The sequence below is a fragment of the Pseudomonas sp. LLC-1 genome (assembly GCF_002992185.1).
Lineage (GTDB): Bacteria > Pseudomonadota > Gammaproteobacteria > Pseudomonadales > Pseudomonadaceae > Aquipseudomonas > Aquipseudomonas monteilii.
Genome location: NZ_LUVY01000027.1, coordinates 1 through 57671 on the forward strand (window position 1 = coordinate 1; position 57671 = coordinate 57671).

At 61.6% G+C, this 57671-nt stretch carries 52 protein-coding genes and 2 tRNA genes (1 of these 54 running past the window's edge); 18 read left to right on the forward strand and 36 right to left on the reverse strand.

The genetic code is table 11. The annotated features are described in order from the left end of the window. Positions 1–240 precede the first annotated feature (240 nt). The 9 genes from msrQ to mrcB all read right to left on the reverse strand — a co-directional run bounded on the left by msrQ (position 241) and on the right by mrcB (position 10115). Positions 241–852: a protein-methionine-sulfoxide reductase heme-binding subunit MsrQ gene (gene msrQ / locus A0O30_RS26330; RefSeq protein ID WP_105948669.1), complete on the reverse strand. Its 612-nt coding sequence runs from the start codon at positions 850–852 to the stop codon at positions 241–243. After that, positions 852–1865: a protein-methionine-sulfoxide reductase catalytic subunit MsrP gene (msrP, locus tag A0O30_RS26335; protein WP_105948670.1), complete on the reverse strand. Its 1014-nt coding sequence runs from the start codon at positions 1863–1865 to the stop codon at positions 852–854. The genes msrQ and msrP overlap by 1 nt, the downstream gene beginning before the upstream one ends. Positions 1866–1945: 80 nt before the next feature. After that, positions 1946–2797, reverse strand: coding sequence for a CDP-diacylglycerol--serine O-phosphatidyltransferase (pssA, locus tag A0O30_RS26340; RefSeq protein WP_003250045.1), 852 nt, complete (start codon positions 2795–2797; stop codon positions 1946–1948). Positions 2798–2947: 150 nt separating this feature from the next. Next, positions 2948–3964: a ketol-acid reductoisomerase gene (gene ilvC / locus A0O30_RS26345; RefSeq protein WP_003250043.1), complete on the reverse strand. Its 1017-nt coding sequence runs from the start codon at positions 3962–3964 to the stop codon at positions 2948–2950. 55 nt (positions 3965–4019) lie between these two features. Continuing rightward, positions 4020–4511, reverse strand: a complete 492-nt coding sequence (gene ilvN, locus A0O30_RS26350; RefSeq protein WP_003250040.1) for an acetolactate synthase small subunit — start codon at positions 4509–4511, stop codon at positions 4020–4022. 1 nt (position 4512) lies between these two features. After that, complete coding sequence (locus tag A0O30_RS26355; protein WP_060498430.1) at positions 4513–6237, reverse strand: acetolactate synthase 3 large subunit; 1725 nt, start codon at positions 6235–6237, stop codon at positions 4513–4515. A gap of 408 nt (positions 6238–6645) precedes the next feature. After that, complete coding sequence (locus tag A0O30_RS26360) at positions 6646–6978, reverse strand: YqcC family protein (protein ID WP_019099850.1); 333 nt, start codon at positions 6976–6978, stop codon at positions 6646–6648. Then, positions 6978–7778, reverse strand: coding sequence for a M48 family metallopeptidase (locus tag A0O30_RS26365; protein ID WP_105948671.1), 801 nt, complete (start codon positions 7776–7778; stop codon positions 6978–6980). The genes A0O30_RS26360 and A0O30_RS26365 overlap by 1 nt, the downstream gene beginning before the upstream one ends. Positions 7779–7793: 15 nt before the next feature. After that, the gene (gene mrcB / locus A0O30_RS26370) at positions 7794–10115 is read right to left on the reverse strand and encodes a penicillin-binding protein 1B (RefSeq protein ID WP_105948672.1); all 2322 of its coding nucleotides are present in this window, start codon (positions 10113–10115) and stop codon (positions 7794–7796) included. Positions 10116–10229: 114 nt separating this feature from the next. Between mrcB and A0O30_RS26375 the strand changes: the two genes are divergently transcribed. Then, positions 10230–11792, forward strand: a complete 1563-nt coding sequence (locus A0O30_RS26375) for a bifunctional aminoglycoside phosphotransferase/ATP-binding protein (RefSeq protein WP_105948673.1) — start codon at positions 10230–10232, stop codon at positions 11790–11792. A 174-nt stretch (positions 11793–11966) separates the two neighbouring features. Continuing rightward, positions 11967–12245 carry a TfoX/Sxy family protein gene (locus A0O30_RS26380; protein ID WP_060498420.1) on the forward strand — a complete coding sequence of 93 codons (279 nt, stop codon included), beginning with the start codon at positions 11967–11969 and terminating at the stop codon, positions 12243–12245. Between the two features lie 208 nt (positions 12246–12453). Here A0O30_RS26380 and A0O30_RS26385 read toward each other — a convergent pair whose 3' ends face one another. From A0O30_RS26385 to A0O30_RS26400, 4 genes are read right to left on the reverse strand one after another with little or no spacing between them, the layout of a single operon-like run. Then, positions 12454–13338: a ChaN family lipoprotein gene (locus A0O30_RS26385; protein ID WP_105948674.1), complete on the reverse strand. Its 885-nt coding sequence runs from the start codon at positions 13336–13338 to the stop codon at positions 12454–12456. Positions 13339–13350: 12 nt separating this feature from the next. After that, on the reverse strand, positions 13351–14118 hold the full coding sequence (locus A0O30_RS26390; protein ID WP_028699679.1) for a heme ABC transporter ATP-binding protein: 768 nt from the start codon (positions 14116–14118) through the stop codon (positions 13351–13353). After that, entirely contained in the window at positions 14118–15101 is a 984-nt protein-coding gene (locus A0O30_RS26395; RefSeq protein ID WP_161751379.1) for an iron ABC transporter permease, read from the reverse strand. The genes A0O30_RS26390 and A0O30_RS26395 overlap by 1 nt, the downstream gene beginning before the upstream one ends. A 50-nt stretch (positions 15102–15151) precedes the next feature. After that, positions 15152–16036 carry a hemin ABC transporter substrate-binding protein gene (locus A0O30_RS26400; protein ID WP_105948675.1) on the reverse strand — a complete coding sequence of 295 codons (885 nt, stop codon included), beginning with the start codon at positions 16034–16036 and terminating at the stop codon, positions 15152–15154. 148 nt (positions 16037–16184) lie between these two features. On the opposite strand from A0O30_RS26400, the gene A0O30_RS26405 reads away from it, so the two are divergent. Then, positions 16185–16502 carry a Rieske (2Fe-2S) protein gene (locus A0O30_RS26405; RefSeq protein ID WP_105948676.1) on the forward strand — a complete coding sequence of 106 codons (318 nt, stop codon included), beginning with the start codon at positions 16185–16187 and terminating at the stop codon, positions 16500–16502. On the opposite strand, the gene sfsA is transcribed toward A0O30_RS26405, so the two are convergent. After that, positions 16492–17205: a DNA/RNA nuclease SfsA gene (gene sfsA, locus A0O30_RS26410; protein ID WP_105948677.1), complete on the reverse strand. Its 714-nt coding sequence runs from the start codon at positions 17203–17205 to the stop codon at positions 16492–16494. The two genes, A0O30_RS26405 and sfsA, sit on opposite strands and share 11 nt — an antisense overlap. Next, a complete protein-coding gene (locus A0O30_RS26415; RefSeq protein WP_105948678.1) occupies positions 17205–18377 on the reverse strand; it encodes a pyridoxal phosphate-dependent aminotransferase in 1173 nt (390 codons plus the stop codon). The genes sfsA and A0O30_RS26415 overlap by 1 nt, the downstream gene beginning before the upstream one ends. 210 nt (positions 18378–18587) lie before the next feature. On the opposite strand from A0O30_RS26415, the gene dksA reads away from it, so the two are divergent. The 13 genes from dksA to A0O30_RS26480 all read left to right on the forward strand — a co-directional run bounded on the left by dksA (position 18588) and on the right by A0O30_RS26480 (position 37301). Next, positions 18588–19031 (forward strand): RNA polymerase-binding protein DksA, encoded by a 444-nt coding sequence (dksA, locus tag A0O30_RS26420; protein WP_012274224.1) that lies wholly within the window; start codon positions 18588–18590, stop codon positions 19029–19031. Positions 19032–19094: 63 nt separating this feature from the next. After that, positions 19095–19982, forward strand: coding sequence for a tRNA glutamyl-Q(34) synthetase GluQRS (gluQRS, locus tag A0O30_RS26425; RefSeq protein WP_177410318.1), 888 nt, complete (start codon positions 19095–19097; stop codon positions 19980–19982). Between the two features lie 301 nt (positions 19983–20283). After that, positions 20284–20460 (forward strand): hypothetical protein, encoded by a 177-nt coding sequence (locus tag A0O30_RS26430; RefSeq protein ID WP_003250005.1) that lies wholly within the window; start codon positions 20284–20286, stop codon positions 20458–20460. Next, positions 20444–23419, forward strand: a complete 2976-nt coding sequence (locus A0O30_RS26435) for a sensor histidine kinase (RefSeq protein ID WP_177410316.1) — start codon at positions 20444–20446, stop codon at positions 23417–23419. The genes A0O30_RS26430 and A0O30_RS26435 overlap by 17 nt, the downstream gene beginning before the upstream one ends. A gap of 4 nt (positions 23420–23423) precedes the next feature. Beyond that, positions 23424–24869 (forward strand): sigma-54 dependent transcriptional regulator, encoded by a 1446-nt coding sequence (locus A0O30_RS26440; protein WP_105948681.1) that lies wholly within the window; start codon positions 23424–23426, stop codon positions 24867–24869. An 837-nt stretch (positions 24870–25706) separates the two neighbouring features. Then, a complete protein-coding gene (locus A0O30_RS26445; protein ID WP_105948682.1) occupies positions 25707–27095 on the forward strand; it encodes a polynucleotide adenylyltransferase PcnB in 1389 nt (462 codons plus the stop codon). Then, entirely contained in the window at positions 27092–27571 is a 480-nt protein-coding gene (gene folK / locus A0O30_RS26450) for a 2-amino-4-hydroxy-6-hydroxymethyldihydropteridine diphosphokinase (RefSeq protein WP_016712072.1), read from the forward strand. Before A0O30_RS26445 ends, folK begins: the two co-directional genes overlap by 4 nt. A gap of 262 nt (positions 27572–27833) precedes the next feature. Next, entirely contained in the window at positions 27834–28634 is an 801-nt protein-coding gene (gene panB / locus A0O30_RS26455) for a 3-methyl-2-oxobutanoate hydroxymethyltransferase (RefSeq protein WP_019098148.1), read from the forward strand. Further along, positions 28631–29494, forward strand: coding sequence for a pantoate--beta-alanine ligase (gene panC / locus A0O30_RS26460; RefSeq protein WP_105948683.1), 864 nt, complete (start codon positions 28631–28633; stop codon positions 29492–29494). Before panB ends, panC begins: the two co-directional genes overlap by 4 nt. A gap of 144 nt (positions 29495–29638) precedes the next feature. Continuing rightward, a complete protein-coding gene (gene pgi / locus A0O30_RS26465) occupies positions 29639–31303 on the forward strand; it encodes a glucose-6-phosphate isomerase (protein ID WP_105948684.1) in 1665 nt (554 codons plus the stop codon). A 136-nt stretch (positions 31304–31439) separates the two neighbouring features. Then, a complete protein-coding gene (gene acs, locus A0O30_RS26470; protein ID WP_105948685.1) occupies positions 31440–33374 on the forward strand; it encodes an acetate--CoA ligase in 1935 nt (644 codons plus the stop codon). A 42-nt stretch (positions 33375–33416) separates the two neighbouring features. Then, entirely contained in the window at positions 33417–34286 is an 870-nt protein-coding gene (locus A0O30_RS26475) for an oxygenase MpaB family protein (RefSeq protein WP_028699675.1), read from the forward strand. A 78-nt stretch (positions 34287–34364) separates the two neighbouring features. Further along, positions 34365–37301 (forward strand): DUF748 domain-containing protein, encoded by a 2937-nt coding sequence (locus A0O30_RS26480; RefSeq protein ID WP_105948686.1) that lies wholly within the window; start codon positions 34365–34367, stop codon positions 37299–37301. Between the two features lie 59 nt (positions 37302–37360). Here the strand turns inward: A0O30_RS26480 and A0O30_RS26485 are convergent, their stop codons facing one another. Continuing rightward, positions 37361–37774, reverse strand: a complete 414-nt coding sequence (locus A0O30_RS26485) for a VOC family protein (RefSeq protein ID WP_016391800.1) — start codon at positions 37772–37774, stop codon at positions 37361–37363. 60 nt (positions 37775–37834) lie between these two features. Between A0O30_RS26485 and A0O30_RS26490 the strand changes: the two genes are divergently transcribed. Beyond that, positions 37835–38137 carry a putative quinol monooxygenase gene (locus A0O30_RS26490; protein WP_060498440.1) on the forward strand — a complete coding sequence of 101 codons (303 nt, stop codon included), beginning with the start codon at positions 37835–37837 and terminating at the stop codon, positions 38135–38137. Between the two features lie 76 nt (positions 38138–38213). Here A0O30_RS26490 and A0O30_RS26495 read toward each other — a convergent pair whose 3' ends face one another. The 17 genes from A0O30_RS26495 to rlmE all read right to left on the reverse strand — a co-directional run bounded on the left by A0O30_RS26495 (position 38214) and on the right by rlmE (position 55783). Then, positions 38214–38564: a BON domain-containing protein gene (locus tag A0O30_RS26495; RefSeq protein ID WP_105948687.1), complete on the reverse strand. Its 351-nt coding sequence runs from the start codon at positions 38562–38564 to the stop codon at positions 38214–38216. A gap of 318 nt (positions 38565–38882) precedes the next feature. Further along, complete coding sequence (locus A0O30_RS26500) at positions 38883–40301, reverse strand: IS1182 family transposase (protein WP_177410317.1); 1419 nt, start codon at positions 40299–40301, stop codon at positions 38883–38885. Between the two features lie 113 nt (positions 40302–40414). Next, positions 40415–42520 (reverse strand): polyribonucleotide nucleotidyltransferase, encoded by a 2106-nt coding sequence (gene pnp, locus A0O30_RS26505; RefSeq protein ID WP_014859357.1) that lies wholly within the window; start codon positions 42518–42520, stop codon positions 40415–40417. Between the two features lie 250 nt (positions 42521–42770). Then, positions 42771–43040, reverse strand: coding sequence for a 30S ribosomal protein S15 (gene rpsO, locus A0O30_RS26515; protein WP_003249971.1), 270 nt, complete (start codon positions 43038–43040; stop codon positions 42771–42773). 147 nt (positions 43041–43187) lie between these two features. Continuing rightward, on the reverse strand, positions 43188–44105 hold the full coding sequence (gene truB / locus A0O30_RS26520; RefSeq protein ID WP_016712081.1) for a tRNA pseudouridine(55) synthase TruB: 918 nt from the start codon (positions 44103–44105) through the stop codon (positions 43188–43190). A 3-nt stretch (positions 44106–44108) separates the two neighbouring features. Then, positions 44109–44507, reverse strand: coding sequence for a 30S ribosome-binding factor RbfA (gene rbfA, locus A0O30_RS26525; RefSeq protein WP_009685351.1), 399 nt, complete (start codon positions 44505–44507; stop codon positions 44109–44111). Between the two features lie 118 nt (positions 44508–44625). Then, on the reverse strand, positions 44626–47166 hold the full coding sequence (gene infB / locus A0O30_RS26530) for a translation initiation factor IF-2 (protein WP_060498442.1): 2541 nt from the start codon (positions 47164–47166) through the stop codon (positions 44626–44628). Positions 47167–47193: 27 nt separating this feature from the next. Further along, the gene (nusA, locus tag A0O30_RS26535) at positions 47194–48675 is read right to left on the reverse strand and encodes a transcription termination factor NusA (protein ID WP_009685349.1); all 1482 of its coding nucleotides are present in this window, start codon (positions 48673–48675) and stop codon (positions 47194–47196) included. 59 nt (positions 48676–48734) lie between these two features. Then, on the reverse strand, positions 48735–49193 hold the full coding sequence (gene rimP, locus A0O30_RS26540) for a ribosome maturation factor RimP (protein ID WP_009685348.1): 459 nt from the start codon (positions 49191–49193) through the stop codon (positions 48735–48737). A gap of 130 nt (positions 49194–49323) precedes the next feature. Then, positions 49324–49400 (reverse strand) — tRNA-Met (locus A0O30_RS26545). A gap of 100 nt (positions 49401–49500) precedes the next feature. Beyond that, a tRNA-Leu gene (locus A0O30_RS26550) sits at positions 49501–49586 on the reverse strand. 21 nt (positions 49587–49607) lie between these two features. Continuing rightward, a complete protein-coding gene (gene secG, locus A0O30_RS26555; RefSeq protein WP_016712084.1) occupies positions 49608–50006 on the reverse strand; it encodes a preprotein translocase subunit SecG in 399 nt (132 codons plus the stop codon). Positions 50007–50010: 4 nt separating this feature from the next. Then, positions 50011–50766 carry a triose-phosphate isomerase gene (gene tpiA, locus A0O30_RS26560; RefSeq protein ID WP_086977100.1) on the reverse strand — a complete coding sequence of 252 codons (756 nt, stop codon included), beginning with the start codon at positions 50764–50766 and terminating at the stop codon, positions 50011–50013. A gap of 65 nt (positions 50767–50831) precedes the next feature. Further along, positions 50832–52172: a phosphoglucosamine mutase gene (gene glmM / locus A0O30_RS26565; protein WP_105948689.1), complete on the reverse strand. Its 1341-nt coding sequence runs from the start codon at positions 52170–52172 to the stop codon at positions 50832–50834. A 16-nt stretch (positions 52173–52188) separates the two neighbouring features. After that, on the reverse strand, positions 52189–53040 hold the full coding sequence (gene folP, locus A0O30_RS26570) for a dihydropteroate synthase (RefSeq protein WP_105948690.1): 852 nt from the start codon (positions 53038–53040) through the stop codon (positions 52189–52191). 8 nt (positions 53041–53048) lie between these two features. Beyond that, a complete protein-coding gene (gene ftsH, locus A0O30_RS26575; RefSeq protein ID WP_105948691.1) occupies positions 53049–54953 on the reverse strand; it encodes an ATP-dependent zinc metalloprotease FtsH in 1905 nt (634 codons plus the stop codon). Positions 54954–55156: 203 nt separating this feature from the next. After that, complete coding sequence (gene rlmE, locus A0O30_RS26580) at positions 55157–55783, reverse strand: 23S rRNA (uridine(2552)-2'-O)-methyltransferase RlmE (protein WP_012274251.1); 627 nt, start codon at positions 55781–55783, stop codon at positions 55157–55159. A 102-nt stretch (positions 55784–55885) separates the two neighbouring features. Here rlmE and yhbY point away from each other — a divergent pair, with 102 nt between their 5' ends. Further along, positions 55886–56194, forward strand: a complete 309-nt coding sequence (gene yhbY, locus A0O30_RS26585; RefSeq protein WP_003249945.1) for a ribosome assembly RNA-binding protein YhbY — start codon at positions 55886–55888, stop codon at positions 56192–56194. Between the two features lie 12 nt (positions 56195–56206). On the opposite strand, the gene A0O30_RS26590 is transcribed toward yhbY, so the two are convergent. The 3 genes in view from A0O30_RS26590 to carB are tightly spaced (at most 2 nt apart) and all read right to left on the reverse strand, a layout consistent with a single transcriptional unit that may run on beyond the window. After that, positions 56207–56656 carry a hypothetical protein gene (locus A0O30_RS26590; RefSeq protein WP_012053750.1) on the reverse strand — a complete coding sequence of 150 codons (450 nt, stop codon included), beginning with the start codon at positions 56654–56656 and terminating at the stop codon, positions 56207–56209. Then, the gene (greA, locus tag A0O30_RS26595; protein ID WP_024717413.1) at positions 56634–57110 is read right to left on the reverse strand and encodes a transcription elongation factor GreA; all 477 of its coding nucleotides are present in this window, start codon (positions 57108–57110) and stop codon (positions 56634–56636) included. Before greA ends, A0O30_RS26590 begins: the two co-directional genes overlap by 23 nt. 2 nt (positions 57111–57112) lie before the next feature. Beyond that, positions 57113–57671, reverse strand: the 3' portion of a protein-coding gene (gene carB, locus A0O30_RS26600) for a carbamoyl-phosphate synthase large subunit (RefSeq protein WP_105948692.1). It continues 2663 nt past the right edge of the window; the window shows 559 of its 3222 coding nt (coding positions 2664–3222); its start codon lies off the right edge, out of view; its stop codon occupies positions 57113–57115.

A 57671-nucleotide genomic window follows, 5' to 3' on the forward strand; every position in this document is an offset into this window, starting at 1 on the left:
CTAGCTTCAAACACTTGGCTCGCTGCGACCTCTCGTAGCGGGAGGCGAATCATACAGCGTTTAAAACCGCTGTCAACCACCATTTCAACCGCTTGCGATCATTCGACCGTAGCCCTTTCAACTTCACCTTAACTAGTTAACCCATTGAATCTCAAGGAGTTTTTCGTTCCGATGTCGCTGGAAGTGGGGCGCATTATAAGGGGATTCGAAAGCGCGTCAACCCTTAATTTCAGAAATGTTTCAAACTGCCCTACCCCGCCCACGGGCGAACCTGGGCAGAGCCCGCGCAATAGCCGGAATACGCAGCAGCATCAGTAAAGCGCCAACCCCTGCATAGATCGCCCATTCCCTGAGGTCCGAGCGCACGATCCACAAAAAGTGCAGCAACCCCAAGCCAAGAATCACGTACACCAACCGGTGCAACTTCTTCCACCTGGCCCCCAACCGCCTCTGGCTATAGCGATTCGAGGTCACCGCCAAGGCCAGCAAGCCGAGGAACCCCAGCGCCCCCACAATAATGTAAGGCCGCTTACGCAGCTCCACCGCCAGTTGCCCCCAATCCAGCCCCAGAATAAAGAACAGGTAGGCCAGGATGTGCAGCACGATGTAAGCAAACACCCACAGCCCCAGCTGCCGACGCACCACGACCCAGCCCGCCCAGCCTGTCAGCTTCTGTAGCGGCGTCATGCTCAAGGTCACCAGCAGGAAAGTGAGCGCCCCGAGCCCAAGACGATCCATCATGATCTTGCCGGGGTCCGGCCCCAGCAGATTCATCGCCGCCTCATACAACCACCACGCCGGGAACAGGCACCCCACAACGAAGATGGCCAGGCGAAACCAGGGATAGCGCATCAATAGTTCTTCCGCAGATCTAGCCCGCTGTACAGTGAGGCCACTTCATCAGCGTAGCCATTGAACATTTGTGTTTCGCGCACATTGGGGCTGAACAACCCGCTGGGCAACCGCCGCTCACGCGCCTGGGTCCAGCGCGGGTGGTCGACCGTCGGGTTCACGTTGGCATAAAAGCCATACTCATCCGGCGCCAACCCTTGCCAAGTGGTGCCGGGCTGTTCAGCCACCAGGCTGATGCGCACGATCGACTTGATACTCTTGAAGCCATACTTCCAGGGCACCACCAACCGCAACGGCGCACCATTCTGGTTGGGCAACACCCGCCCATACATGCCCACCGCGAGGATCGCCAGCGGGTGCATTGCCTCATCCAGCCGCAACCCCTCTCTATAAGGCCAGTCGATCAGGGCGAACCCGGAGCGCTGCCCCGGCATATGCTGAGGGTCTTTCAATGTCTCGAAGCGCACGTAGCGCGCCTTCGAAGTCGGCTCGACCTGCTTGAGCACCTGCGCCAAGGGAATGCCCAGCCAGGGAATGACCATCGACCAGGCTTCGACGCAACGCAACCGGTAGATGCGCTCTTCAAGCTGATAGGGTTTAACGAAGTCTTCCAGCGCATAGCGGCCTGGCTTACCTACCTCACCATCCACTACAACCGACCACGGCTCGGTCTGCAGGCTGTCGCCATTTGCCGCCGGGTCGCCCTTGTCGGGGCCGAATTCATAGAAGTTGTTGTAGTGGGTGGCATCCTTGAAAGGCGTGATCGCCTCCCCCTGCACCGTCACAGCCTGCCAGTGAGCAGAAGAAAGCTTGTCACTGAACCAGCCTGGCGCCTTGCCCGCCTCGACATCGGTATATCGACTGGGCTCTGCCGCCAGCCCCATGCGCGGCAATGCACCCAGCGCCAGGCCGGCCAACGAGCCACCCAGCAGGGTGCGACGGGAAAGGTAGATGCCTTCGGGGGTGATCTCCGACGCCTTGCACTCGGAAGACCTGGGAAGCTTGATGAGCATGGGCGGCTCCACAGCACTGGATAACGGATGTACCAGTAAGACTATGGAGCCGGAGGGTTATTCCAGCATTAAGCGCTTTTTTACGCTTTGCGCCGGCGCGCCTTCAACAGGAACTGGATCGGCCCCGATGCAGCATAGGCGAGGAAGATCAGCAGCAGGATGCGCGGTGGGTCGCTGAACACCACGGCAAACACCAGCACCACCGCCAAGATGGCCACGAACGGTACGCGCCCTTTGAGGTCCAGTTCCTTGAAGCTGTTGTACTTGATGTTACTGACCATCAGCATGCCGGCAGCCGCTACCAACAGCGCCACCAGGAACGACAGCTTGGAGCCCTGGATGCCGTAGTCGCTGAACGCCCACACGGTACCTGCCACCACACCCGCCGCAGCCGGGCTGGCCAGGCCAATGAAGTAGCGTTTGTCGGCGGTGCCGACCTGGGTATTGAAGCGTGCCAGGCGCAGTGCTGCACCGGCCACATAGATGAAGGCGACCATCCAGCCGACCTTGCCCATGTCACCCAGCGCCCAGCCGAAGGCCAGCAAGGCCGGGGCCACGCCGAAGGCAACCATGTCCGACAGCGAGTCGTACTCGGCGCCGAAGGCACTCTGGGTATTGGTCATGCGCGCAACGCGGCCATCCAGGCCGTCGAGCACCATGGCCACGAAGATGGCGATGGCGGCAAAGGCGAAGTATTTGCTCGCCTCACGCGGGTCACCGGCACTCAGGGCGCTCTGCGCACTCATCGAGCTGATGATGGAATAGAAACCGGCAAACAGGTTGGCGGTGGTAAACAGGTTGGGCAGCAGGTAGATGCCGCGGTGGCGCACCTTGCGCCCTTCAGCGTCATGCCCTTCTTCAACGTGCTCATCGACAGGTAGCAGGCTTTCGGCGTCGGAGGGCTTGTTCGGCTCTTCGGGACGTTCGCTCATGGAGGGTACCTTGCAACAGGATGGAAAATGTTCGACACGGGCCTGCGAAACAGGTTCTGACGGCAGGCCACTGGTCTGCTTTATACCAGAAGCGGACTGCCAGAACGAAAAAACGCGGCCGAAGCCGCGTTTTTAATCTTTCGATAAGACTTAGTTCTTGGTCTTGTCGACGATTTTGTTAGCCGAGATCCACGGCATCATCGAACGCAGTTGCTCGCCGATGATTTCGATGCCGTGAGCGGCGTTGTTGCGGCGCTTGGCGGTCATCGATGGGTAGTTGGTAGCACCTTCGGAGATGAACATCTTCGCGTATTCGCCGTCCTGGATGCGCTTCAGGGCGTTGCGCATAGCCTTGCGGGATTCTTCGTTGATGACTTCCGGGCCAGTGACGTACTCACCGTATTCGGCGTTGTTGGAGATCGAGTAGTTCATGTTGGCGATGCCGCCTTCGTACATGAGGTCAACGATCAGCTTCAGCTCGTGCAAGCACTCGAAGTAGGCCATTTCTGGCGCGTAGCCAGCTTCTACCAGGGTTTCGAAACCGGCTTTGACCAGCTCGACGGTACCGCCGCACAGAACAGCCTGCTCACCGAACAGGTCGGTTTCGGTCTCGTCCTTGAAGGTGGTTTCGATGATGCCGGTACGGCCACCGCCAACGCCCGAAGCGTAGGACAGGGCGACGTTCTTGGCGTTGCCCGAGGCGTCCTGGTAGATAGCGATCAGGTCAGGGATGCCGCCGCCTTTGACGAACTCGGAGCGAACGGTGTGGCCCGGGGCCTTCGGCGCGATCATGATCACGTCGAGGTCGGCACGCGGAACAACCTGGTTGTAGTGGATCGAGAAGCCGTGGGAGAAGGCCAGGGTAGCGCCCTTCTTGATGTTCGGCTCGATCTCGTTCTTGTACAGCGCGCCCTGGAACTCGTCCGGGGTCAGGATCATCACCAGGTCAGCCGCAGCGACAGCGGTAGCAACGTCAGCAACTTTCAGGCCGTGGGCTTCAGCCTTGGCAACGGTAGCCGAACCTTTACGCAGACCGACGGTAACGTCTACACCGGAGTCCTTCAGGTTGCACGCCTGAGCGTGGCCCTGGGAGCCATAACCGATGATGGCGACTTTCTTGCCCTGGATGATGGAAAGGTCGCAGTCTTTATCGTAGAAAACTTTCATGAAAATACCCCTGGTTATATCTCGGCCCCTGCGGAGCCATCGCTAATTTTTGAATTTAGATGCTGAGCACTTTGTCGCCACGGGCAATGCCGGTAACGCCGCTGCGCACGGTTTCGAGAATCGATGCAGTGCCGATCGCCTGGATGAAGCTGTCCAGTTTGTCGCTGGTACCGCTCAGCTGTACGGTGTACACGCTGGCGGTCACGTCGACGATCTGGCCACGGAAGATATCCGTGGTGCGCTTGATCTCGGCGCGCTGGGCACCGGTGGCCTTGACCTTGACCAGCATCAGTTCACGCTCGATGTGAGCGCTTTCCGACAGGTCGACAAGCTTGACCACTTCGACCAGCTTGTTCAGGTTCTTGGTGATCTGCTCGATCACTTCGTCATGGCCAACGGTGGTCAGCGTCAGACGCGACAGGGTCGGGTCTTCGGTCGGCGCCACGGTCAGGCTTTCAATGTTGTAGTTGCGCTGGGAGAACAGGCCGACCACGCGGGACAGAGCACCGGGTTCGTTTTCCAGCAGCAGGGAAATGATGTGCCGCATATCAGGTACGCTCCGTCTTGCTCAGCCACATGTCACGCATCGAGCCATCCTTGATCTGCATCGGATAGACGTGCTCACTGCGGTCAACCGCGATGTCGATGAACACCAAGCGGTCCTTCATCGCAAACGCTTCTTCCAGCTTCGGCTTGAGGTCCTTCAGGCTGGTGATGCGGATACCCACATGGCCATAGGCCTCGGCCAGCTTGATGAAGTCAGGCAGCGATTCGACGTACGAGTGCGAGTGACGACCGTTGTAGGCCATGTCCTGCCACTGGCGAACCATGCCCAACACACCGTTGTTCAGGTTGACGATCTTCACCGGCAGGCCGTACTGCATGCAGGTGGACAGCTCCTGGATGTTCATCTGGATGCTGCCTTCGCCGGTCACGCAGGCTACGTCCTGGTCCGGGAAGTTGAGCTTGACGCCCATCGCCGCCGGGAAGCCGAAGCCCATGGTGCCCAGGCCGCCGGAGTTGATCCAGCGGTTCGGCTTGTTGAAGCGGTAGTACTGCGCCGCGAACATCTGGTGCTGGCCCACGTCGGAGGTGACGAAGGCATCGCCATGGGTCACTTCGCACAGGGTCTCGATGACTTTCTGCGGCTTGATGACGTTGCCGTCGCCCTTGTCGTAAGGGAACAGCTCGCCATTGCCACGCCATTCGTCGATCTGCTTCCACCAGGCATCCAGCGCAACCTTGTCAGGCTGCTCGCCGATTTCCTTGAGGATGCCGAGCATTTCGCTGAGCACGCTGTCGACCGGCCCTACGATTGGCACGTCGGCCTTGATCATCTTGGAGATCGACGCCGGGTCGATGTCGATGTGGATGATCTTGGCGTTCGGGCAGAACTTGGCCGGGCCGTTTACAACGCGGTCGTCAAAACGCGCGCCCACGGCAAGGATCACGTCGGCATTGTGCATGGCCATGTTGGCGGTGTAGCTGCCGTGCATGCCGAGCATGCCGAGGAACTGGCGGTCGGTACCCGGGAAGCCACCGAGGCCCATCAGGGTATTGGTGACCGGCAGGTTCAACGACTTGGCGATTTCGGTCAGGGCTTCGGAGCCACCGCCGAGGATCACGCCACCACCGGAGTAGACGATCGGGCGCTTGGCCGCCAGCAGCATTTCGGCAGCCTTGCGGATCTGGCCGGAGTGGCCACGGACCGCCGGGCTGTAGGAGCGCAGCTTGACCTTTTTCGGGTAGACGTATTCGAACTTCTCAGCCGGGTTGGTCATGTCTTTTGGAATGTCGACCACGACTGGACCTGGGCGACCGGATTGCGCCAGGTAGAACGCTTTTTTCAGAACTTCCGGGATCTCGGTCGGGTTCTTGATCATGAAGCTGTGCTTCACGATCGGCCGCGAGATACCGATCATGTCGGTTTCCTGGAAGGCATCGGTACCCACCATGGTGCTAGGCACCTGGCCGGACAGGATGACCATCGGAATGGAGTCCATGTAGGCAGTGGCAATGCCGGTAATGGCATTGGTCGCGCCCGGGCCGGAGGTTACCAGCACCACACCGGCCTTGCCGGTGGCGCGGGCGTAGCCGTCCGCCATATGGGTTGCCGCCTGCTCGTGACGAACCAGGATGTGTTCCACTTCCGGTTCTTTGAACAGTGCGTCGTAAACATGCAGGAGAGCACCACCAGGGTACCCGTAGATGTGCTTAACGCCTTCGTCACGCAAGAAGCGGACGACCATCTCAGCGCCAGATAAAAGCTCCACGTTGTTCACCTCTAAAACGCCAGAATACCGCCCTCACTGGACGGGTCTTAATAGGTTTACTGCCAAGCAGAGCATGAGCGAACGTCAGCACTGACTGAGCAAGTATTGGGAGCGCCCCAGAGTGTTGCGGGGTTTTCCCACCCAGCGCGAGGTAACGCGTTGCGGGGTGTAACAGGTCGGCGCGGGTGTGCACCTCATGATCTGCTTAGCGGGTCTGCTTCTGGCAGTCCCTCTACAGCGGAAGTTGGATTCTTGTGATTCGGCGCCAACAAGTCAAGAAAAATTATTGCCAATTTTTCCCCAAGATGAATTCCTGCCACCACTAAAAATCGCTTCAGCAGCAGAATTAATAAGATTTCCAAAAAAAAGGGCCACAATCTGCGGCCCTTGAAGGAAAAACTGAAGAAATCAGGCGGAAGGAGCGATCAATTGGTCAAAAGCTGCCAACAGGCGGCGAAGCTCACGACTTTGCTCCGGGCGGTCGGTAAACACGGTTTCGGCCATGACGAGAATGCTCGACGCGTTGGGCAGCGGGTGGCCCAGCTCGATGATGATCTTCATGCGGGGCAGGAAGATCCATTGCAGCCATTGCTCGAAACTGAGGGTATCGACGGCGAACGGCACGGTACTGGCCAATGCCTCGTCGCTTGGCGGTTCGTCATCCCACCAGCCTTGCACCTGCAGCTCTCGCTCGATCAGCAACAGGTGGTCGGCAATGTCCAGAATGCGTTGCTCGATCATCACGAATTGACCCGCGCTTTTTGCCGGGCCAGTGCGGCACCCGCGCTGTCACCCTGCTTTTCACGGGCCTGGGCGATGGTGTTCCACAGCTCGGCCTGCAGGCTTGGGCGGCCGTTGGCGTAAGTGAGCGCGCGGCGCGCCAGCTGCTCGGCCTGAGCCGCATCACCCTGCGACAGGCGCACCTGGGCGAGGCGGTACAACACCTGCGGCTCGCGCGGGGCAATGCGTTGGGCACGCTCCAGGCTGGACGCGGCGCCGTTGAAGTCGCCACTGCCCTGCTGGGTCTTGGCGGTAGTCAGCAATGCCAGTACCGGGCCGTCCAGTTGCTCGTCTGCCGACAGGCCGCCAGCAGCGCTGCTGCGCGGAATGCCGGTTGGCGCGCTGGTGCTTTGCGGGGTGCTGTTCATCGCGGCGATGTCAAACGGTTCGTCGGCGATCGGGTTTGGATTGGTGGTCATTGGCGCCGAACTTACCGGCCCCGGGGTAATCGGGCCAGGCGTGATCGGCGAGGTGCTGATGGGCGCCGCACCATTGGCCGCCGGGAACGTCTGGATGCCCGAGGCGCCAGCGCCCTGCGGGATCATCACGGTGACGCCAGAATCCTCGGGTAGCGTCTGCGCCTGGGCGGTGCCCGTGTTATAGCCACCCGCCGAGCGGTTGGCTGTCACGCGTTCGCTGTTGGACACGCGGGTGCTCGAATCGACCACCGGAATATTGCCGCGCGGGACGCTGGAGCACCCCTGGAGCACTGCCAGCGCCGTCACGGCAGGAAACAGCCACTTGTTCACGTCACACCTCATCAATGCAGCCTGTGCTTAGTTCATCCAGCCCTTGACCCAGTCCATGACCGATTCGACTGGGTCCTGCTCGCCGCCACAGGTCGCGCCGGCGGGCGGCTCACTGCCGCGAATATACGGCATCTGCACCGCTCCCGGACAGCTGGCATCAGACCCATGACCCGTGTACGGGTCGATCCAGGCCTGCACCACGTTGTCCGGCTGCGGCATGTCCAGCGGCAGCGGGTCGGCCTTCTTCATGAAGCTGGTCCAGACCTGCAGGGCACCGGTGGCACCGGTAAATGGCGTTTTGCCGTTATCGTCACGGCCCATCCACACCACGGCCAGCAGGTCCTGGCTGAAGCCGGAGAACCAGCTGTCGCGCGAGTCGTTACTGGTACCGGTCTTGCCCGCCAGGGTCAGCGAGCGCGGCAGGGTGTTGTACACCGATCGGCCGGTACCTTCACGCATCACCCGCTGCATGGCGTTCTGCACCAGATAGATGGCGCCTGGGTCGAAGGTTTGCTGGATCTGGAACGGGTAGCGCTTGAGCGGCTCGCCTTCGGCAGTGAGCACGCTGCGGATACCGCGCATCGGTGTATTGAAGCCGCCGTTGGCGATGGTCTGGTACATGGTCGCAACCTGCATCGGCGACATGCCGCCGGCACCCAGCAGCATGGCCGGGAAGGCTGGCCAGTCGACATTCACCCCCAGACGGCCGATGGTCTTGATCACGTTGGGCACGCCCACTTCCAGGCCGAGCTTGGCGGTCGACAAGTTGTACGAGTTGGCCAACCCCTGATACAGGTAGATGGTCCCGTGCGGGCGGCGGTCATAGTTTTGCGGGCGCCAGACCTGGCCGTCGGCACCTTTGACCGAGAATGGCTCGTCCTGCACCCAGCTGGTCAGGGTGTACTTGCTCGGCTGTTCCAGCGCCGTCAGGTACACCGACGGCTTGACCAGCGAGCCGATCGGGCGCACAGCGTCGATGGCCCGGTTGAAACCGGCGAAGCCTGCCTGGCGGCTGCCGATCAGGGCTTGGACTTCACCGGTTTCCGGGTTGGTCACGACCATTGCCGACTCCACCTCGTCAGCACCCTTGCGCCCCGCCAGGCGCTTGAAGGTCTCACTCATCGAGGTTTCGGCCTTCATCTGCAGGATCGGGTCGAAGCTGGTGAAGATACGCAGCCCTTCCTCGGTCAAGTCTTCGTCGCGGTAGTCCTGGCGCAACTGGCGCTTGACCAGGTCGAGGAAGGCCGGGAACGAGCTGTCAGCCAGGCTGCCACGCTTGGTCACGCCCAGCGGCATCTTCTTCGCTGCATCGACTTCTGCCTGGCTGGCCACGCCTTGCTCGGCCACAAGGTCCAGCACCAGGTTGCGGCGGGCCAGTGCGCGGTCAGGGTAACGCCGCGGGTTGTAGTAGGACGGGCCTTTGACCATACCCACCAGCAAGGCGATCTGGTGCAGTTTCAGCTCCGACAGCGGCTGGCTGAAGAAGAACTGGCTGGCGAGGCCGAAGCCATGCACGGCACGCTGGCCGTCCTGACCGACGAACACCTCGTTGAGGTAAGCCTCCAGGATTTCGCGCTTGTCGTAGTGCAGCTCCAGCAGCACCGCCATCATCGCCTCGGTCAGCTTGCGGCTGAGGCTGCGCTCGCTGCTGAGGTAGAAGTTTTTCACCAATTGCTGGGTCAGGGTACTGCCACCCTGGCGCATGGAGCCGGAGGAGGTATTGACCCACATGGCCCGGGCGATGGACTTGGGCGACACGCCAAAGTGGCTGTAGAAGTCGCGGTCTTCGGTCGCCACCAGGGTTTCGAGCAGGTACTTGGGCACCTGGTCGATCTTGATCAGGATGCGGTCTTCGAGGTTTTTCGGGTAGATACCGCCAATCATCAGCGGCTCCAGGCGCACCACATCCAGTGCCTTGCCGTTGGCACCGGAAAGGCCCGCCACGTAATCGCCCGAGAAGCGCACGCGAACGAACTGCGCCGGCTCCATGCCCTCGTAGAACTGGAAGCCACGGGTATTGAGGTCGACGGTATTACCGTTGATCGCCGCGGCACCCGGGCCGTTGGCCGCGCTCTCACGGCGGTAGCCGAGCGCATCGAGTTCGGTGAGGAAGTCGTTCTTGCTCAGTTTCTGGCCGGTGAACAACTCCAGTGGCCGGGCATACACCTTGGCCGGGATGGTCCAGCGCTTGCCGGAGAACTTCTCCTGCACAACGGCATCGAGGTAAACCGCGAAGCCGGCAACGATCACCAGGCCTACCAGGCTGAGCTTCAAAGCCCAGCCCAGCCAGGCGCGGGAGCGGCCAGTCGGGCGTTTCGGAGGGGTACGGGGATTTCGGGTTCGGGTCATGGCGGCGGATTATACGCACTTTATAAAGGCTGGGCAGACGGCCCGGCGGTAGGCAGGGACGGCACCATTGACCATAATGGCGCATTCGAATTCCCTGCCCCGGATGGATTTCCCGTGAGCCAAGCCCTTATCACTGCGTTGCAGAACCCAGCCCTGTACCCTCACCCTGTGGATGGGTTCCAGCTCATCGAGACGCATATCTCCTGGGTGCTGCTCACCGGCGAGTACGCCTACAAGATCAAGAAGCCTATGAACTTCGGCTTCCTCGACTTCACCAGCCTGGACCAGCGCCAGCATTTCTGTAACGAAGAGTTGCGCCTGAACCAGCGCATGACCGACGGCCTGTACCTGGAAGTACTGCCGGTCACCGGCAGCGTCGATGCGCCGCAGATCGGTGGCGAAGGCGAGGCCATCGAATACGCGCTGAAGATGCGCCAGTTCCCCCAGGGGCAGATGCTCAGCACCCTGCAGGCCAACGGCGAACTGAATGCCGCGCACATCGACCAGATGGCCCGGCAAATCGCCGAGTTCCACCTGCAGACCCCCAAGGTACCTGCCGAGCAGCCTTTCGGATCGCCTGAAAGCGTCATGGCTCCGGTCGAGCAGAACTTCGAGCAGATCCGCCCATTCCTCACCGAGAAGGCGGACCTTCAGCAACTGGACAACCTGCAGGCTTGGGCACGGAGCAGTTTCGAGCGGCTGCAAGGCCTGTTCGCTTCGCGCAAGGCCAATGGTTTCACCCGCGAGTGCCATGGCGACATCCATCTGGGCAACGCCACCCTGATCAATGGCCAGGTGGTGATCTTCGACTGCATCGAGTTCAACGAACCGTTCCGCAAGACCGATGTCTGGGCCGACACCGGCTTCCTTGCCATGGACCTGGAAGATCGCGGCCTCAAGTGCCTGGCACGACGCTTCATCAGCCAGTACCTGGAGCTGACAGGCGATTATGAAGGCCTGGAAGTGCTCAACTTCTACAAAGCCTATCGCGCCCTGGTACGGGCCAAGGTCGCGCTGTTCAGCATGCCGGCCAATGCCGATGGCGTGCAACGGGCCACCACCCTGCGCACCTACCGCAACTACGCCAACCTGGCAGAAAGCTACAGCGCCATTCCTTCGCGTCTCCTGGCCATCACCCACGGCGTTTCGGCAGTGGGCAAGAGCCATGTAGCAATGCGCCTGGTGGAGGCCTTGGGCGCCATTCGCGTGCGCTCTGATGTCGAGCGCAAGCGCCTGTTCGGCGAACAACAGCACGCCGACGCTGGCCAGCTGAGCACCGGTATCTATGGCCAGGACGCCAATGTAGCGACCTACCAGCGCCTGCACGAAGTGGCGGCAACCGTGCTGCGTGCCGGTTTCCCGGTGGTACTGGATGCCACCTACCTCAAGCGTGGGCAGCGCCAGGCTGCGGCCGACGTTGCCAGCCAGACCGGTGTGCCATTCCTGATTCTCGACTGCCACGCCCCGGATGCGGTCATCGCCAGCTGGCTGGAGCAGCGCCAGGCGCAGAACAGCGACCCGTCGGATGCCACGCTGGAAGTGGTCAAGGCCCAACAGGCCAGCCGTGAGCCGCTGGATGCGCAGGAGCTTGTGCAAAGCACCCAGGTCGATACCCAGACCGCCGGCAGCATGGACCAGGTGATCGAGCAGATTCGCCAGCGCTTGCCTGGGCTCTAAGCTCAGCACTTTCCTGTACCGGCCCCTTCGCGGGCTTGCCCGTGGAGCCCGGTACAGCACATCTCGTCACCCCCGATGGCAAAAGGCCGCGCATTTCCCAACCCCCGCTACACTCCTCTCTGACCTGCTCGCGATTTATCCCCCAGACCCGTTCAGCCATCGCAAGGAGGCTCGATGAACGATGAATTGCAGCATCTGAAGAACCTTGGCAAGACCTCTGCGCAGTGGCTGCACGCAGCCGGCATCCACAGTGCATCGGATCTGCGCCGCCTGGGCGCGGTGGGTGCATACCAGGCCGTGAAGACACGAGGGTTTCGCGCATCAAAGGTGCTGTTGTATGCCATTGAAGGCGCCCTGCTGGACATGCACTGGAACGATTTGCCGCTCGAACGCAAAGAAGCCCTCAACCAACAACTCGACGCGAAGAACCCTTCGCAAAAAAATCCAAAATAATCGTGAAAAGGGGATTGACGGCTAAATGAGAATTGTTATGATTATCACAACTGGTCGCGAGACTGGTTGGATAAGCTAAGAGCCCCTGGTTCGGACTCTCAGATTATCTCCTCATCAGGCTAATCACGGTTATTGACCCGGCAATTTGCCGGGTCTTTTTTTGCCTGTAGGTTTTGTGTCGCCTGGCGTGACCCGGTCACCGCTCACATTACTGACGAAACTGCGCGCAATAGTCCTGCTCCGGCATCGCCGCCGTGTACCACACGTAATCCGCCTCGCCTGGCTCAACCTGCTCGCCCACCTCGGTAAGCAGCAGTACCTTGCTCTCCCCCGATGCGCCCAGATCAGCCAGATGCAACGGCACGCCCAAGTCCTTGCGCGCGTGGTAGGCCCCTGCGAACAGCAACGCCGGCTGCGGTGCCGCCAGCAAGCGCTCGGCCATGCGCCGGTCGCGCTGTTGCTGCACAGCCAGCATCGCTGGCAACTGGCTTTCAGGCAGCATCCCGCAGTGCCCAGCGCGCACTTGCTCCAGCAACGCAGCCTTTACCGTAGGCGCATTGGACTTATCACCCTTTAACGAAGCGGGCTGCCGATAAGCCTGGCGCATCTCGCCAGGCGACAGGTTGGCCGCCAGCAGCGGCACGCGCTGCTGCAAGGCCTCACGCACGATCGGCCCGTACAACGTCCAGTCCCAACCCTCTTGCCACGCCAGGGCCTTGGGCAAGTCTGCCGGCACAGCATGCGCCTGCACCTTGTCGACCAGCGGTTGCTGCTCGGGCTGCAGCATTTCCAGCAAGAGGCTGCCTTGCGCGCGCCGAGCGTGCAAAGCGCGTAGCAGCCAAAGCTGCAGCGCATGATGATCGGGGTTGTCGTGCTTCTCGCCCACCATTACTCGGGGAGCCTCCGCCAAGTGCTGCACCAGCTGCTCAGGACTGATCACCTGACCACTGGCAAGGTCGATGATGTGCCCCAACTCGGCATGCGTGCGCCCTTCACTGCTCTGCCAGTCGGGTAATGGCGGCAAGCTGGCCTGGCAGCCACCCAGTGACAGCATCAGGCATAGCATGAGACCAGACAGCAGCAGATGACGCATCGGCAATGCCTCCTAGCGGGTGATGATCAGTGGGTGCCCACGCTCCGGGTGCGCCTGCACCAGCACGTCAATACCGTATACCGCTTTCAACGCTGCGGGTGTCAACACCGCCTCGGGCGTGGCAAAGGCATGGCAGCGCCCCTGTTCCAGCAACAGGATACGGTCACAGTAACGCGCCGCCAGGTTCAAGTCGTGCAGGATCACCAGCACTGCGGCGCCGCGGTCGGCGAAGCGGCGTACAGACTCCAGCGTTGTGTGCTGGTGCAGCGGGTCGAGCATCGAGGTCGGCTCGTCGAGCAGCAGCGTGGTGCCCTCTTCGCCCGGCCACAACTGCGCCAGCACGCGGGCCAGGTGCACTCGCTGCCGCTCACCTCCCGATAAGGCCAGGTAACTGCGATCCACCAGATGCCAGGCATCTGCAGCCTGCAAGGCCGCCTCGACAATTTCTGCATCGCGCCGCTGCCCAGTGCCATGCGGCATACGCCCCATGCTCACAACCTCTTCGACCCGGAACGAGAAGCCCAGGCTGGACACCTGCGGCAGCACCGCCAGGCGCCTGGCACGCTCCTGCCCACCCCAGTCAGCCAATGGCCGTCCCTGTAGCGTTACCTGCCCACGGTCCGGCGCCAGTTCGCCACACAACACCCCCAACAGGCTGCTTTTGCCGGCACCGTTGGGGCCTAGCACACCCACAACCTGCCCCGGGCTCAGTTGCAGGTGAATGTCGTGCAGCACCTCGTTGCTGCCCCGCCGCAGGTGCAGCCCTTCCACTTGCAACATCAGCTGCGCCCTCTTATCAGCAAGAACAGGAAGAACGGCGCACCGATAAAGGCCGTGACGATACCGATCGGCAACTCGGCAGGCGCCAGCAGCAGCCGCGCGGCCAGGTCGGCGAACAGCATCAGCACGCCGCCCGCCAGCAACGAAGCCGGCAGCACCACCCGGTGATCAGGCCCGGCCAGCAAGCGCACCAGGTGTGGCACCACCAGGCCGATGAATCCGATCAATCCAGCGGCAGCCACCGCTGCCCCCACCCCCAGCGCCGTGCAGAACACCAGCTCACGCTTGAGCCGCTCGACATCAACGCCCAGGTGGCGTGCCTCCGACTCACCCAACAACAGCGCATTCAGCGCCTTGGCCCGGCGTGGCAACCACACCGCCACACCCGCGGCCACCAGCAGCAACGGCCACAGCCGCTCGTAGCTGGCACCATTCAGACTGCCGAGGTTCCAGAACGTCAGGGTGCGCAGGGTAGCGTCGTCGGCCAGGTAAGAGAACAGCCCCACCGCCGCGCCGCCCAGCGCGGTCATGGCCACACCGGCCAGCAGCATCGTGGCCACGTTGGTCTGACCATCGCGCCGCCCCAGGCGGTAAACCAGCGCGGTTACCCCAAGCCCCCCGACAAACGCGCAAAAGGACAGCAAATAGGGCGCGAAGGCCTCCGGCATGCCGCCAAACCAGGCACCGCCGACAATGGCGACCGCAGCCCCCATCGCAGCCCCGGCGGCCACCCCCACCAGCCCTGGGTCGGCCAGCGGGTTACGGAACAGCCCCTGCATGGCCACACCGGACAGCGCCAGCACCGCGCCCACCGCCAACCCCAACAGGGTACGCGGCAGACGGATCTGGCCCAGGATCATCTCGGCCTGTTGCAGGCCGTCAGCCGCAATCGGCAGCCCCAGCAGGCGCAGGCCGGCACGCAGGGTGTCGAACAGCGGCAGGCTGACCGGCCCCAAAGCCAACGACAGCCAGACCGCCAACAGGCACAACAGGCTCAGGCAAATGAACAACGTACGTGGCTGTACCCGCTGCTTCATTGTGCAAAGCTGGCCTTGGCCGCCGGGTAGAAGTTGGCAGCCAGCGACTGCAAGGTAGCCGGCAGGCGTGGCCCAAGACCGCCGACCAGCAATGTTGGGTCAAGCGATACAAGGCGCTTCTCACGCACGGCACGGGACGCCGCCAGCGCGGGGTTTTCTTTCAGCAGCGCCTGCAAGGCCTGCTCATCGGCCAGCGCCCGGTCGGAGAACACGATCACATCCGGGTCCAGCGCGGCCAGTGCTTCATTGGAGAAATTCTTGTAACCCTGATGCGCTGCCAGGTTACGCCCACCCGCCTGGCCCAACAGCCAGTCACCCGCAGTGCCCTGCCCGGCAATCAGCGGCTTGGCGCCGGCATGCCCGACGAGTAGCAGCACGCCCGGCGCCTTGTGCCCTGCCTGGGCCTGCTTGACCTTGGCCTGCAAACCCTCAAGCTGCTGGTGGTAACTGGCCGCCAACGCCGACGCTTGCTGCTCGGCGCCAAGCAACTGGCCCAGGTGCTTGAGGTTTTCATCCACCGCCGACAGCTCGGCCTTGCTGGAAAACAACTCCACCTGCACACCCGCCTTGCGGATTTGCGCCAGCACCGGTGGCGGGCCCATTTCTTCGGTGCCCACCAGCACATCCGGGCGCAAGCTAAGGATGCCTTCCGCCGACAGTTGCCGCTGGTAACCCACACTGGGCAGTGATTTCAACGATGCCGGGTGCTGGCTGGTGGTATCAACCCCCACCAGCCGCGCTTCACCGCCCAGCGCAGTTATCCACTCACTCAGTGCACCTCCGGCGCTGACCCAGCGTTGCGGCAGCTCGGCCGCCAGGGCCTGGGTAGAGAGCACAAGGCTTGCGCACAGCGCGAGCAAGGCGACGGGACGGCGCATCATCGGGTTCCTTCTGAAGGCGGACCACACGCCTTGTGGCGGGCGGCAGAACTGCGCACCATAGGTAGCCAGGCGCAGCGAATGCGGGCAATTTGATAATTATTCGCATTGGCACGTCAAGCCATCATCTGTTTCACGAGTCGTCCTTGCCATGCACTTCCTTTGTACCTCCCACGGCCTGGCCGAAGGCCAAAGCCGCGCCTTCAGCGTAGACGGCGTCGAACTGTTCGGCGTGCGCCGCCAGGGCCAGGTGTACCTGTACCGCAATCGCTGCCCGCATCGGGGGATCCCGCTGAACTGGGCGGAAGATGCGTTTCTGGATGACAGCGCCAGCCTCATCCACTGTGCCCACCACGGTGCGCTGTTCCTGATAGAAAGCGGCGAATGTGTGGCCGGCCCCTGTGAAGGAGAGCAACTTCAGCCCATAGGCTGCCACGAAGACAGCCAGGGCATCTGGTTCAAGGGTTGAGCAGCACTGGCAAGCGGCGGTCGATGACGATGCCTTCAGCGTCCAGGCGGGTACCGTAGGCCAGCACCTCCACTCCGTCGGCCACCGCGGCACGCAGGGCCTGAGCGTAGGCACCGTCGATTTCCTCGGCCGGGCGCACGGCATCGATACCGGTCAGGTTCACGCAGTACAGTTGTACCGCCCGTACGCCCTGCCGGGCCAGCGTGGCCAACTCGCGCAGGTGCTTGGCACCGCGCTGGGTCACCGCATCCGGGAACGCTGCGACCGTGCTGTCGGGGTAGCCCAAGGTTACGCTCTTGACCTCGACATACACGGGCGCGCCGTCAAACTCCAGGCGAAAGTCTATCCGGCTGCCTTCCTCGCCGTAAGCCACTTCGCGCTTGAGCGCCGTGAAACCGGCCAGCTCGGCAATCACGCCAGCCCTCAGCGCCTCCTCGACCAGCGCATTGGCCCGCCCGGTATTCACACAGGCCAGCCGCCCCTGCGGCGTTTCGCTGATTTCCCAGGTACCCGGCAGCTTGCGCTTGGGGTCGTTGGAGCGGCTGAACCACACCTGCCCACCTTCACGCATGCAGTTGAGCATGGAGCCGGTGTTCGGGCAGTGAATGGTCAGCTGTTCACCATTGGCCAGTTCGATATCGGCCAGAAAGCGCTTGTAGCGGCGCAGCAGGCGACCCTGTTCAAGTGAAGGAGAGAAAAGCATCAGCCTTGCCAGCTCCGCAGGCCACGGGCAATGCGCTGCACCGCCTCCTCCAGGCGTGGCAGGTTCTGGGTGTAGGCAAAGCGCACATGGTGGCCGGCCAGGTGGCGGCCGAAGTCCAGGCCCGGCGTGAAGGCCAGGTGCTCGGTTTCCAGGAAGTGCCGACAGAAGGCGAACGCATCACCGCCAAAGGCACTGATGTCGGCATACAGGTAGAACGCGCCCTGTGGCTCGACGGCAATGCGGAAACCCAGTTCGCGCAGGGCTGGCAACAGATAGTCGCGACGGCGGGCGAATTCGGCGCGGCGTTCTTCGAAAATGGCCAGGGTTTCCGGCTGGAAGCATGCCAGAGCGGCATGCTGCGCCATGCTAGGTGCGCTGATGTACAGGTTCTGCGCCAGCTTTTCCAGATCGGCCACTGCGCCAGGCGGCGCCACCAGCCAGCCGAGGCGCCAACCGGTCATGCCGAAATACTTGGAAAAACTATTCAGAACGAACGCCGAGTCGTCGACTTCCAGCACGCTTGGCGCGTCCATGCCATAGGTGAGGCCATGGTAGATCTCGTCCACCACCAGGTGACCGTGACGCTCATGGGTGGCCCTGGCAAGGCTGGCCAGCTCGTCACGCCCCAGCACGGTGCCGGTCGGGTTGGCCGGCGAAGCGACCAGAGCGCCCACCGTGTCCTTGTCCCAATAACGGTCGACCAGGTCGGCTGTCAGTTGGTAATTCACGTCCGGCCCTACCGGCACCAACTGCGCGCCACCCTCGACCAGGCGCAGGAAGTGGCGGTTGCACGGGTAGCCGGGGTCGGCCAGCAGCCAGTGCTTGCCCGGGTCAACCAACAGGCTGCTGGCCAACAGCAATGCGCCAGAGCCACCCGGGGTAATGAGGATGCGCTCCGGGTCGATACTCAGCCCATACCGCTGGCCATAAAAGCCGGCGATGGCTTCGCGCAGTTGTGGCAGCCCGCGCGCAGCGGTGTAGCGGGTGTGCCCGGCGGCCAGTGCCGCCTGGCCGGCTGCGACGATGGGCGCGGCCGTGGTGAAGTCCGGCTCACCGATTTCCAGGTGGATCACGTCATGCCCGGCCGCCTGCAGCTCGTTGGCCCGGGCCAGCAGTGCCATGACATGGAAGGGTTCGATGGCGCGACTGCGCGCACTGTAGGGGTGGGCCATGACCTTCTCTCAATTGGGTCTAAACTGGAGATTCTACCTCTGCACGCCACCGAACGTACGGCTCAGGCCGCTGTCAATTGCCAGTAACAGGCGGGGTAGCGCACCCCCGATCTATCTGGTAAGTTCGGCGGCTCGCAGTCGCAGGGCCGGCGGGTGCCGGAGATGGAGCAGCCTGCGCATTGGATCAGATGAGTGAGAGGCGGTCTATTCATGTCCACCGTAGAAAAGCAAAAAGCCCAGACCATGTACGGTGTCGAGCCATACGTAGAAACCAAGGGTGAAGAGTACATGGGCGAGCCCATGAAAAAGCACTTCACCAAGCTTCTCGGCGCCTGGAAGCAAGAGCTGATGACCAGTGTGGACCGCACTGTGGACCACATGAAGGACGAAGCAGCCAACTTCCCCGACCCGGCCGACCGCGCCAGCCAGGAAGAAGAATTCGCCCTGGAGCTGCGCAACCGCGACCGCGAGCGCAAGCTGATCAAGAAAATCGACAAGACCCTCGACAAGATCAAGGCCGACGAATACGGCTGGTGTGAGTCGTGCGGTATCGAAATCGGCCTGCGCCGCCTGGAAGCCCGTCCGACCGCGGACCTGTGCTTCGACTGCAAGGAAATCGCCGAGAAAAAGGAAAAAACGGTCGGCAAAGGCTGATCTTTCTTCCACCTGAACGGGGCGCTCGATGCGCCCCGTTTCATTTATATGCCCAGCCAGACCATGACCGACTCCAGCTACATCGGGCGTTTCGCCCCCACCCCCAGCGGCTTCCTGCACTTCGGCTCGCTGGTCGCCGCCCTCGCCTCCTGGCTCGATGCCCGCGCCGTCAATGGCCGCTGGCTGCTGCGAATGGAAGACACCGACCCACCCCGCGAAATGCCCGGCGCCCGCGATGCCATCCTGCAAACCCTTGAACGTTACGGCCTGGAATGGGATGGCGAGGTCGTGTTCCAGAGCCAGCGCCACGACGCGTACGCGGCAGTGGTCGACCGCCTGTTCAACATGGGCCTGGCTTATGCCTGTACGTGTTCGCGCAAGCAACTGGAGGGTTACAACGGGATTTACCCGGACCTGTGCCGCAACGCCGGGCATGCCCGTGAAGGCGCGGCAATCCGCTTGCGCGTGCCCGAGCTGATCTACCGCTTTACCGACCGGGTACAGGGTGAGTACCAGCAGCACCTGGGGCGTGAGGTGGGCGACTTTGTCATCCAGCGCCGTGACGGGCTGTATGCCTACCAGCTGGCGGTGGTGCTGGACGATGCCTGGCAGGGTGTTACCGATATCGTGCGTGGCGCCGACCTGCTCGACAACACCCCGCGCCAGCTGTACCTGCAAGAGCTGCTGGGCTTTTCGCAGCCGCGTTACCTGCATATACCGCTGATCGTCCAGCCGGACGGGCACAAGCTGGGCAAGTCGTACCGCTCGCCGCCGTTGCAGGCGGAGCATGCTACGCCGTTGTTGCTGCGCGCGTTGCGGGCGCTGGGGCAAGAAGCAGACCCCGAGTTACTGCTGGCAACACCGGCTGAAGTGCTGGCGGTGGCGCGCAAGCAGTGGCGGCCAGAGGCGATTGCGCAGCGGACCACGGTGCCAGAGGCTGATTTGCGCTGAGCCTCGGATCTGACCGGCCAATGCGGTCAGTGTAGGAGCGGCCTTGTGTCGCGATGGGCTGCAAAGCAGCCCCGGCAATATGTGCGGCAGGGCTGAAATCCTGGGGCCGCTACGCGCCCCATCGCGACACAAGGTCGCTCCTACAGGGATCGCGTGATGCTAAACACCGCGCATCTCACCAAAAACAAAAGCCTAACAAATTCAAACTCTTGGCTAACGCCACCGATTCCCGCTAGCATCCCCTCAGCCATTTGCGCCAATAATAAGTCCAAGCCCGCAGCGCCCAACCATCGAGGCCAGCATGTACATCTATCGTTTGGTCCTGCTTCTGGTCGTGGGGATCTACCTGTTCTCCCCGGCCATCATGGACTGGTGGATCGAACCGACCGGAGCCTGGTACCGCCCTTACCTGCTCTGGCTGATCCTGATCGTCGTCACCTTCATCCTGCAGAGCCAACGAGATGCCGATGAGCTTTAGCCTGACCCAGATGATCCTGATCAGCGCCGGGTACCTCATGGTGCTGTTCGGCGTGGCCTGGATCAGCGAGCGGGGGGTCATCCCGCGCTCGATCATTCGCCACCCGCTTACCTACACCCTGTCGCTGGGCGTATACGCCAGTGCCTGGGCCTTCTATGGCTCAGTCGGCCTGGCCTACCAGTACGGCTACGGCTTCCTTGCCTGTTACCTGGGCGTGTCCGGCGCGTTCCTGCTGGCACCGGTGCTGCTATACCCGATCCTCAAGATCACCCGCACCTACCAGCTGTCATCACTGGCCGACCTGCTGGCGTTTCGCTTCCGCAGTACCTGGGCGGGGGCGCTGACCACCATCATCATGCTGATTGGCGTGTTGCCTTTGCTGGCGCTGCAAATCCAGGCGGTGGCCGACTCGATCAGTATCCTCACCGGTGAGCCGGTCAAGGCAAGGGTGGCATTCGCCTTCTGTACGCTGATCATCCTGTTCACCATCTTCTTCGGTTCGCGGCACATCGCCACGCGTGAGAAACACGAAGGGCTGGTGTTCGCCATCGCCTTCGAATCGGTGATCAAGTTGCTGGCCCTGGGCGGCATCGGCCTTTACGCCCTTTATGGCGTATTTGGCGGCCCGCACGAACTGGAAGTCTGGCTGCTGCAGAACCAGACCGCCCTGGCCGCCCTGCACACCCCGCTGCAGGAAGGGCCATGGCGCACCCTGCTGCTGGTGTTCTTCGCCTCGGCCATCGTCATGCCGCACATGTACCACATGGCCTTCACCGAAAACCTCAACCCGCGCTCACTGGTCAGCGCCAGCTGGGGCCTGCCGCTGTTCCTGCTGCTGATGAGCCTGGCCGTGCCGCTGGTGCTGTGGGCCGGCCTGCGCCTGGGCGCCAGCACCAACCCCGAGTACTTCACCTTGGGCCTGGGTATTGCCGCCAACAACGAGGCACTGGCACTGTTGGCCTACGTCGGCGGCTTGTCGGCCGCCAGCGGCCTGATCATCGTCACCACCCTGGCGCTGTCGGGCATGGCCCTCAACCACCTGGTATTGCCGCTGTATCAACCCCCGGCCGAGGGCAACATCTACCGCTGGCTGAAGTGGACCCGCCGCGCCCTGATCGTTGCCATCATCACCGCCGGCTTCATGTTCTACCTGACCCAGAACAACCACCAGAGCCTGGCCAACCTGGGCATCGTCGCCTTCGTCGCCACGCTGCAGTTCCTGCCCGGCGTACTGTCGGTGCTGTACTGGCCCACCGCCAACCGCCGCGGCTTCATTGCCGGGCTGCTGGCCGGCACCCTGGTGTGGATGGTGACCATGCTGCTGCCGCTGCTGGGCAACCTGCAGGGCTTCTACATCCCGCTGCTGGACATGATCTATGTGCTGGACGACACCAGCTGGCACATGGCGGCCATTGCCTCGCTGGCGGCCAACGTGCTGCTGTTTACCCTGATCTCGCTGTTCACCAACGCCAGCAACGAAGAAGTCAGCGCCGCCGAAGCCTGCGCGGTGGACAACGTGCGCCGTCCGCAGCGCCGCGAGCTGCACGCAGCCTCGCCCCAGGAATTCGCCACCCAGCTGGCCAAACCACTGGGCGCCAAGGCCGCACAAAAGGAAGTGGAGCAGGCCCTGCGCGACCTCTACCTGCCGTTCGACGAGCGCCGCCCCTATGCCCTGCGCCGCCTGCGAGACCGCATCGAAGCGAACCTGTCCGGGCTGATGGGGCCGAGCGTGGCCCAGGACATGGTCGAGACCTTCCTGCCGTACAAGTCCGGTAACGAAAACTACGTGACCGAAGACATCCATTTCATCGAAAGCCGCCTGGAAGACTACCACTCGCGCCTGACCGGCCTTGCCGCAGAGCTCGATGCCCTGCGCCGTTACCACCGCCAGACCCTGCAGGAGCTGCCCATGGGCGTCTGCTCGCTGGCCAAGGACCAGGAAATCCTGATGTGGAACAAGGCCATGGAAGAGCTCACCGGCATCGCCGCCAAGCATGTGGTCGGCTCGCGCCTGGTCACCATCGACGAGCCTTGGCGCGGCCTGCTGCAAGGCTTCATCAACGTGCCCGACGAGCACCTGCACAAGCAGCGCCTGGCGCTGGACGGCCAACCACGCTGGCTGAACCTGCACAAGGCCGCCATCGACGAGCCGCTGGCACCCGGAAACAGCGGCCTGGTGCTGCTGGTGGAAGACCTGACCGAAACCCAGGCACTGGAAGACAAGCTGGTGCATTCCGAGCGCCTGGCCAGCATCGGCCGCCTGGCCGCTGGCGTAGCCCACGAAATCGGCAACCCGATTACCGGCATCGCCTGCCTGGCGCAAAACCTTCGTGAGGAACGTGAAGGTGATGGCGAAATCATCGAGCTGTCCAGCCAGATCCTCGACCAGACCAAGCGGGTATCGCGCATCGTCCAGTCGCTGATGAGCTTCGCCCATGCCGGCGGCAGCCACCAGAACAGCGAAGAGCCGGTGTGCCTGGCCGAAGTGGCGCAGGACGCCATCGGTCTGCTGGCGTTGAACCGGCGCAATTTCGAAGTACAGTTCTTCAACCTCTGCGACCCGGACCACTGGGCCGAAGGGGACCCGCAGCGCCTGGCCCAGGTGCTGATCAACCTGCTCTCCAACGCCCGCGACGCCTCACCGCCCGGCAGCGCCGTGCGCGTGCGCAGCGAAGTGAGCGAGCACACCGTCGACCTGATCGTCGAGGACGAGGGCAGCGGGATACCGAAGAGCATCATGGACCGCCTGTTCGAACCCTTCTTCACCACCAAGGACCCGGGCGAAGGAACCGGACTGGGGCTCGCTCTGGTCTATTCCATCGTGGAAGAGCATTATGGGCAAATCACCATCGACAGCCCGGCCGATATCGAACGGCAACGTGGCACCCGGATCCGCGTGACCCTGCCCCGGCATGTCGTAGCGACGTCCCCTGAAATTCGAGACCGTCGAGAGAATTGAATCAATGCCGCACATTCTGATCGTCGAAGACGAAACCATCATCCGCTCGGCCTTGCGTCGCCTGCTCGAGCGGAACCAGTACCAGGTCAGCGAAGCCGGCTCGGTGCAGGAAGCCCAGGAACGCTTCAGCATTGCCACCTTCGACCTCATCGTCAGCGACCTGCGCCTGCCTGGTGCGCCCGGCACCGAGCTGATCAAGCTCGGCCAAGGTACCCCGGTGCTGATCATGACCAGCTACGCCAGCCTGCGCTCGGCGGTGGACTCGATGAAAATGGGCGCGGTGGACTACATCGCCAAGCCCTTCGACCACGACGAGATGCTGCAGGCCGTGGCGCGTATCCTGCGCGACCGGCAGAACGCTCCGGCCGCCGCACCGGCTGCCGAGCCACGCGCCACCAACGGCAAGGCCGCCCCGGCCGACAAAGGCAGCGCGGCTGCGGCCAATGGCGAAATCGGCATCATCGGTTCATGCCCGCCCATGCAGGACATGTACAGCAAGATCCGCAAGGTGGCGCCCACCGACTCCAATGTGCTGATCCAGGGTGAGTCGGGTACCGGTAAAGAGCTGGTGGCCCGCGCCCTGCACAACCTGTCACGCCGGGCCAAGGCACCGATGATCTCGGTGAACTGCGCGGCCATCCCCGAAACCTTGATCGAGTCCGAACTGTTCGGCCACGAGAAAGGCGCGTTCACCGGTGCCAGCGCCGGGCGTGCGGGCCTGGTAGAGGCCGCCGACGGTGGCACGCTGTTCCTTGACGAAATCGGTGAACTGCCACTGGAAGCCCAGGCCCGTCTGCTGCGTGTACTGCAGGAAGGCGAGATTCGCCGGGTGGGGTCGGTGCAGTCGCAAAAGGTCGATGTGCGCCTGATCGCTGCGACCCACCGCGACCTGAAGAACCTGGCCAAGGCCGGCCAGTTCCGCGAAGACCTTTACTACCGCCTGCACGTCATCGCCCTGAAACTGCCTGCCCTGCGCGAGCGCGGCAGTGACGTGAACGAGATCGCCAGCGCCTTCCTCGCCCGCCAGCGCGCGCGTATCGGTCGCGACGACCTGCACTTCTCGGCCGAGGCCGAGCAAGCCATTCGTCATTACAGCTGGCCAGGTAACGTGCGAGAGCTGGAAAACGCCGTGGAGCGTGCGGTGATTCTTAGCGAGAGCGCAGAAATTTCGGCCGACCTGCTGGGCATCGACATTGAACTGGGCGACCTGGAGGAGGACGAGATCCTCAACAACGCCCTGGTTGCAGCCAGTGCTGCCAATGCCAGCCACGAGCCGACCGAAGACCTGTCGCTGGAAGACTACTTCCAGCACTTCGTGCTCGAACACCAGGACCACATGACCGAGACCGAACTGGCACGCAAGCTTGGCGTCAGCCGCAAGTGCCTCTGGGAACGCCGTCAGCGCCTGGGCATTCCTCGGCGCAAGAGCAACGTTACCAGCGATAACTGACCTGCCTGGGCGGGAGGTTCCTCCCGCCCCTTCTCTACCAGCCTCACCGGCCTATTCGCGGGCTCGCCCGCTCCCACAGGGACCGCACAACCTGGCAGCCCGTGGTGATCCTGTGGGAGCGGGCAAGCCCGCGAAAGGGCCAGCACAGCTAGCCACCACACCCCAGGTAACACATCAGTCCCCGCAAAAATCTGTTACCCAACCTTTCCGTCGTAACAGTTCCCGAGGCGTACGGTAACGAAATCCCGACATTTTCAGCCCCTCGAAAATCACCAGAACGCCCCAACCCCTTGATTTTACTGGGTTTGCAAAAGTTGGCACGGCACCTGCTATATGCTTAGTACAAAAACAATAACAAGCACTGCAACTCAGAATAAGAACAAGACGAAACGGCTCACGCACAATAAAAACAAGACGGCGGAGGCGCAGCTAACTGATTCTTTTGGAGAGGATGCGTGTTTGGGGCTTGCCCCACAACCAGGCAGAGAACAACAAAAACTGCACTAAAAAGCAGCGCCTGAACTGGTTGGATCGACAGATCAACGTGACATCAGCGGCCAAAGCAATCCGTTTGCTCTTAACCCCTGGATTGGGGGTCGTCCACAAGCTTCGAGATTTGTGGACAGGGCACTCAACAAAAACAAGAAGCCCAGCAAAAAAACAATAAGAGCACGCAACGACTTCTTGGGGAGCTTAGGCTCCCCTTGTCGTTTCTACCCTTCTGGCAGGCATCCTGCTACCCGCCTACACCATTCCCTGAGTAAATGCTAGAATCCCCGCCCATCATGCGGCCATTCTCCTATTCTTGGCCGAACATTCCTTCAAACAGTGCATCCCATGCTGAAGAAGCTGTTCCAGTCGTTCCGCCCGCCCGTACCGGGCCAGCACCACAGGCGCACCACGCCTGAGGTGATCAACAAGAGCCAGCACTCGCTGCAGCGCCACCAGTTCAGCCGCCATGCGGTGAACATCGTGGAACGCCTGCAAAGCGCCGGCTACCAGGCTTACCTGGTCGGTGGCTGTGTCCGCGACCTGATGCTGGGCATCACGCCGAAAGACTTCGACGTCGCCACCAGTGCCACTCCCGAACAGGTCCGTGCCGAGTTCCGCAACGCGCGCATCATTGGTCGCCGCTTCAAGCTGGTCCACGTGCATTTCGGCCGTGAGATCATCGAAGTCGCCACCTTCCGCGCCCCTCACTCGGAAGACGATCAGGGCGACAGCCACCGTTCGTCGCACAATGCCAGTGGCCGCATCCTGCGTGACAACGTGTACGGCACCCTGGAAGAAGACGCGCAACGCCGCGACTTCACCATCAACGCCCTGTACTACGACCCGGTCAGCGAGCGCATTCTCGATTACGCCAATGGCGTGCACGACGTGCGCAACCGCCTGCTGCGGCTGATCGGCGACCCGACCCACCGCTACCAGGAAGACCCGGTGCGCATGCTGCGTGCAGTGCGTTTCGCCGCCAAGCTCGACTTTGGCATCGAAAAGCACACGGTCCAGCCGATTCGCGAACTGGCCCCGTTGCTGCGCGAAATCCCGCCAGCGCGCCTGTTCGAAGAAAGCCTCAAGCTGTTCCTTTCCGGACAAGGCGCCATCGCGTTCGAAATGCTGGTCGACCTGCAGTTGTTCGAGCCGCTGTTCCCGGCCAGTGCCCACGCCCTGGACGAGCGCCCGACCTACACCCACACGCTGATCAGCCAGGCACTGAACAACACCGACCTGCGCGTGAAGCAGGGCAAGCCGGTCACGCCGGCGTTCCTGTTCGCTGCACTGCTGTGGCCAGCCTTGCCATCCCGCGTGCTGCACCTGCAGAACCAGGGTGTACCGCCGATCCCGGCCATGAACGGTGCCGCTCATGACCTGATCGCCGAGCAATGCGCACGCATTGCCATCCCCAAGCGCTTCACCCTGCCGATCCGCGAGATCTGGGACATGCAGGAGCGCCTGCCACGGCGCAGCGGCAAGCGTGCCGACCTGCTGCTGGACAACCCCCGCTTCCGCGCCGGTTACGACTTCCTGCTGCTGCGTGAAAGCGCGGGCGAAGAAACCGACGACCTCGGCCAGTGGTGGACCGATTACCAGGATGCCAACGACAGCGAACGCCGCGAGATGATCCGCGAGCTGGGCAGCCGTGACGAAGGCACCGGTGCCGGCCCGCGCAAACGCAAGCGCAGCGGCAGCAAGCGCAAACGCGGTGGCGACGAGGCGTTCGAGTGAAGACGCGCGCCTACGTCGGCCTGGGCAGCAACCTGGACGCACCTGCCGAGCAGCTGCGCAGCGCCTTGCAGGCGCTCGACCAAGTGGACGGGACACGCCTGGTAGCCGCCTCGGCCCTGTACACCAGCGACTCGTTGCTGCCCGGCCAACCGCGCTACACCAACGCAGTTGCTGCCCTGGACACCGCGCTGCCGCCCCTGGCTCTGCTCGATGCGCTGCAGGCCATCGAGAACGACCAGGGCCGCGTACGCAAGGAGCGCTGGGGCCCGCGCACGCTCGACCTGGACATCCTGCTGTTCGGTGATCAGGTACTCGATGAGCCACGCCTGAAAGTGCCGCACTACCACATGCACGCCCGCCCCTTCGTGCTGTATCCGCTGGCTGAACTGGTCCCGGGCGATTTCCGCCTGGCCGATGGCCGCGCCCTCGCACAGTTACTCGACGACTGTCCGTTCGTCGGCCTGGAACGCCTGTAAACCGGGCGTTCCAGCCTGCCACGCCACCGCGGTAACGCCAGTAACACCCTGATCGTAACAATGCGGTAACAGGGTGATTGACTTCCCCCACCTCGCTCACGACTATAGGCGTCCCGTGTGGCACCAAAGTGCCGCATACCCGTATTTAGGCCCGGACGGACCTGTGCCCGAACATCACGCGCGATGATGTGCCGCTCCGGAAGATGACTACACGCGTTGAATGCAGTCGTTTTTTACAGCGCCTGAACGAGGAATTTCCTACATGCCTGAAGTAACCCTCACCACCCTCAATGGCCTCAAGGCCAAGGGTGAAAAAATCACCATGCTGACCTGCTACGACGCGACCTTCGCCAAGGCCGCCAGCCAGGCCGGTGTCGAAGTGTTGCTGGTGGGCGACTCGCTGGGGATGGTCCTGCAGGGCCACGACAGCACCTTGCCGGTCACTACAGCAGACATGGCCTACCACACCGCCTGTGTCAAACGCGGCAATGACGGCGCCCTGATCCTCGCCGACCTGCCGTTCATGGCACATGCCACCCCGGAGCTGGCCTTCGCCAACAGCGCCACGCTGATGCAAGCCGGCGCCCACATGATCAAGATCGAAGGCGCTGCCTGGCTGGCAGAAACCATCCGCCTGCTGGCCGAGCGTGGCGTGCCGGTGTGCGCACACATGGGCCTGACCCCGCAGACTGTCAACGTGCTGGGCGGCTACAAGGTGCAGGGCCGTCAGGAGGCCCAGGCCCGGCAGATGCGTGCCGACGCCATCGCCCTGGAGCAGGCCGGTGCGGCCATGCTGCTGCTTGAATGCGTACCCAGCGAACTGGCGGCAGAAATCACCAATGCCGTGGGCATCCCGGTAATCGGCATCGGCGCCGGCAGCGCCACCGATGGTCAGGTGCTGGTGCTGCACGACATGCTCGGCCTGTCGCTGAGCGGCCGGGTACCGAAGTTCGTGAAGAACTTCATGGAAGGCCAGCCAGACATTCAAGGCGCCCTTGTCGCCTATGTCGAGGCCGTCAAGCAAGTCAGCTTCCCAGGTAGCGAACACGGGTTCAGTGCATGAATACAGTCAAAACCGTCCGTGAACTGCGTGCAGCCGTTGCCCGCGCCCGCGGTGAAGGCAAACGCATCGGCTTCGTGCCGACCATGGGCAACCTGCACAGCGGCCACGCAGCCTTGGTGACCAAAGCTGCACAGCGCGCCGACTTTGTGGTGGCCAGCATCTTCGTCAACCCGCTGCAGTTCGGCGCCAACGAAGACCTGGACAAATACCCGCGCACCCTGGCCGCCGACCAGGAACGCCTGCTGCAAGCCGGCTGCAACCTGCTGTTCGCGCCCACCGTGGAAGAGATGTACCCCGACGGCATGAGCGTGCAAACCCGCGTCAGCGTACCGCAGCTTTCCGAAGGCCTCTGCGGCGCCAGCCGGCCAGGGCATTTCGAAGGCGTGGCCACCGTCGTCAGCAAGCTGTTCAACATGGTCCAGCCGGACCTTGCCGTATTCGGCGAAAAGGACTTTCAGCAACTGGCAGTGATCCGCGCCATGGTGCGCGACCTGAACATGCCGGTCCAGATCATCGGCGAGCCCACCGTGCGTGCTGACGATGGCCTGGCGCTGTCGTCGCGCAACGGTTACCTCACGCCCGAGCAGCGTACTGCAGCGCCCGCGCTGTACCGCACACTGCAGCACATCGCAGCGGGCATCAGCCGTGGCCAACGGGATTTTGCCGCGCTGATCGCTGAAGGCCAAGCGCAGCTGAACACTGCGGGTTTGCGCCCGGACTACCTGGAAGTGCGTCATGCCGTGAGCCTGCGCCCGGCAATGATCGATGATCGCGACCTGGTTGTGATCGCGGCGGCTTACCTCGGTAACACGCGGTTGATCGACAACCTTTACCTGCACGTCGAAGACAAGACCGCGTAATAGCCTGGGGCTGCTTTGCAGCCCCAAAATCACCCTGCCATACCCATTCCCAGCGCGTGGCCTTTGCCTATAATGATGCCAGCCTGAACCCGGCAATGACTGCCGTGTCCAAGGCATCACCACGCACCAAGGGAACCCCGCGCAATGGCGTATTACCGTACACCCCACGATGTGACGGCCCTGCCCGCCTGGCAGGCGCTTCAGCAACACCGCGACGCCATGCAAGGTTTCAGCATGCGCGAAGCCTTTGCCGCCGATGCCAAACGCTTCGACCAGTTCTCCCTGAGCTGCTGCGGCCTGTTCCTGGACTACTCGAAAAACCTGATCACCGAACAAAGCCGCGACCTGCTGGTCAACCTGGCCAACGAAGTGGGCCTGCAGGACGCCATCAAGTCGATGTTCGGCGGCGAAATCATCAACGCCTCCGAAGGCCGTCCGGTGCTGCACACCGCCCTGCGCCGGCCAGTAGGCGACAAGCTCAGCGTCAACGGCGTGAACGTCATGCCGGAAGTGCACAAGGTGCTCAACCAGATCACCGAACTGGTCGGGCGCATCCACGACGGCCTGTGGCGCGGCTACAGCGAAAAGCCGATCACCGACGTGGTCAACATCGGCATCGGCGGCTCGTTCCTCGGCCCCGAACTGGTGTCCGAAGCACTGCTGCCGTATGCCCAACGCGGCGTGCGTTGCCACTACTTGGCGAACATTGACGGCAGTGAGTTCCACGAGCTGTCGGCCAACCTGCGTGCCGAAACCACCCTGTTCATTGTCTCGTCCAAGTCGTTCAACACCCTCGAGACCCTGAAAAACGCCATGGCCGCACGCACCTGGTACCTGGCCCAGGGCGGCTCGGAAGCCGAGCTGTACCGCCACTTCATCGCCGTTTCCAGCAACAAGGCCGCCGCCGTGGCCTTCGGCATCCGCGAAGAGAACATCTTCCCGATGTGGGACTGGGTGGGTGGGCGTTATTCGCTGTGGTCGGCCATCGGCCTGCCAATTGCCCTGGCCATCGGTACGGCCAACTTCAAGGAACTGCTGTCGGGTGCCTACACCATGGACCAGCACTTCCAGACCGCGCCGTTCGACAAGAACATGCCAGTGCTGCTGGCCCTTCTAGGCGTGTGGTACGGCAACTTCTGGGACGCGAACAGCCATGCGATCCTGCCGTACGATCACTACCTGCGTAACATCACCAAACACCTGCAGCAGCTGGACATGGAATCCAACGGCAAGAGCGTGCTGCAGGACGGCACCCCGGTGAAGGTTGATACCGGCCCGGTGATCTGGGGCGGCGTCGGCTGTAACGGCCAGCACGCCTATCACCAGTTGCTGCACCAGGGCACCCAGCTGATTCCGGCCGACTTCATCGTGCCGGTGGTGAGCTTCAACCCGGTGGCCGACCATCACCAGTGGCTGTACGCCAACTGCCTGTCGCAGAGCCAGGCGCTGATGCTCGGCAAAACCCGCGAAGAAGCCGAAGCCGAGCTGCGCGGCAAGGGCCTGAACGAAGCGGATATCGAAAAACTGGCCCCGCACAAGGTGATCCCGGGCAACCGCCCGAGCAACACCTTGGTCGTGGAGCGCATCAGCCCTCGCCGCCTAGGTGCGCTGGTGGCGATGTACGAACACAAGGTGTTCGTACAAAGCGTGATCTGGGGTATCAATGCGTTCGACCAGTGGGGCGTAGAGCTGGGCAAGGAGCTGGGCAAAGGCGTTTACCAACGCCTGGTCGGCAGCCTGGAAGACAGCGCCGAAGATGGCTCCACCCAGGGTCTGATCAACTACTTCCGCGGCCGTCACCGCGGGTAATCCGATACCTGCACCGGCCTCTTCGCGAGCAAGCCCGCGAAGAGGCCGGTACAGGTTGAACACCTCTCCCAGCTACACTGTCCTATCGAATAGCCGTTGCAGTCCCTCGCCCCTTACAAGAGCAGGACCACCCGCCATGTTCGATATCAAGCAGTATCCCCAGGCCCTGGCCGTCAGCCAGTCTGCCGCCCTCACTCCCGACGAATACCGCCGCCTCTACCGCCAGTCGGTAGACGACCCTGACACCTTCTGGGCTGAACAGGCCAAGCGCCTGGACTGGATCAAACCTTGGTCCAGCGTGCAGCAATGCGACCTGAAAACCGGCAAGGCCCGTTGGTTCGACGGTGCCCAACTCAATGTCAGCTACAACTGCATTGATCGCCACTTGGCCCAGCGTGGCGAGCAGACCGCACTGCTGTGGGAAGGTGACGACCCAAACGACTCAAAAGCCATCACCTACCGCGAGCTGCACCGTCAGGTCTGCCGCCTGGCCAACGCCCTGAAGGCTCGCGGGGTAAAGAAAGGCGACCGGGTATGCATCTACATGCCGATGATCCCCGAGGCCGCCTTCGCCATGCTTGCCTGCACCCGCATAGGCGCCATCCACTCGGTGGTGTTCGGCGGTTTCTCCCCCGATGCCCTGCGTGACCGTATTCTCGATGCCGACTGCCGCACCGTGATCACCGCCGATGAAGGCGTGCGCGGCGGCAAACGCATCCCGCTGAAACAGAATGTCGACAAGGCCCTTGCCAGTTGCCCTGCCGTCAGCAGCGTATTCGTGGTGCGCCGTACCGGTGGCGATGTTACCTGGGTCGAAGGCCGTGACCTCTGGTACCACGAAGCAACAGAAAATGCCGGCAACGACTGCGCCCCCGAACCGATGGAGGCCGAAGACCCGCTGTTCATCCTCTACACCTCTGGGAGCACCGGCAAACCCAAGGGCGTGCTGCACACCACCGCCGGTTACCTGCTGCAGGCGACGATGACCTTCAAGGTGGTGTTCGACTACCGTGACGGCGAGGTGTTCTGGTGCACCGCCGACGTCGGCTGGGTCACCGGCCACAGCTACATCATCTACGGCCCACTGGCCAATGGCGCGATTTCGCTGATGTTCGAAGGCGTGCCCAACTACCCGGACACCTCACGCTTCTGGCAGGTGGTGGACAAGCATCAGGTGAACATCTTCTACACCGCCCCGACCGCCCTGCGCGCACTGATGCGCGAGGGCTCCGCGCCACTGCAGAGCACTTCACGCAAAAGCTTGCGCCTGCTGGGCAGCGTCGGTGAGCCGATCAACCCCGAAGCCTGGGAATGGTATTTCGAGGAAGTCGGGCAAAAGTGCTGCCCCATCGTCGACACCTGGTGGCAGACCGAAACCGGCGGCATCATGCTTACCCCGCTTCCCGGTTCCCAGTCACTCAAGCCCGGCTGCGCGACCCAGCCCATGTTCGGCGTGCAACCGGTACTGCTGGACGAAAAGGGCAAGCTGATAGAAGGCCCCGGCGCCGGCCTGCTGGTGATCAAGGCCAGTTGGCCAGGGCAGATTCGCAGCGTGTATGGCGACCACCAGCGCATGGTGGATACCTACTTCAAGCCCATGCCCGGCTATTACTTCACTGGCGACGGTGCCCGCCGCGATGCCGACGGCGACTACTGGATTACCGGCCGCATCGACGATGTGATCAATGTCTCGGGCCACCGCATCGGCACCGCCGAAGTGGAAAGCGCACTGGTGCTGCATGACAGCGTCGCCGAAGCGGCAGTGGTCGGATACCCCCACGACCTCAAAGGCCAAGGCGTCTACGCCTTCGTCACGCCGATGAATGGCGTGACGCCAGACGACACGCTGAAAGCCGAACTGCTGGCCCTTGTCAGCAAGGAAATCGGCAGTTTTGCCAAGCCCGAGTTGATCCAGTGGGCCCCGGCGCTACCCAAGACACGCTCAGGCAAGATCATGCGGCGTATACTGCGCAAAATCGCCTGCAACGAGCTGGACAACCTGGGTGACACCTCTACCCTGGCCGACCCCAGCGTAGTCCAAGGCCTGATCGACAAACGCCTCAACCAGTAACCGGCGGCCGCTGCCCATGGCCGCCCTGCACCGCAGGTCGCCATGGAAGCCCTTCGTCGCCGTATCGAAACCCAGGTCATGAGCCTCACCGGGCTGGCCCTCGGCCAGCTCGACCTGGAAACGCCCAAGGGCGACCCCGGCCTGTTCGGCCCCCACAGCATCAGTTGGCAAGTGCATGGCGACTTCCCGAGCATGCTTGTCGGCGGCATCAGTGCACTCATGCTGCAGTTACTGCACCCGCTGGCCCTGGCCGGTGTGTGGGACCACTCCAATTTCCGTGAGGACCTGATCGGCCGCTTGCGCCGTACCAGCCAGTTTATTTCCGGTACCACCTTCGGTTCTACGCGCGATGCCGAATGGCTGATCGACAAAGTGCGCACCATCCACCTGCAGGTCACCGGCACTGCGCCGGATGGCCGCCCTTATGCGGCCAGCGACCCCGACCTGCTGACCTGGGTTCATGTGGCAGAGGTCAGCAGCTTCCTCGCTGCCCACTTGCGCTACCGCAACCCGCAGCTGTCGCGCGCCGAGCAAGATGCCTACTACGCCGAAATCGCCCTGATTGCCGAGCGCCTTGGCGCCCGTGACGTGCCACGTTCGTGCCAGCAGATCGAAGACTACCTGCTGCGCATGCGTGCGCAGTTGCGCTGCGACAGCCGCAGCCACGAGGTAGTCGGGATTCTGCTCGACGCCCCGGCCCCCAGCCGCCTGGCACAGCCGGTGGGCAAACTGATGCTGCACGCCGGTATCGACCTGTTGCCGGATTGGGCCCAGACCCTGCTCGGCCTGCAGCACGGGCCCTTGCAGCGGCGCCTGATACGCCTGGGCCTGCGACGCACCGCACCGGTATTGCGCTGGGCCATGCGAGACGGTTCGGCGCACCGGGCCAAACGGCGCATGGGCATCGAATAAGGTCAAATGGTCGCCCCTGCGGAACTGATTTAACGTGCCATACTCCAAGCACTCCTGCTTAGACAGACGAAGCGACACATGTACAAAGGATTGACTCGCGCCGCTGGCGCAATCTTGGCCCTTGTGGCCCTCTACAGCCTGCTCGGCTTTCTCATTCTTCCCGGTGTGGCACTGCGCATCGCCAACCAGCAGTTGGCCCAGTACGCGACGGTGCCGGCCCACCTCGAACGGATCGAACTCAACCCCTTCAGCCTGGAGCTGACATTGTGGGGCCTGCAGATCGGCGAGCCCGGCAAGGAACAGGTCGGGTTCGAGCGGCTGTACGCCAACCTCTCGCTCGACAGCCTGTGGACCAAAGCCTTGCACCTGGAAGCCGTCGAGCTCGACAAACCGCGTAACGAGGTGCTGTTTGCCAAGGACGGTAGCCTTAACCTGACCGGCCTATTCAAGCTGCCCGCCAGCGAAGCCAAACCTGACGAGCCACCCAGCGAGCCGTTTCCGCTGCGCATCGGTAGCATCAAGCTCATCGACGGCTACCTGCATTTCGAGGACTTGCGCCCCAGCGAGCCGATCGAGTTCCTCTACGACAACATGAACCTGGAGCTGAAAAACCTCAGCACCTTGCCCGACGACAGTGCCGACATGACCCTGGTGGCCAACGGCCCCAATGGCGGGCGCATTGATTGGAACGGGACCCTGAGCCTGTCACCGATCGCCTCTGAAGGCACGCTGAAGATCACGGAAGGCAAAATGAAGGCCTTCTGGCCGTACGTACGTGATGCTGTGCCACTGGTGCTGGAAGACGGTGTGGTCAGCCTCGACACGCACTACAAGCTCAACCTCGCCAAACAGACCGAGCTGTTGCTGGAAAACGCCTCCGTGCGCATTGCGCCGTTCGCCATCAAGGCCCCGGACGGCCGCCCCTTGGCACGCCTGGCCAGCCTGGAGGTGAGCGAAACCTCCGTTGACCTGGTCAAGCAGCAGGTCACCGTAGGCAAAATCCGCAGCGAGAAACTCGAAACCTGGGCTGCGCTGGAAAAAGACGGCCAGCTCGATTGGCAAAAGCTGTTTGCCAGCCAGCCTGCCAAAGCCACGCCGAAGGAAAAGACAGAGCCGGCTGCCGCCGAGCCGACACCTGAGCAGCAAGCCGCCAAAGAGCCGAGCAAGCCTTGGCAAGTGCTGCTCAAGGACGTGCAATTGCGCAACTACCTGGTGCACCTGGCAGACCGCAGCCAGAAAGAACCGGTAGCCTTGGACATCGGCCCGCTCAACGCCGACCTGCAAGGCTTCGACAGCCTCAACCAGTCGCCCTTCACGCTCAAGCTCGATACGGGCGTAGGCAAACAAGGCAAGCTGCAGGCGGCCGGCCAGGTCAACCTGGCGCCGATATGGGCCAAGCTGGACGTAAGCACCCGCGATATCGACCTGCGCGTAGCACAGGCCTATATCAGCCCGTTCATTCTGCTGGAACTGCGCAGTGGCATGCTCTCCAGCGACCTCAAGGTCGACCTGAAGAACACCGCACCGCTGGCCTTCAATATCACGGGCAAGGCCCAGGTGAACCAGCTGCACACCCTCGACACCATCAAGAGCCGCGACTTCGTCAAGTGGCAGCAGGTGAACGTCGATGGCTTGTCTTATGTACACGGCGATGCCTTGTCGATCGACAAGGTAACCCTGCTGCAACCCTATGCACGCTTCATCATCAACGAAGACCGCACCACCAACGTCAATGACCTGTTGATCCCGCAACCGGCTGGCACCCCGGCGAAAAGCCAGGCCAAGCCGGCCGCCGCCAGCAGCGACAAGCCGCTGGGTATCCACATCGGCCAGATCGACATCAACGACGGCTCGGCCAACTTCGCCGACCTCTCCCTCACCCCCAACTTCGCCACGGCCATTCAGCAGCTCAATGGCCAGATCGGCACCATCGACAACCGCAAGCCGGTGCCGGCCAAGGTCGACGTGAAGGGCAAGGTCGACCGCTACGCACCGGTCACCATCAAGGGCGCACTCAACCCGTTCAACCCGCTGGCCAGCCTGGATATCGCCACCAGCTTCAAGCGCGTCGAACTGACCACCCTCACGCCCTACTCCGGCAAGTTCGCAGGCTTTCGCATTCGCAAAGGCCGGCTCAACCTCGACCTGCACTACCTGATTACCAACGGCCAGCTCAAGGCCGAGAACAAGGTGGTGGTGGAGCAACTGCAACTGGGCGAAAAAGTCGACAGCCCGGACGCAGTCGACCTGCCTATTCGCCTTGCGGTGGCGTTGCTCAAAGATACCGAGGGCAAGATTTCGATCGAGCTGCCAGTGTCTGGCGACCTCAACAACCCGCAGTTCAGTGTGATGCCGATCGTCTGGCAAACCCTACGCAACCTGGTACTGCGCGCGGCACAGGCGCCGTTCAAGTTCATCGGCGGGCTGATTACCGGCGGTGGCTCGGAAGACCTGGGCAACGTGGCTTTCGCCCCTGGGTCCAGCGAGCTCAGTGGCGATGCCCAGTCGTCCCTGGACAAGCTGGCATCCGCGCTGAAAGAGCGCCCGGAACTGCGCCTGGAAATCGAAGGCACCAGCGCCCAGGCCAGCGATGGCCCGCTGATCGCCCAGCAGCGCCTTGAGCGTGAGTACCAGGCCACCTGGTACAAGATCCTGCAACGCCGGGGCGACAAGGTGCCGGCCAATGCCTCGATGCTGGTGGTGGACGACAGCGACAAACCGGCAATGCTCGAAGGCATTTACCGCACTCGCCTGAAGCAGCAGCCACCTGCCGAATGGGAGCAACTGGGCCGCGACGAACGTACCGCCAAGCTGCGCGAGGCAGTGATCAAGTCGTGGGCCGAGAGCAGCGCCTTGCTGCGCACGCTGGGCCAGGAGCGGGCCAGCAGTATCAAGGATTACCTGGTGGACAAGGGCAAACTGGAAGATGACCGGGTGTACTTCATCGATACCAGCCTGGGGCAGCCTGAAAGCGATGGGCGGGTGGTGACGCCGATGCACCTAGACGCTGAGTAATCTCTAAAAGCAGGCCCGGCCTCTTCGCGGGTTCACCCGCGAAGAGGCCAGTACAGGCTTCACACCAGCCGCTGCCCCGACACTGCCGGGTGATACAGCGGCTGCACCTTGTTCCCCGCCGGGTCCAGCAGGTGGAAGCTACGCGCCCCGTCACCGTGGTTGAACGGCCGGTCCAGCAGCGTCACACCGTGGGCCTTGAAGTACTGGTACCACGCCTCCAGCTCCTCCACGCTGTCCACAATGAACCCGTAATGATCGAGCGTCTGCAACCCATTGGACGCCCCTGCCCCACGTCCCAGCGAAAGGTTGTCGTTGCCACAGGTGAGGTACACCAGGTCTTCGTTGGCACGGTTCAACACCTCCATACCCAGCACATCGACATAAAAGCGTTCGCACTCTTCCAGGTTGGGTACCAGCAAGGCGATATGGCGCAAGCCATTCAGGCGGCCGGGGCGTGCAGGCAATTCGGACATTGGCGAGACTCCATTTTTGTATACAATTCACCAGTGAATTTAAAACAAAAGGAGCGACTTGTGTATAGCCTGTTTATCAAGACCCGTGTGAAGCCCGGTTGCGCCGAGGATTTCCTGACAGCGATCAAGGTCAATGCCGCAGCTTCTGTCACCAACGAGCCAGGCTGCCTGGTATTCGATGTGTCGCAGGACCGACTCGATCCGCAGGTAATCTACCTGTACGAAATCTACCGCGATGATGCCGCCTATGAAGCGCATACCCAGACCGCACACTTTCGTGACAGCCGCCCACTGGTAGAGCCGCTGATCGTCGAGCAGGAATGCTTCGAAAGCGATGTAATCGCCCTCAACCCGGGCTACTGAGCGCAAAAGCAAAGCCCCGGCACAGGCCAGGGCTTCGGTAGCGGTGGCCAAATCCGTTTGGCCGACGGGACATCCCTTATTCGGACTTCAGGCCATCAGCCGAAACGGCCTGGACGCCTTTGATCTTCTTGGCGATGGCGACTGCCATCTCTTTCTGTGCATCGGTAATGGCCACTTCGGACGACAGCGACACGACACCTTTATTGGTCTCGACTTTGATGTCACTGCCTGGCACGCCTTTCTCGGTCATCAGGTCAGCCTTGACCTTGGTGGTGATCCAGGTATCAGAGGTAGCTTCCTTGGCTTTGGTCACCTCACCGGCCGCCAGCGTCATGGGGGCCTGGGTGGACTGTTGGGCGAATGCCGCGTTAGCCATGGTCAGGGTCAGAGCGGTAGCAGTAGCGGCAGCAATGGCGAACTTCTTCATGTGGGTCACTCCTGTTTATCGAAAGGTCTGCGCCGTATGTCCTGGCGGCAGGTATGAAGGTAGTTGCATGTGCTGTGCCAGCTTTACCGCCGAAAATTAACCCTTTTAAATCAATCAGTTAGCAAAAAGACATCACTTTCAGTGTCGTGCACTTTGCAATCTGCACGGTAAACCTGCATGCAAGATGCAAGTCCGCAAAAGGTTCCCGCAGCCCATGAAAAAAGGGCCCCGAACAGACTGTGTGAAAACACACTGACAGGCCTAAAACAAACGCCCCGACTTGTTCGGGGCGTTTGTTTTTGTGCTGAAAAAGGCTCTTCAGCCCATCAGTCGCATCATTTGCTTGGCCCCCAAGACACTAATCGCCCGCTTGAGGTTGTAAGCGGTCACAGCAAGAGCCATTTCAGCTCTTGTGCCTTCGAGTTGTCGCTGCAGGAAGCGCCCGTTTCCAAATAGCCATTGTTTGAGATTGCCAAACGGGTGCTCAACGATGGATCGACGCCGCTCCATCATCTCTGGATGTAGCTGCATCCGCTGCGCCATGCGCTCGAAGGTTTCCTCTTGAGCGTGACGCGAGACATAGCGGCGCTTGGCCGTCGTGCATTGGGCTTTCAGCGCGCACCTGGCGCAATCATTGATCGCCGCCTGGTAGATCCGGTCGCCCTTGTAGCGCTGCTTCAGCGTTAGCCACTGACCTGCCGGGCACTGGTACCGATCCTGTTCGGCATCGTAGGTAAAGTCCTTGCGCTCGAATAATGCCTCTCCACCTGGGTTCGAGGTTCGGTTTGGCGGCACATACGCGGTAATGGCGGCTTCTTCGCAAGCCTGGAACTGCAGGCCATTTGAGTAACCCATATCGGCTGTCACGGTTAGCGATTCTTGCCCCAACTCAGCCTTGGCAGCTTTCGCCATGGGTTCAAGTTGCTTGCGGTCATCACCATCCTGCGTCACCTCGTGATGCAAAATGAGACAGTGTTCTGCGTCGACAGCAGTCTGCACGTTATAGGCAACACGAGCCCCCTTTGGCGTGCGCATCATTCGGGCATCGCTTTCGTGCGTGTTGAATTGCTCCAGTCCCATCGATTGCATCAAGGCCTGGCAACTGCGATTGTCTTGCTGCTTGGCCTCAAGCTCCGCCAAGGCTGCCTTGATCGCAGTACGATCTACCACCGGCTCACCCTCAGTCTTATCAGCGGCATCCAGGTCAGCCAGGTATTGGGCGATGCGTTTATCCAGCTTCTCGTCCTGACGCTTGAGCTGATTCAAGTTCAGGTGGCGTCGCGCGGAAGCGACTGCCTGAAACTTGCTCCCGTCGATGGCAACCAGGTCACCGGCAATCAAACCGGCAGTTCGGCAGAACTGCACAAAAGCTCGGCACGTCGTAACGAACGCAGCTTTGTTGTTCTTGCGGAAGTCGGCGATGGTCTTGAAGTCGGGTTTAAGCCGGTTGATCAGCCACATCACTTCGATGTTGCGCTGGCATTCAGCTTCCAGGCGACGGGACGAACGAATGCGCTGGAAATAGCCATAAAGGTAGAGTTTGAGCTGATCGGCGGGATCGTAGGCGGGGCGCCCTGTGGCCTTGGGCTGAGTTTTCTCAAAGCCGAGCTTACCCAGATCCAGCTTGGCGACATACAGGTCGATGACCCGTACGAGGTGATCTTCAGGGATCAATTCCTCCAGCGAGACCGGGAACAGGCTGGTCTGACTGCGGGACTCTCCTTGTATGTAGGCCATAACGAAAAATGCTCCGTATCTTTCGATACGGAGCATTTTCTTAAAGGGCCGGGCAGATTGCTAGGTTTTCACACAGTCTGCGAAGGGCCCTTTTCCTGTTGCGTGGCAGTCGCTTAGACGCCCGAAGCCTTGGCCGCGGCAACGTCCTTGATCGACAGCTTGATACGGCCGCGGTTGTCCACGTCCAGTACCAGTACTTCAACTTCCTGGCCTTCTTTCAGGATGTCGGTGACTTTCTCGACACGAGCATCGCTCAGCATGGAGATGTGCACCAGGCCGTCCTTGCCAGGCAGGATGTTGACGAAGGCGCCGAAGTCGACGATACGCTCAACCTTGCCGACGTAGATCTTGCCGATTTCGGCCTCGGCGGTGATGCCCAGGATGCGCTGCTTGGCAGCATCTGCAGCTTCCTTGGTTTCGCCGAAGATCTTGATCGAGCCATCGTCTTCGATATCGATCGAAGCCTTGGTCTCTTCACAGATGGCGCGAATGGTGGCGCCGCCTTTACCGATGACGTCACGGATCTTGTCGGTGTCGATCTTCATCGCGATCATGGTCGGGGCGTTGGCCGACAGCTCGGTACGCGACTGACCAATGATCTGGTTCATCTGACCGAGGATGTTCAGGCGCGCTTCCAGGGCCTGGCCCAGGGCGATTTCCATGATCTCTTCGGTGATGCCGTTGATCTTGATGTCCATCTGCAGCGCGGTGACGCCTTTGGCGGTACCGGCTACCTTGAAGTCCATGTCGCCCAGGTGGTCTTCGTCACCGAGGATGTCGGTCAGGACCGCGAACTTGTCGCCTTCCTTGACCAGGCCCATGGCGATACCGGCAACTGGCGCCTTCATCGGCACACCAGCGTCCATCAGGGCCAGGGAAGCACCGCAGACCGAAGCCATGGAGCTGGAACCGTTGGATTCGGTGATTTCCGAAACCACGCGGATGGTGTACGGGAACACGTCGGCGGCCGGCAGCATGGCCTGGACCGAACGACGGGCCAGACGGCCGTGGCCGATTTCGCGACGGCCAGCACCGCCCATGCGGCCACACTCTCCTACCGAGAACGGTGGGAAGTTGTAGTGCAGCATGAAGGGGTCTTTCTTCTCGCCTTCGAGGGTGTCCAGCAGCTGGGCGTCACGGGCAGTACCCAGGGTCGCAACGACCAGAGCCTGGGTTTCGCCACGGGTGAACAGTGCCGAACCGTGAGTTTTCGGCAGCACGCCTACTTCGATGTTCAGCGGGCGAACAGTCTTGGTGTCGCGGCCGTCGATACGTGGCTTGCCGTTTACGATGTTTTCGCGAACGGTGCGGTACTCGATTTCGCCGAAGATATCTTTGACTTCGGAGGCCGAAGGCTGGCCTTCTTCACCCGAGAACTTGGCAACGGCCTGGTCACGCAGCTCGCCCAGGCGCGCGTAGCGGTCAGCCTTGACGGTGATGGTGTAGCCCTGCGAAACCGCTTCGCCGAACTCGGCGCGGATGGCGTTGAACAGCTCGGTGTTGGCAACGGCTGGTTTCCAGTCCCAGGTCGGCTTGCCAGCTTCGGCAGCCAGTTCCTTGACAGCCTGGATAACGGCCTGGAATTCGTCGTGGGCGAACAGTACGGCACCCAGCATCTGGTCTTCGGTCAGCTCTTGAGCTTCCGATTCAACCATCAGTACGGCGTCGGAAGTACCGGCTACGACCATGTCCAGGCTCGAAGCAGCCAGTTGCTCGTAAGTCGGGTTCAGCAGGTAGCCGGTGCTTTCGTGGAAGGCAACGCGAGCAGCGCCGATCGGGCCTTCGAACGGAATGCCGGAGATGGCCAGGGCAGCCGAAGTACCGATCATCGCGGCGATGTCCGGGTCGGTCTTCTTGCTGGTGGAAACCACGGTGCAGACGACCTGCACTTCGTTCATGAAGCCTTCCGGGAACAGCGGACGGATCGGACGGTCGATCAGGCGCGAGGTCAGGGTCTCTTTCTCGGAAGGACGGCCTTCACGCTTGAAGAAGCCACCCGGGATCTTGCCGGCGGCGTAGGTCTTTTCCTGGTAGTGAACCGACAGCGGGAAGAAGCCCTTGCCTGGATCAGCCTGTTTGGCGCCTACCACAGTCACCAGCACGGTGACGTCGTTGTCGACGGTAACCAGCACAGCGCCGGTTGCCTGACGGGCAATACGGCCCGTTTCGAGAGTAACGGTCGATTGACCGAACTGGAAAGTCTTGATTACCGGGTTCACGGTTTCCTACCTTTTTCAGTGGCTCTTGGGGGAACTGGTTTCTTGCGAATTCTTGGGCAGAACGGGGAATCGGCCCCATTGACCGTCCAGATACAACACGAGGCTGGGAGCCTGGCACCAAGCGGAAAAACCGCTCAGCATTGCCAGGCTGCCAACCTCGGAGATACGCGTGGCGTGTCCAACGGCAGCGCTGCAAAACAGCCCTGCCGAAGCCTGCGACACGCCATGCACACCACTGACCAGGCCGCTATTAGCGACGCAGGCCCAGGCGACCGATCAGGGCGCTGTAACGAGTGGTGTCTTTGCCCTTCAGGTAGTCCAGCAGCTTACGACGCTGGTTAACCATACGGATCAGACCACGACGGGAGTGGTGGTCTTTATCGTTGGCCTTGAAGTGGCCTTGCAGCTTGTTGATGTTGGCGGTCAGCAGAGCAACCTGCACTTCCGGGCTACCGGTATCGCCGGCGGCTTGCTGGTATTCGGCAACGATCTGAGCTTTTTCTTCAACGCTGAGGGCCATTTGGCTTCTCCTGATAACGGATCCCGCAAGCGGGGTCCAATAGGCCAGGGACAAATCCCTGTATTAATAAAAAAGGTGTGACCGTGCCTACTGACAGCCACCCTTGATGCCGTGGGGTTCGGCTACTGCCTGGCCCCCCGGTTTCGGTCATTCCGACCGAATCAGCCGACGCGGCGCAATGCGCCCGTCTTCGCTCACTTCACCGATACCGATGAAGCGCGCATTGTGATCCTGTACCCGGACCATGCCAAATTGTGGCGCGTCCGGTGCGCGTACCGCCTGCCCATGCAGCCAGTAGAACGCACTGTGTTCGGACAGGCACACCAAAGGCCAGTCCTGCAGGCCGCTGTCCGATGGCATCAGGAAGCGATCGAGCGCTTCGTTGCCACCTTCGGCGTGGGCCTGTTCGAGTTCCTCGAGGGTGACCGTCTGTGCCAGCGCGAAAGGCCCGGCCTGGGTCCTGCGCAGCTCGGCAACATAGGCGCCACAGCCAAGGGCCTCGCCAATATCCTCCACCAGGGTGCGGATATAGGTGCCTTTGCTGCATCCTACGCTCAACCGTGCACGGGTGCCTTCGCACTCGAGCAACTCCAAGCGGTTAATAGTAACAGAACGCGCCTCGCGCTCCACTACCTCTCCTGCACGAGCCAGCTTATACAGTGGCTGGCCGTCACGCTTGAGCGCCGAGTACATCGGCGGTATCTGGCTGATCTGGCCACGAAAACGCGGCAACAGCGCCTCGATGTCGGCGCGACCAACGGTCACGTCGCGGGTCTGCAGCACCTCACCTTCGGCATCGCCGGTGTTGGTAGTCTGCCCCATCTGCATGACGGTTTCGTAGCCCTTGTCGGAATCGAGCAGGTACTGCGAAAACTTGGTCGCTTCACCGAAGCACAGCGGCAGCACGCCGGTTGCCAGCGGGTCGAGGCTACCGGTGTGGCCGGCCTTTTCCGCATTGAGCAGCCAGCGCACCTTTTGCAGGGCGGCATTGGAGGTGAAACCCAGCGGCTTGTCGAGCAGGATGATGCCGCTGACGTTGCGGCGGATACGTTTGACCTGGGCCACCGCTTACTCCTTGGTGTCCGGCTCGTCGGCTTCCTTGTGCATGCGGTCTTCGGCCACTGCACGTTCGATCAGCGCCGACAGATGCACACCGCGGCTGACGCTTTCATCGAAGTGGAAGTGCAGTTGCGGCACGCTGCGCAGCTGCATCGAGCGGCCCAGGTGCAAACGCAGGAAGCTGGCAGCGCTGTTCAACGCCTTCAGCGACTGCTGCACGGCATCTGGCGTTTCCTCGCCCATGACGGTGATGAACACCTTGGCATGGCCCAGGTCACGGCTGACGTCCACGGCGGTGATGGTCACCAGGCCAACACGCGGGTCTTTGACTTCGCGACGGATCAGCTCGGCCAGCTCGCGCTGCATCTGATCGCCAATACGTTGGGTACGGCTATATTCTTTGGCCATTCTTGTTACCTGTAACTTAAAGCGGCAAACGCCCGGTCAGACCAATGCCTGACCGGGCGCTACCTGTAGAGGTGCTGAAAACCGCCGCGTAGAGAAGCGGTTTGCAGCCAGCTCACCCTTAGAGGGTACGAGCAACCTGGACTTTCTCGAAGACTTCGATCTTGTCGCCGACCTTGACGTCGTTGTAGCTCTTGACGCCAATACCGCACTCCATGCCGTTACGCACTTCGGAGGCATCGTCCTTGAAGCGACGCAGCGATTCCAGCTCGCCTTCGAAGATCACAACGTCTTCGCGCAGTACGCGGATCGGACGGTTGCGGTACACGGTACCCTCGATGACCATACAGCCAGCGATGGCGCCGAACTTCGGCGAACGGAACACGTCACGTACTTCGGCAACGCCCAGGATGTTCTCGCGAACATCGCTGCCCAGCATACCGGTCAGGGCCTTCTTGACGTCTTCGATGATGTCGTAGATCACGTTGTAGTAACGCATATCCAGACCTTCCTGCTCGACGATCTTGCGGGCGCCGGCATCGGCACGCACGTTGAAGCCGAACAGTACTGCATTCGAAGCCAGCGCCAGGTTGGCGTCGCTTTCGGTGATACCACCGACGCCGCCACCAATCACGCGCACCTGAACTTCGTCGTTACCCAGGCTGCCGAGCGAGCCCTGCAGTGCTTCCAGGGAACCGCGCACGTCGGTCTTGAGGACGATGTTGAGGGTCTTCTTCTCTTCCTGACCCATGGTCTCGAAGATGTTTTCCAGCTTGCCGGCGTGAGCACGTGCCAGCTTGACCTCGCGGTACTTGCCTTGACGGAACAGGGCAACTTCGCGGGCTTTCTTCTCGTCGGCAACCACGGACAGCTCGTCACCGGCTTCCGGAGTACCGTCCAGGCCGAGGATTTCGACCGGGATCGACGGGCCGGCTTCCTTCACAGGCTTGCCGTTCTCGTCGAGCATGGCGCGCACGCGGCCATAGTTGGAACCGCACAGGACCATGTCGCCCTGACGCAGGGTACCGTCCTGAACCAGGATGGTCGCCACCGGGCCGCGGCCCTTGTCCAGGCGCGATTCAACGACCACGCCACGACCTGGAGCGGTCGGGGTAGCGGTCAGTTCGAGAATCTCGGCCTGCAGCAGCACGGCTTCGAGCAGCTCGTCAACACCGGTACCCATCTTCGCCGAAACCTTGACGAACGGTGTGTCACCACCCCAGTCCTCGGAGGTAACGCCTTCGACGGCCAGCTCGTTGCGGATGCGATCGAGGTCGGCACCCGGCTTGTCGATCTTGTTCACTGCAACCACCAGCGGAACGCCAGCTGCCTTGGCATGCTGAACCGCTTCGCGGGTTTGCGGCATCACGCCGTCGTCCGCCGCCACCACCAGGATGACGATGTCGGTGGCCTTGGCACCACGGGCACGCATGGCGGTAAACGCGGCGTGGCCAGGGGTGTCGAGGAAGGTGACCATGCCACGGTCGGTTTCCACGTGGTACGCACCGATGTGCTGGGTAATACCACCGGCTTCGCCAGCAGCCACCTTGGCACGACGGATGTAGTCGAGCAGCGAGGTCTTACCGTGGTCAACGTGACCCATGACGGTAACGACCGGTGCACGCGACTCGGTCTGGCCTTCGAACTTGAGCGATTCGGCCAGGGAGTCTTCCAGTGCGGTATCGCTGACCAGGGTGACCTTGTGGCCCAGCTCTTCTGCGATCAGCTGAGCGGTTTCCTGGTCGAGCACCTGGTTGATGGTAACCGGGGTGCCCAGCTTGAACATGAACTTGACGACTTCAGCGCCCTTGACGGACATCTGGTTGGCCAGTTCAGAGACCGTGATGGTCTCGCCGATGGTTACATCACGGATGATGGGGCCAGTCGGGTTCTGGAAGCCGTGCTGGTTGCGCTTCTTCAGCTTGCTCTTGCCACCGCGGCCACGGCGTACGCCATCGCTTTCTTCATCGGTGGTGCGCGGTGCGGCACGTGGAGTCGGAGCCTTTTCCTTCTCCTTGACCTTGACCTTGATCGACACGCGCGGGGCTTCGCCACGACGCTCGCCGCCACGACGGTCTTCGTCACGGGTACGGCCTTCGTTGCGACGGGCTTCGTCCTTCTTGCGCTCGGCAGCACGGGCTGCGGCGTCTTCGGACGCCGGGGCGTCGGCGACTACCGGGGCCGGAGCAGCGGCAGGCGCCGGCTCAGGCTTGGCGGCTGGCGCAGGTGCGGATGCAGCAGCTTCGGCGGCCTGACGGCGAGCCTGCTCTTCGTTGCGCTGGCGAACTTCGGCCTCGACCTTGTCGCGAGCGGCATTTTCAGCCGCGCGGCGCTCATCCAGCTCACGCTTCTGCTCAGCCTGGATTTCTTCCGGGCTGCGCTGCACGAATACTTTCTTCTTGCGTACTTCTACGCTGATGCTCTTGCTACCGGCGACACGCAGCGTGCTGGTGGTTTTGCGCTGCAAGGTAATCTTGCGCGGCTCTTCCGCCTTGCTCTTGTGGCTGCTCTTCAAATGAGTCAGCAGGGTCTGCTTCTCATTGTCGGTCACTACCTGACCGGCGTCGGTGTGCGGCAGACCTGCCTCACGCATCTGCTGCAGCAGGCGCTCTACCGGTGCCTCGACCTCTTGGGCCAGTTCTTTCACCGTGACTTGCGTCATGCACTTCTCTCCTCAGGCCGCGCCTAATTACTCGAACCAATGGGCTCGGGCGGCCATGATCAACTTGCCGGCACGCTCTTCGTCGATGCCGTCGATGTCGAGCAGATCGTCGATCGACTGCTCGGCCAGGTCTTCGCGGTTAACCACGCCGCGCACCGCCAGTTCAGCCGCCAGGTCCTTGTCCATGCCCTCAAGGGAGAGCAGGTCTTCGGCCGGGTGGGCGTCTGCCAGTTTTTCTTCGGTAGCGATGGCCTTGGTCAACAAACGGTCCTTGGCTCGAGCGCGGAGCTCATTGACGATATCTTCGTCAAAGCCATCGATGTTGAGCATTTCTTCCAACGGTACGTAGGCAATTTCTTCGAGGCTGGTGAAGCCTTCGTCGACCAGCACTTGGGCCAGCTCCTCGTCGACTTCCAGCTCATCGATGAAGTTACGCAGGATGTCACCGGTTTCGGCCTGCTGCTTGGCCTGGATGTCCTTCTCGGTCATCACGTTCAGGGTCCAGCCGGTCAGCTGACTGGCCAAACGAACGTTCTGACCACCACGGCCAATGGCCTGAGCCAGGTTGTCCTCGGCGACGGCGATGTCCATGGCATGGGCATCTTCATCAACGATGATCGCCGCGACTTCAGCCGGCGACATGGCGTTGATGACGAACTGCGCCGGGTTATCGTCCCACAGGACGATATCCACACGCTCACCACCCAGCTCCCCGGATACGGCCTGGACGCGCGAACCACGCATGCCGATACAGGCGCCTTGCGGGTCGATGCGCTTGTCCTTGGAGCGGACGGCGATCTTGGCTCGCGAACCCGGATCACGGGAAGCAGCCATGACTTCGATCAGGCCCTCGGCAATTTCCGGCACTTCAATGCGGAAAAGCTCGATCAGCATCTGCGGCGCGGTGCGCGACAGGATCAGCTGTGGGCCACGGTTTTCGGTGCGAATTTCCTTGAGCAGCGCACGCAGGCGCACGCCAACACGGAAGGTTTCGCGCGGAATGATGTCTTCGCGGGCCAGCAGGGCCTCGGCGTTGTTGCCCAGGTCAACGATAACGTTGTCGCGGGTAACCTTTTTGACGGTGCCGGAGATGATCTCGCCAACGCGCTCACGGTAGGCATCGACCACCTGCGCACGCTCGGCCTCACGGACCTTCTGCACGATGACCTGCTTGGCGGTCTGGGCGGCGATACGACCGAACTCGATGGACTCGATCTTCTCTTCGATCACGTCACCGACCTTGGCTTCAGGGTGGGTGTCCTTGATCTTGTCCAGCCAGGTCTCGATTGCCGGATCATCAAGATCGGCTTCGTCGACCACGGTCCAGCGACGGAAAGTCTCGTAGCTACCGGTGTGGCGGTTGATTTCCACACGCAGGTCGACTTCGTCTTCAAAACGTTTTTTGGTTGCAGTGGCCAGAGCCACTTCCAGCGCTTCGAAAATGACGCCGGGCGGTACACCTTTTTCGTTGGATACCGATTCAACAACCAGCAGTACTTCTTTGCTCATCGTACGCCTCGCCTTGCGCAAGCCATTGGGCCCGGACAGTTCACCGGGCCCGGCACGTCTCAGTCAAAACTGGGAATAATATTGGCCTTGTCGATCGAGTCGATCGGCAACAGGAACTCCTGGTTGTCCACCTGGACCACCACGTCCTGCTCCTCCACACCGCGGAGAAGGCCCTGGAAGTTACGACGACCCTCGAAGGGTGAGCGCAGCTTGATCTTCACTTGTTCGCCGGCATGCGAGGCAAACTGTTCCAGAGTGAACAGTGGGCGATCCATGCCTGGAGAAGACACCTCGAGGGTGTACTCACTGCTGATTGGATCTTCCACATCGAGGATTGCGCTGGCCTGACGGCTGACCGCTTCGCAGTCGTCCACCAGGATGCCACCTTCCTTGTCGATGTAGATGCGCAGTACCGAATGCTTACCCTGGGAAACGAACTCGATCCCCCAGCACTGATAGCCCAGACCCTCGACAACCGGGGCCAACAAGGCCTGCAACTGTTCTAGCTTGCTCGACACCTGAACCCCCTCGTGCATGCTGTGCAAATAAAAAATGGGCGAAGCGCCCATCCCTGAAAGCGCCGTTGGACAACGACGCCGAAAACTGTTCGGTTAGCAAAAAGCCCCTGAAAAGGGGCTCCGCTGAAGCTGGTTGCGGGGGCTGGATTTGAACCAACGACCTTCGGGTTATGAGCCCGACGAGCTACCAAGCTGCTCCACCCCGCGACAAAGCTGGGGCAAAAGTATAAGACCGAACCCTGTTGAGGGTCAAATCCGAACCTTCACCTGCAAGAAAGCCCGCTAAAGCGGGCTCTCAAGCTTTAATTGGTACCGAGAAGGGGACTCGAACCCCTACACCCTATGGGCACAACCACCTCAAGGTTGCGTGTCTACCAATTCCACCACCTCGGCAATACTACTACTTGAAACCCGTTACTTCTGCTCTTGTGCCGGAGGAGGTACATCACCCGAGTTGCTGGTGGTTTCGCTCTTCTGCTGCTGGAGCACCGGTACATCATCATTAACTGCCGGTTTCTGCGGCTCTTTCACTTCTAGCACTGCTGGATCTGGAAGACCTGCTTGGCTAAGCTGGTGAGCTTGTTGCTTCGCGAAGTATCCTAACCCAAGTGCTGTCAAAAAGAAAGTGGCAGCGAGTATAGCAGTTAATTTACTTAGGAACGTTGCAGAGCCCTGGCTTCCGAATACGGTGTTTGAGGCACCCGCGCCGAAAGATGCACCTGCTTCAGCACCTTTACCCTGTTGCAACAGAACCAGCACTACTAGCGACAGCGCTGCCAACAGATGAAAAACAACGATGACTGTTTCCAGCATTTGTTCAGTTTCCTGCGGCGCGACAAATTGCACCGAATTCGTCTGCGTTCAGGGAAGCCCCACCAATGAGACCCCCATCGATATCCGGCATGCCGAACAGTTCGGCCGCATTGGCCGCCTTCACGCTGCCGCCGTAGAGCAACTGCACCTTCGCAGCCACTTCAGCATCTTCTGCCGCCAGCTGGCCGCGGATGGCGGCATGCACATCCTGGGCCTGCTGTGGCGTGGCCGTCAGGCCAGTACCGATGGCCCATACAGGCTCATAGGCAATTACTGCATTGGCAAAAGCCTTAACACCGAATGCTTCGATGATACTGCTTAGTTGACGCCCGACAACTTCAAGCGTCTTGCCAGCCTCGCGCTCTTCAAGGGTTTCCCCGATGCAAAGCACTGGCTTCAAACCTTTGGCCTGCGCTGCTGCAAACTTGCGATTGAGCACTTCGTCTGTTTCACCAATGATCTGGCGACGCTCCGAATGACCAATCAACACCAACTTGCAACCCGCTTCAACCAGCTGCTCGGGAGCAACTTCCCCGGTCAGCGCACCCTGTTCGGGTTGTACAGCAGAATTCTGTGCGCCAACAGTAATTTCTTTACCTGCCAGGCCATCGATCACTTGATTGATGAACAAGGCCGGTGGAAATACCGCGACTTCCACTCCGCTCGGCAAGGCGAGATTACTCAAGCCTTCGGTCAGCTCAGCGACGCTAGCGCGGGTACCGTGCATCTTCCAGTTACCAGCTACCATAGGGCGACGCATGCTTTACCTCGTCGGTCAAAGTGGGCGCAGATCTTACCCAACCAGATCTGCGCTGGCAAGCGCCTTCAGACACAAACTTCGCCGACCAGTTTGGCCAGCGCTTCAGCGTGCATACGCACCTGGTTTTCGTCCTCGCCCTCGACCATCACCCGAACCAGTGGCTCGGTACCGGATTTGCGCAACAGCACACGGCCACGGCCCGCCAGCGCCTCGGTCACCTTGGCACTGGCTTCCTTGACGGCCGGGTGCTCCAGCGGGTCGACCTTGCTGGCGCCGAAGCGCACGTTGATCAGCACCTGCGGGCACTTGCGCAGGGCCTGGCGGGCCTGGGCAAGGGTTTCGCCACGGCGCTTGAGCGCCATCAGCACCTGCAGCGCGGCGATGATCGCATCACCAGTAGTGGTGTGGTTGCAGCACACGACGTGGCCGGAGTTTTCGCCACCGACCAGCCACTCACGCTCAAACAGCTCGGCCATGACGTAACGGTCACCGACCTTGGCCCGCACGAACGGGATATCCAGGTCCTTCAGCGCCAGCTCCAGACCCAGGTTGCTCATCAGCGTACCCACTACCCCGCCCTGCAGCTTGCCGCGGTCGTGCAGATCCCGGGCGATGATGAACAGCAACTCGTCACCATCGACGATGGCGCCGGTGTGGTCGACCATCAGCACGCGATCGCCGTCACCGTCGAAGGCAATACCAAGGTCGGCATGGCCTACCAATACGGCAGCCTGCAGCGATTCGATGTGGGTCGAGCCGCAACCTTCGTTGATGTTCAGGCCATCCGGCTGTGCATGCAGCACGGTCACGTCGGCGCCCAACTCACGGAACACGCTCGGCGCAACCTTGTAGGTGGCACCGTGGGCGCAATCGACCACCAGCTTGAGGCCTTCAAAGCCAGTACCCGTGGGTACACTGCTCTTGCAGAACTCGATATAACGGCCGGCAGCGTCGTTGATGCGCGAAACCTTGCCCAGCTTGCCCGAGTCGACCACGGTCATCGGCTGGTCGAGCAGCTCTTCGATCATCAGCTCGACTTCGTCCGGCAGCTTGGTGCCCTGACCGGAGAAGAACTTGATGCCGTTGTCTTCATGCGGGTTGTGCGAGGCACTGATGACAATGCCAGCCTGGGCATGGAACGTGCGCGTCAGATAGGCGATGGCCGGCGTAGGCATTGGCCCCAGCAGCATGACGTCGGCACCTGCCGCGGCCAGGCCGGCTTCGAGTGCAGACTCGAACATGTAGCCGGAGATACGCGTGTCCTTGCCCACCAACACCCGGCAATGGCCTTGCTTGCGGAAGGCCATGCCGGCCGCCCAACCCAGCTTCAGCATGAAGTCAGGCGTGATCGGGTATTCGCCGACGCGGCCACGAATGCCGTCGGTACCAAAGTATTTTCTGCTCATAGGGACTCCAATGTTCTTATTCGGCGTTTTGTACCGCAGCAATCATGCGCACCACATCGACAGTTTCAGCCACGTCATGGACACGAAGGATGCTCGCCCCCTTGGTCATGGCCAACGCCGCCAGCGCAAGGCTGCCGTACAACCGCTCGCCGACCGGACGTTCCAGCGTCAGGCCGATCATGCTCTTTCGTGAAACGCCCACCAGCAGCGGGCGCCCAAGGCGATAGAGCGCTTCCATGTGCTTGAACAGGCTCAGGTTGTGCGCCAGTGTCTTGGCGAAACCAAAGCCCGGGTCAAGGATGATTCTGTTTGCGTCGATGCCCGCCGCCGCACAGGCGGCCATCCGCTGCTCAAGATAACGCGTAACGTCAGCGGTCACATCATCGTAATGCGGGTCGTCCTGCATGTTACCCGGCTCGCCACGCATGTGCATGAGGCACACCGGCAGGCCGGTATCTGCCGCAGCGTCCAGAGCGCCATCGCGCTCCAGGGCGCGCACGTCATTGATGAGCCCGGCACCGAGACGGGCCGATTCACGGATGACGGCCGGTGTAGAGGTATCGACCGAGATGACCACATCGAGGCGGCTGTTGATTGCCTCGACCATCGGCGCGACACGCTCCAGCTCCTCGGTTACCGATACCGCCCGCGCACCAGGGCGCGTGGACTCGCCACCGATGTCGATCAGCGTGGCGCCGGCGGCGACCATTGCCTCGGCATGGCGCAGAGCCTCGTCGCGCTGACTGAAGCGTCCGCCATCGGAAAAGGAATCGGGGGTGATATTGAGAATACCCATGACATGGGTACGCGACAAATCAAGAACCCGGTTGCCGCAAGGCAACCGGGTCGGGTACTGCGCTGAGCTCATAGATGCCCTTAGTGTTGAGCTGCTGGGCCGCCGATTGGCGATTCCGGACGGTCATTCTGGGCCGCAGGCGTACCCGAATCCTTGTCATCGTCCCAGTCACGCGGTTCGCGCGGCGTACGCCCAGCCATGATGTCGTCGATCTGATCGGCATCAATGGTCTCATACTTCATCAGCGCTTCGGTCATCGCTTCGAGCTTGTCGCGGTTGTCGATCAGCAATTGCTTGGCCGTGGCGTAGCACTGATCGATGATGCTGCGCACCTCGGAGTCGATCAGCTTGGCAGTCTCGCCAGAAACACTGGCGTGCTGGCTGCCGGCGCTACGACCGAGGAACACCTCACCCTCTTCTTCTGCGTACATCAGCGGCCCGAGTTTCTCGGACAGGCCCCATTTGGTGACCATGTTCCGCGCGATCTGGCTGGCACGCATGATGTCGTTGGACGCACCGGTAGTGACGCCATCGAAGCCCAGGGTCATTTCTTCGGCGATACGGCCACCGTACAGCGAGCAGATCTGGCTGATCAGCGCACGCTTGGACAGGCTGTAGCGGTCTTCTTCCGGCAGGAACATGGTCACACCCAGGGCGCGACCGCGCGGAATGATGGAAACCTTGTAGACCGGGTCGTGCTCAGGCACCAGGCGACCAACAATGGCGTGGCCAGCCTCATGGTAGGCAGTGTTGCGCTTTTCTTTCTCGGACATGACCATGGTTTTGCGCTCGGCGCCCATCATGATCTTGTCCTTGGCCAGCTCGAACTCTTTCATTTCGACCAGGCGCTTGTTGGAGCGTGCGGCAAACAGCGAGGCCTCGTTGACCAGGTTGGCCAGGTCGGCACCGGAGAAGCCAGGGGTACCACGGGCAATGACCGCCGGGTTGACGTTTTCGCCGACCGGCACTTTGCGCATGTGCACCTTGAGGATCTGTTCGCGACCGCGGATGTCTGGCAGGCCTACCACCACCTGGCGGTCGAAACGGCCAGGACGAAGCAGCGCCGGGTCGAGTACGTCCGGTCGGTTGGTAGCAGCGATGACGATGATGCCATCGTTCATCTCGAAGCCGTCCATCTCTACCAGCAACTGGTTGAGGGTTTGTTCACGCTCGTCGTGACCGCCGCCCATGCCGGCGCCACGGTGGCGACCCACAGCGTCGATCTCGTCGATGAAGATGATGCATGGAGCGTGCTTCTTGGCCTGTTCGAACATGTCGCGCACACGGCTGGCACCGACACCTACGAACATTTCCACGAAGTCCGAACCGGAAATGGTGAAGAACGGTACTTTCGCTTCGCCGGCAATTGCCTTGGCCAGCAGGGTCTTACCGGTACCTGGCGGACCAACCATCAGCACACCGCGCGGAATGCGGCCGCCCAGACGCTGGAATTTGCCCGGATCACGCAGGAACTCGACCAGCTCGCCAACCTCTTCCTTGGCCTCGTCGCAGCCGGCAACATCGGCCAGCGTGGTCTTGACCTGGTCTTCGGACAGCAGGCGCGCCTTGCTCTTGCCAAAGCTCATCGGCCCGCCCTTGCCGCCCGCACCGCCTTGCATCTGGCGCATGAAGAACATGAACACGGCAATGATGACCAGGATCGGGAAGCTCGCCACCAGCAGTTGCGTCCAGATGCTCTGCTGCTCAGGCTGCTTGCCTTCGATGATGACATGGTTATCGACCAGGTCACCGATCAGGCCATTGTCGGTAATGGCCGGGCGCACGGTCTTGAAGTTGTCGCCGTCGGCGCGCTTGCCGGTAATGATGTAGCCGTCGACGGTCACACGCTCGACCTTGCCATCCTTGACCTGCTGGATGAAGTCGGAGTAGTTGAGGGTCTGCGGCTCGTTAGGGCTGGAGAAGTTGTTCATCACTGTCACCAGGACAGCTGCGATGATCAACCACAGGATCAGATTCTTTGCCATGTCGTTCAATTCGCTACCCTCTGAGGCCGGCGCACGACGCAGCCGTGCCTCGCATGATATTCATCGCCCTAACTTACTACATTACCCACGCAGCCGCAGGCACCGTCTGTAACCCTTTGTGAAAGCTAGACTACACGAAGTTCGGACAATCCTGACGCAGTGGCCGATTGGAATTAACTATCGGCCACCCCGCTTCACACCTTTCACGCCCCTTTGAAGCCCCTGCCCAACAGGTACTGCTCACGGGAACGGTCCCGCGACGACGACGGCTTGCGCATCTGCACCTTGTCGAACTTGCTGCGCACGTCCTTCAGGTACACGTCAAAACCTTCGCCCTGGAAAATCTTGATCAGGAAGTCGCCGCCGGGCTTGAGCACGCGGGTTGCCAGATCGAGGGCCAGCTCGCAGAGGAACATGGCGCGCGGTATGTCCACCGCAGGCGTACCACTCATATTGGGGGCCATGTCGGAAATCACAAGGTCTACGTGCGAATCACCGACCGCTTCGAGAATGCGCTGCAGGACTTCGTCGTGGGTGAAATCGCCCTGGATGAAGGTCACGTCGGCGATCGAGTCCATTTCCAGGATGTCGGACGCGATCAGCCTGCCCTGGCCACCAATCAGACGACTGGTCACCTGCGACCAGCCCCCCGGGGCCGCACCGAGGTCGATTACGCTCATGCCTGGACGGATCAGCCGGTCCTTTTCCTGGATCTCAAGCAGTTTGTAGCTCGCACGCGAGCGGTAGCCATCCTTCTGCGCCTGCTTCACAAAAGGATCGTTGAAATGCTCTCGCAGCCAGTTTGCGCTGCTTTTGGAACGTTGTACCACGGGGCACCTCGATGATATGCGTCGTGATTGACTGGGCGGAGCCGGTGGCCCTCGGGTAAAATGCCCGTCAATTTTACAGAATCAGACGGAAAGGGTCAGATTATGCCGCTCAATAACGAGCAGAAGAAGCAATACAAGTCCATTGGTCATGACCTGAAGCCGGTCCTGATCGTTGCTGGCAACGGTTTGAATGAGGGCGTCATCGCCGAACTGGAACGCGCGCTGGTCGACCATGAACTGATCAAGGTCGAGATTCGCTCGGAAGACCGCGAAGAACGCGCCGAAACCATTGCCGAGCTGTGCAAGGCTGGCCGTGCCGAGCTGGTGCAGACCATTGGCAAGAAAGCCCTGATCTACCGCAAGAATCCACAGCCGAACAAGCAGCTGTCCAACATCCACCGCTACAAGTAACGGTGGCTCCGGTCAGTGGCGCGGCGAACGCGCCCTGACCGGCACCGGCTGGGCCACCAGCACGATGCCGGAAAAGCCCAGTACCAGGAAGCAGAACATCTGCCAGCGCTCGCCCACGGAAATACCGTAGCGCAAGGTGTAGTACCCCACGCAGGCGCCGAAGCCGAGCAACAGCATCTGGCCACGGAACTGCCGCCACCAGGCCGCCAGGCCGTCCACCCTTGCCAGCACTGCCAGCTGGGTCAACAAGCCAAGCAACGCCACACCGATCAACCAGCGGTCGATCTGCCCGGCGATATCCTGCACCAGCAGCGGCGCCAGGCCACTGACCTTGAGCGCAGGCACCAGCCCTACATGAAACACCCACAGGCCACCGACCCAGAAAACCTGGGCCAGTTGCCAGAGGATCCCCTCGAGGGATGGCGCCCGCAGGCGCCGGTCAGATGTGCTTGACTTCGACAATCTCGTACTCGACCGTGCCGCTAGGCGTCTTGACGACGACAGTATCACCTTCTTCCTTGCCGATGATGGCACGGGCAATCGGCGCACCGCTCGAGAGTTTGCCCTGTTTCACGTCGGCTTCATCCTCGCCGACGATCTGGTAGGTCACCTCTTCATCGGTTTCGGTGTTGGCCAGTACCACGGTGGTACCGAAAATCACCTTGCCGGTGTGAGGGATCGTGGTCACATCGATCACGACCGAGTTCTGCAGGCGGCCTTCGATATCGCGGATACGCGCCTCGACCATGCCCTGCTCTTCGCGGGCAGCATGGTATTCGGCGTTTTCCTTGAGGTCTCCCAGTTCGCGCGCTTCGCCGATTGCCTGGCTCAGGCGCGGGCGCTCGGTCTTGCTCAGGAACAGGTGCTCCTCTTCCAGGGCGCGAGCGCCCTGGACGGTCATCGGGTACTTGGTAATGCTCATGCTTTCAGTCCTGCATGCAGATCTTGCAAGCGACGAACGGTCTTTTCCGGACCAAACTTCAGCGCTTCGCAGATGGCTTCACCGGCCGCAATGGTGGTGGTGCAGTAAATCTTGTGCTGCAGCGCATTGCGACGAATCGAGTAGGAATCGGCGATCGACTGGCGGCCTTCGGTGGTGTTGATGATCAGCGACACTTCGTCGTTCTTGATCATGTCGACCACGTGCGGGCGACCTTCGGTCACCTTGTTCACACGGCGTACTTTCAGGCCAGCCGCTTCGATAACCTTGGCGGTGCCAGCAGTTGCAACCACTTCGAAGCCCAGGGCGATCAGGTCGCGGGCAACGCCAGCCACTTGTGGCTTGTCGTCGTCACGCACGCTGATGAACGCGGTACCGCCGGTCGGCAGCACTTCGCTGGCACCCATCTGGGCCTTGGCGAAGGCTTCACCGAAGCTGTCACCCACGCCCATGACTTCACCGGTCGATTTCATCTCAGGGCCGAGGATCGGGTCAACCCCCGGGAACTTGGCGAACGGGAAGACGGCTTCCTTGACG

What these genes read in the sequence shown, in the direction of transcription:
- yhbY (WP_003249945.1), top strand. Translation starts at nt 55,886, where the DNA reads ATGCCGCTCAATAACGAGCAGAAGAAGCAATACAAGTCCATTGGTCAT.
- nusA (WP_009685349.1), bottom strand. Translation starts at nt 48,675, where the DNA reads ATGAGCAAAGAAGTACTGCTGGTTGTTGAATCGGTATCCAACGAAAAA.
- pssA (WP_003250045.1), bottom strand. Translation starts at nt 2,797, where the DNA reads ATGAGCGAACGTCCCGAAGAGCCGAACAAGCCCTCCGACGCCGAAAGC.
- A0O30_RS26380 (WP_060498420.1), top strand. Translation starts at nt 11,967, where the DNA reads ATGAACGATGAATTGCAGCATCTGAAGAACCTTGGCAAGACCTCTGCG.
- tpiA (WP_086977100.1), bottom strand. Translation starts at nt 50,766, where the DNA reads ATGCGTCGCCCTATGGTAGCTGGTAACTGGAAGATGCACGGTACCCGC.
- pgi (WP_105948684.1), top strand. Translation starts at nt 29,639, where the DNA reads ATGGCGTATTACCGTACACCCCACGATGTGACGGCCCTGCCCGCCTGG.
- A0O30_RS26385 (WP_105948674.1), bottom strand. Translation starts at nt 13,338, where the DNA reads ATGCGTCATCTGCTGCTGTCTGGTCTCATGCTATGCCTGATGCTGTCA.
- A0O30_RS26445 (WP_105948682.1), top strand. Translation starts at nt 25,707, where the DNA reads ATGCTGAAGAAGCTGTTCCAGTCGTTCCGCCCGCCCGTACCGGGCCAG.
- mrcB (WP_105948672.1), bottom strand. Translation starts at nt 10,115, where the DNA reads ATGACCCGAACCCGAAATCCCCGTACCCCTCCGAAACGCCCGACTGGC.
- A0O30_RS26415 (WP_105948678.1), bottom strand. Translation starts at nt 18,377, where the DNA reads ATGGCCCACCCCTACAGTGCGCGCAGTCGCGCCATCGAACCCTTCCAT.
- A0O30_RS26365 (WP_105948671.1), bottom strand. Translation starts at nt 7,778, where the DNA reads ATGAGGTGTGACGTGAACAAGTGGCTGTTTCCTGCCGTGACGGCGCTG.
- A0O30_RS26500 (WP_177410317.1), bottom strand. Translation starts at nt 40,301, where the DNA reads ATGGCCTACATACAAGGAGAGTCCCGCAGTCAGACCAGCCTGTTCCCG.
- A0O30_RS26495 (WP_105948687.1), bottom strand. Translation starts at nt 38,564, where the DNA reads ATGAAGAAGTTCGCCATTGCTGCCGCTACTGCTACCGCTCTGACCCTG.
- msrP (WP_105948670.1), bottom strand. Translation starts at nt 1,865, where the DNA reads ATGCTCATCAAGCTTCCCAGGTCTTCCGAGTGCAAGGCGTCGGAGATC.
- sfsA (WP_105948677.1), bottom strand. Translation starts at nt 17,205, where the DNA reads ATGCTTTTCTCTCCTTCACTTGAACAGGGTCGCCTGCTGCGCCGCTAC.
- gluQRS (WP_177410318.1), top strand. Translation starts at nt 19,095, where the DNA reads ATGACCGACTCCAGCTACATCGGGCGTTTCGCCCCCACCCCCAGCGGC.
- rbfA (WP_009685351.1), bottom strand. Translation starts at nt 44,507, where the DNA reads ATGGCCAAAGAATATAGCCGTACCCAACGTATTGGCGATCAGATGCAG.
- A0O30_RS26485 (WP_016391800.1), bottom strand. Translation starts at nt 37,774, where the DNA reads ATGTCCGAATTGCCTGCACGCCCCGGCCGCCTGAATGGCTTGCGCCAT.
- A0O30_RS26440 (WP_105948681.1), top strand. Translation starts at nt 23,424, where the DNA reads ATGCCGCACATTCTGATCGTCGAAGACGAAACCATCATCCGCTCGGCC.
- A0O30_RS26400 (WP_105948675.1), bottom strand. Translation starts at nt 16,036, where the DNA reads ATGATGCGCCGTCCCGTCGCCTTGCTCGCGCTGTGCGCAAGCCTTGTG.
- acs (WP_105948685.1), top strand. Translation starts at nt 31,440, where the DNA reads ATGTTCGATATCAAGCAGTATCCCCAGGCCCTGGCCGTCAGCCAGTCT.
- ftsH (WP_105948691.1), bottom strand. Translation starts at nt 54,953, where the DNA reads ATGGCAAAGAATCTGATCCTGTGGTTGATCATCGCAGCTGTCCTGGTG.
- A0O30_RS26430 (WP_003250005.1), top strand. Translation starts at nt 20,284, where the DNA reads ATGTACATCTATCGTTTGGTCCTGCTTCTGGTCGTGGGGATCTACCTG.
- A0O30_RS26405 (WP_105948676.1), top strand. Translation starts at nt 16,185, where the DNA reads ATGCACTTCCTTTGTACCTCCCACGGCCTGGCCGAAGGCCAAAGCCGC.
- msrQ (WP_105948669.1), bottom strand. Translation starts at nt 852, where the DNA reads ATGCGCTATCCCTGGTTTCGCCTGGCCATCTTCGTTGTGGGGTGCCTG.
- A0O30_RS26435 (WP_177410316.1), top strand. Translation starts at nt 20,444, where the DNA reads ATGCCGATGAGCTTTAGCCTGACCCAGATGATCCTGATCAGCGCCGGG.
- A0O30_RS26475 (WP_028699675.1), top strand. Translation starts at nt 33,417, where the DNA reads ATGGAAGCCCTTCGTCGCCGTATCGAAACCCAGGTCATGAGCCTCACC.
- panC (WP_105948683.1), top strand. Translation starts at nt 28,631, where the DNA reads ATGAATACAGTCAAAACCGTCCGTGAACTGCGTGCAGCCGTTGCCCGC.
- ilvN (WP_003250040.1), bottom strand. Translation starts at nt 4,511, where the DNA reads ATGCGGCACATCATTTCCCTGCTGCTGGAAAACGAACCCGGTGCTCTG.
- secG (WP_016712084.1), bottom strand. Translation starts at nt 50,006, where the DNA reads ATGCTGGAAACAGTCATCGTTGTTTTTCATCTGTTGGCAGCGCTGTCG.
- A0O30_RS26390 (WP_028699679.1), bottom strand. Translation starts at nt 14,118, where the DNA reads ATGTTGCAAGTGGAAGGGCTGCACCTGCGGCGGGGCAGCAACGAGGTG.
- dksA (WP_012274224.1), top strand. Translation starts at nt 18,588, where the DNA reads ATGTCCACCGTAGAAAAGCAAAAAGCCCAGACCATGTACGGTGTCGAG.
- panB (WP_019098148.1), top strand. Translation starts at nt 27,834, where the DNA reads ATGCCTGAAGTAACCCTCACCACCCTCAATGGCCTCAAGGCCAAGGGT.
- rpsO (WP_003249971.1), bottom strand. Translation starts at nt 43,040, where the DNA reads ATGGCCCTCAGCGTTGAAGAAAAAGCTCAGATCGTTGCCGAATACCAG.
- A0O30_RS26360 (WP_019099850.1), bottom strand. Translation starts at nt 6,978, where the DNA reads ATGATCGAGCAACGCATTCTGGACATTGCCGACCACCTGTTGCTGATC.
- folP (WP_105948690.1), bottom strand. Translation starts at nt 53,040, where the DNA reads ATGAGCTCAGCGCAGTACCCGACCCGGTTGCCTTGCGGCAACCGGGTT.
- ilvC (WP_003250043.1), bottom strand. Translation starts at nt 3,964, where the DNA reads ATGAAAGTTTTCTACGATAAAGACTGCGACCTTTCCATCATCCAGGGC.
- infB (WP_060498442.1), bottom strand. Translation starts at nt 47,166, where the DNA reads ATGACGCAAGTCACGGTGAAAGAACTGGCCCAAGAGGTCGAGGCACCG.
- A0O30_RS26480 (WP_105948686.1), top strand. Translation starts at nt 34,365, where the DNA reads ATGTACAAAGGATTGACTCGCGCCGCTGGCGCAATCTTGGCCCTTGTG.
- glmM (WP_105948689.1), bottom strand. Translation starts at nt 52,172, where the DNA reads ATGAGCAGAAAATACTTTGGTACCGACGGCATTCGTGGCCGCGTCGGC.